The organism is Myxococcales bacterium (assembly GCA_016712525.1).
In the GTDB taxonomy this organism is placed as follows: Bacteria; Myxococcota_A; Polyangia; order Polyangiales; family Polyangiaceae; genus JAAFHV01.
In genome coordinates this window covers 283,808-341,478 of sequence record JADJQX010000007.1, presented here as the reverse complement: position 1 = coordinate 341,478, position 57,671 = coordinate 283,808, and the positions used below count along the sequence as shown (strand labels likewise).

Sequence of the window (57,671 nt, the reverse complement as noted above, 5' to 3'; positions counted from 1 at the left end):
GCATCACACCCAAGGCCACGCCAAGCATCACTTGGTGCTGCACGACGCGGCGACCGGCACCGTCTACACGGGCGATACGTTCGGCCTCGTGTACCCGCACTTGCAGCGTAAGGGCACCTTCGCCTTCGCGTCCACGAGCCCGACCGACTTCGACGCGAAGGCCGCGCTCGCGAGCATCACGAAGGTCGTCTCCCTCGGGGAGAGGACGGCCTCGCCGACGCACTTCGGCGACGTGACCGAGGTCGCCGCCGTCGCCGAACAGGTCCAGAGGTTCGTCGAGGCGTCCGAGGCCCTCGTCGTCCGCGAGGCGAGCCGGTTCGACACGCTCGTGGAGGTCACGGCGCGCATCGAGGCAGACCTCCGGACGCTCTTCGACGCCCACGCGAAGGCCGTGGGGCTCGAGCTCGACGCGCGAGATCTTCGCTCACTCGAGCTCGACGTCACCCTGAACGCACAAGGCCTCGCCTTTGCGGCCAAGAAGCGCCACGAGGGCACGGCCGGCTGACCCGCGGCCTACGGGCGTGAGCGCCTGCCTGCGCGAAAGCAGCCTGTTGATCTAGGACCGAGGTCCGGCGACGAGTCGTCGTCGGCCTCGGGCGCCGCACCGTGCCCTTCGCATCAGTCCTCGGTGCGCATGCGCCGCCGCGACGCCCGGGTTCGGCGCTCGGGAAACTGGGTCGCGTGCGCGCCGGAGCGCCACCACGCCGCGCGCATCGACTCGCCTTCCGGGGGGCCCGAAGGGCGCACGAACGAGGGGATGTCCGAAAAAACCGTGTTCCAATCGCGAGGGGTCATGGTGCCCCCTCATGCGCACCGCATGCCAACACCTCGCCGCTCATAAGTGTCGAATTTTATTAATCTAAAACCAAGACCAAGGTCGTCCGACGGTGGCCCGGTCATTTTCGGGGGTGACTTGGCCACCTCGTCGCCCACGCCGACGTGCGTTGCTCCCCGATCCGAAGGCCTCTACGCTTCGTAGGGACGGAGCCGGTGCCATCGTCGCGACCACGGCGACGGCCCGCGTCCTCGAAAGGGAGCCCTCATGAGCAAGCGTGTCGTGTTCTGTGCCCTCTCTGCCATCGTCGCCGCGGTCGCTTGCTCTTCGGCCACGGAGGGCCCTTCTCCGAGCCCGGCGCCGAGCGCGACCAGTGCGCCGAGCACGCCGGCCCCGACCGCCACGCCCACCGGGACCACCGCCCCCACCGGGAGCACGACGCCGGAGCCGCCCCCGCCCGCGTGCAACCCGCCCGCCAAGCCCGACGAGCTCTACGCCCTCTCGGCGAACACGCTCATCCTCAGCCGCAATCAGTCGATGTGCGAGTACCGCGGCAAGGTCATGCTCATCGTGAACGTGGCTTCGTACTGCGGAAACACCCCACAATACGAGGGTCTCCAGAACCTCTACAAAAAGTACGGCCCCCAGGGGCTCGTCGTGCTCGGCTTCCCCTCGAACGAGTTCGGCGAGCAGGAGCCGGGCACGGGCCAAGACATCAAGGACTTCTGCGAGAAGACCTACGGCGTCGAGTTCCCGATGTACGAGAAGATCGAGACGAACGGGCCGAACGCGCACCCCATCTACAAGTGGCTGAAGTCGCAGGGGCCCGAGTTCGCTGGCGACATCGACTGGAACTTCGCCAAGTTCCTCGTAGGCCGCGACGGGAAGGCCGTGAAGCGCTACCTGAACGGCGATTTGCCCGAGTCGCCCGAGATCGTCGCCGACATCGAGGCGGCCCTCGCCCGCCGCTGAGGTCCTCTAGGCACGAAACGAGGGCCGGGAGACATCGCTCCTCGGCCCTCCGTTTATTTCGTCGCTCACGCGACGGGACGTGCGCTCAGGCGTCGGCCGGGAGCGGGATACGCTTCGCGTCCATCCAGAGACCGTCGAGGTCGTAGAGCTGGCGCGAGTCTTCCTGGAAGACGTGCACGACGACGTCGCCGAAGTCCATGAGGACCCAGATCGCGTGGGGGAGGCCTTCGACCGAGAGGGCGCGTTTTCCCTTCTTTCGGAGCGCCTCTTCGATGCCTTGCGCGAGGGCGGCGACCTGACGATCGCTCTTTCCGGACATGAGCACCAAAAAGTCCGCGTAGTCGACCTTCCCTGCCACATCGAGGATCTCGAGCGCGTGCGCCTTCTTGTCGAGGGCCGCCACGGCGATCGCGACGGCGACCTCGCGCGCCGCGTCGCTCGCGAGCGAGCCCTGGCCTTGCGCGGGAGGCGGCGTGACGCGGCTTCGCTTGCTCTTCGGCGGCGCATCCGACGCGACCTTCGGCGTGGGCATCGGGGCGCGGGTCGTGCGGGACCTCGGGGCCGCCGCGGGCGCGGCCTTGGAGGCCGTGCGGGTGGTCTTCTTCGCGGGCACCTGCGCGCCGTGGGACGAGCGCAGCTTCGGGCGCGTCGCGCGGGGCTTCGGGACCTCGCGCTTCGTCGCGCTCGTCGTCTCGCGCGTATCCTCGGTCTCTTTCGCCTTCGCGGGCTTTTTCGTGGACGCCAAAACCGTACTCTCCTTCGCGGGCGGAGGCGGGTCTTACCCGCGCGCCGCTCGCGCGAATCCTGCGGTCAAAGCTCGGCGCGCGTCAACCACGGACGTGACCGTCGCCGTCGAGAATCCACTTCATGGTCGTGAGCGACTCGAGCCCCATCGGCCCGCGCCAGTGGAGCCTGCTCGTCGCGATGCCGATCTCGGCGCCGAGGCCCATTTGCCCTCCGTCGTGGAAGCGCGTCGAGGCGTTCACGGCGACACACGCCGCGTCGACCTCGCTCCGGAACCGCGCGGCGTGGGCTTCGTCCCGGGTCACGATGGCCTCGGTGTGGCCCGAGCCGTACTCGGCGATGTGGGCGAGGGCCCCGTCGAGGCCATCGACCACGCGCACGGCGAGGACACGATCCAGGAACTCGGCGCCGAAGTCTTCCGGCGCGGCCGCGCGCATCTCCGGCACGAGCGCGCGTGCACGTTCGTCGCCACGGAGCTCGCAGCCCGCCGCGAGGAGACGCGTGGCGATCGGGGGCAAGAGGCGAGCGGCGTCGCCCGCGTCCACGAGGAGGCACTCGAGGGCGTTGCAAACCCCCGGGCGCTGGAGCTTCCCGTTTTCGACGATGGCGATCGCCTTGTCGAGATCACATCCACCGTCGAGGTAGGCGTGACACACACCCTTGTAGTGCTGGACGACGGGGACACGCGCATGCTCCGTCACGAACCGAATGAGCGCCTCGCCCCCGCGGGGGATCGCGAGATCGACCGTCTCGGTCTGCTGCACGAGGACCCGCACGGCGTCACGATCGGTGAACGGCACGAGGCTCGCGGCGTCCTCCGGGAGGCCCACGTCGGCGAGGCCTCCGCGCACGTGCTCGAGGAGGGCGCGGTTCGAGTGGATGGCCTCGGAGCCGCCGCGGAGGACGATCGCGTCTCCCGCCTTCAGGCAGAGGGCGCTCGCCTCGACGGTCACGTTCGGGCGAGCCTCGTAGACCATGGCCACCACACCGAGGGGCACACGCACCCGGCGCACACGGAGACCGTTCGGGCGCACGACCTCGGACACGAGCTCGCCCACCGGGTCGGGGAGGCCGCGCACCTCGTCGACGCTGGCCGCGATCGCCTCCACTCGCCCCGCGTCGAGCCGGAGCCGGTCGAGCATGGCACCGGAGATTCCCTTTTCTCGGGCCGCTTCCATGTCGCGCGCGTTCGCGTCGACGACGGCGGAGGCGCCCTCCCGGAGGCGCGCGGAGATCCGCGAGAGGGCTGCGTTCTTCACGGCCGTGTCGCGGGGGGCGAGCTTTCGCGCCGCCCTCCGGGCGCGGAGGCACATGTCGCGGATCTCGGTCTCGAGGGAGGGCGTGGACATGGAAGGGTGCACTACCGAAACCGAGAACGTCGCGCAATCGGGGGAGAGAGGCCGCGGAGGCGCGCGATTCGAGGGCCTCGCCCCCGCAGCCTCTCCCCCCCGACCACGCGGCGCGCCCGAGCGACCCACGCCCGGCCCGCGCCGCCTCAGAAACCCAGGGCCGCGTGCAGCCCGAAGAGGCCGTAGGCCTTCACGTCCTTCAGGGCCTCCGCGCCGGGGCCGGCGAGCCCCACGGTCGCGTCGAGGCCGAGGCGGAGGTCGGCCTCCTCGATAGGCGTGAAATACTCGAGCGACGCGCGCGCCGTACCGACGGCAACGACGCCGTTCACGTCCGGCCGCGATACGTGCAAGATACCTGCACCCACACCGAACACGGGGTGGAACGGCCCGCGCTTCACGACGTCGAACGTGAGCTCCCCCACGTAGTGACCGACCGAGTCCCCCGTGGGCGTGAGGACGCCGTTCTTCGTGCCCTCGCCGCGGAGCCAGGCAGCGCCGAGCCGCCCGCCGACCATGCCCGAGCCGAGCTCGAGGCCGACGCCGAGCCCGACCCCGAGCCCTTGCCCAGTGGTGAGGAACGACGGCCCGAGCGCGACCCGCACGGGAGACCGCCTTCGCTCGTAGAGGTCGTCGCGGTCGTAGCGGGGCTCGTACGAGGTGCGCGGCTCGATGGGCTGGACGGCGCGGGGTGGGGGCTCGGCGTACGGCCCTCCCACGACCACGACGGCCTCGTCCGCGAGGGCCGTGGACGAGACGAAGAGGGCCGAAATCGAGGCGAACGCGAGGGTGGACCGGAAGAACGAGAGAGCCTTCATGCCCCCCGAACGCCTCCGGCCGCCGGAGCTTACACGAGGCCGGCTCGGGCCCCCGAGGCGACCTCGCCAAGGGCCCTTTCCGCCCTCGTGGGGCCGGGTCGGGCGTTCCCGCGCTTTCCGAGCGCTCTCCGCGAGTTTCGAGTACACTCCCGAAGGCTTATGAATCGGGCGAGAACGTCGGGGAACGCGGTCGCGAGGTGGATTCTTCTCATCGGAGTGGGGATCGCGTCGTCTCGCGTGGGCACGGCCCGCGCCGACGAGCCCGAGACCTCCGCCCACGCGGAGGCCCAAAAACACTTCGGCAAGGCACGTGAGCTCTACGGCCAGGGCAACTACAAGGACGCCCGCGTCGAGCTGCTCGAGGCGCGCAAGCTCGACCCGCAGTCGAAGGAGCTCGTGTTCAACCTCGGCGTCGTCTGCGAGAAGCTCGTCCTCCTCGACGAGGCCCTCGAGCAGTTCCGCGCCTACCGCACCATGCCCGACGTGACCGACGCAGAGCGCAGCAAGGCCGACGCCATCATCTTGCGCCTCGAAGGGGCGAAGAAGCAGCTCGACGAGCAAAAGAAGCCCGAGCCCGAGGTGAAGGTGATCGTCGTCCCCGAGAAGCCCAAGGAGCCCGAGGGCCCGCCCCCGAAGGGCCGCATCGACGCCGCGACGATCGCGGCCGCGGGCATCGGCGTGGTCGGTCTCGGCGTCGGCACGGTGTTCGGGCTCAAGGCCATGGGCGAGCGCCCCTCGGGATTCGTGACCGGTCGCGACGGCTCCTACGCCGACCTGGTCGCCAAGACCGACTCGGCCCACACTTCCGCGATCGTGTCCGACATCGGCTTCGCCGTGGGCGTCGTCGGGGTGGCCGCGGCCGCCGTGCTCTACTTCGCGCGCCCGAAGATCCTGCCCCAGAAGGTCGCACTTGCACCCACATTTGGCACCGGCCAGGGTGGGCTCGTGCTGGTCGGAGGGTTCCAATGAACGCGCGATTCCTGACCGTCGGCGCCATGGCGGGTCTCCTCGTGACCGCCTTCGGTTGCCAGCTCATCGTCGGGAGCGACCCTCCGCCGTTCTCGTGCGAAGAGGGCAAAGCGGGCGCCTGCCCGTCCGGCCAGTTCTGTTCCGGCGGCGTCTGCGTCTCGGGCAGCTCGGTCGACACGGCGGCCGATCCCGATGTCGCCTTCCCCCCCGACGCGCCGACCGACCTCGACGGCGGAGTCGACGTCCGTGACGCGTCCGACGGCAACACGTCCGGGCAGCTCGGGAGCCGATGCAGCGTCAACAAGGACTGCGTGAGCGGCCTCTGCGGCACCGATAGCATCATGAGCCTGCCCGCGTTCGAGGCGAACGGCGGCAGCGTGTGCACCAAGATCTGTTGCACCTCGAACGACTGCGACCGCGGCTTCGTGTGCCTCAACACGGGCACCGGAGGGAGCTACTGCGTGTCGGCCTCCAAGGTGCTCCCCGAACGCGAGGTCCCGGCGGCCGGAGGCAAGGCCGGCGGCGTCACGTGCGCGACCAACGCCGAGTGCCGCAGCGGCCTCTGCGGCGACGTCACCGACGGCGGGGTCAAGCGCTGCGTCGACAACTGCTGCAGCCAGAACGACTGCGCCACCGACAGCGTCTGCGCGCTCACGAGCGTCTCCGGTAAGTACCTCGGCTTCGTCTGCACGGACGAGCGAGGCACGCTCCGTAACCCCGGCACGGCCTGCACCACCGACAGCCAGTGCAAGTCGAACCTCTGCTACGACAGCACCCAGTGCGTCCAGCACTGCGCCGCCACGAAAGACTGCCCCGCGACGCAGGCGTGTGTGTGGCTCCCGCGTAGCTCTACGGACACGCGGCCGATCCACGTTTGCGACGGTGAGGGCACTCGCGCCGACGCAGGAACGACCTGCACGACCTACCAAGACTGCAAGAGCACCCAGTGCGAGCCTCGCGTCGACGGCCAGCCCGATGCCGGCCCCGGGAACGTGTGCCGCGACCTCTGCAACCGCGACTCCGACTGCCCCGCCCCGCTCCGCTGTTTGCCCGCCGCGCCCTCGCCGGGGCCTCGAGTGCTCCGCTGCGTCCCGGGCTGATCCACGCGAGGTAGTCAGGTGTACTCCGCATCGTTTCGCTGCTTCTCCGGTTGCGCCGGCGTCCACCCGCTCTCGCTCGCGGAGCCCGTGTGCCCCACGTGCGGGGGGCTGCTCGAGGTCGTGCACGACGAGGGCGCGCTCGCCGCACACGAGGACTGGAAGGCCACGTTCGACGCCCGCGCGGGCCGAGGGCTCGGGCTCGATGGGTCCGGGGTCTGGGGCTTCCGCGAGTGGGTCTTGCCCGGCGTCGCCACCGAGAACGTCGTGACGCTCGGAGAGGGCAAGTCGCCCCTCACGCACGCCGCGCGCTACGGCAAGCGCATCGGGGTGCCCGAGCTCTACGTGAAGCAGTGCGGCACCTCGCACACGGGCTCGTTCAAGGACCTCGGCATGACCGCCCTCGTGAGCGCCGTCGCGGACGCCCGGGCGAAGGGCGAGCTGTCCGTGACGGCCCTCGCCTGCGCGAGCACCGGCGACACGTCGGCGGCCCTCGCGGCCTACGGGGCGGCCGCCGGCATCCCGGTCGTCGTGCTGCTGCCGAGAGGGAAAATCTCGACCGCGCAGCTCGTCCAACCCCTCGCGCACGGCGCGAGGGTGCTCGCCCTCGCCACCGACTTCGACGGCTGCATGACCATCGTCAAGGAGCTCTCGCGGCGGCGCCTCGTCTACCTCGCGAACAGCATGAACCCCTTGCGCATCGAGGGCCAAAAGACGGTCGCCCTCGAGATCGCGCGCCAGCTCGGCTGGGACGTGCCCGACTTCGTGGTGCTCCCGAGCGGGAACCTCGGGAACGCCTCGGCCCTCCACGCCGGCTTCGGCATGCTCGTTCGGCTAGGGCTCGTCGCGCGCATGCCCCGGCTCGTCGTCGCCCAGGCCGCCGCCGCGAACCCGCTCGTCCGTGCGTACCGCGAGGGCAAGGGCGTCGTCGAGAATCTCCGCGCAGGCGACACGCTCGCGACCGCGATTCGCATCGGGGCTCCGGTGAGCGCGCCTCGGGCGATGCGCGCCATGGAGGCGATGAACGGCATCGCCGAGGACGCGACCGAGGCCGAGATCGCCCACGCCGCGTTCGACGCCGACACGACCGGGCTCTACGTCTGCCCTCACACCGCCGTCGCGCTGGTCGCGACGCGAAAGCTACGCGAGCGCGGCGTCATCCGCGAGCACGACCGCGTCGTCGTCGTCTCGACCGCCAGCGGCCTCAAGTTCACCGAGCTCAAGGTCGGTACCCACGAGGGCACGCTGCCCGAGGGGGTCAACGTGCGCGCGCCGAACCGCCCGACCGAGCTCCCGGCCGACGTCGACGTGGTCGCCGAGCACCTCGCGCAGCCGAACGTCAGTCAAAATCCTTAGGGATATCGTCTACTTTTGCGCACCCACGGTCGGCGAGCAATCGGAGCGTACGCACCGCCTGGATGCGCACCGCCTTCGGACCGGTCCCCTTGGCGACGGCGAGGAGTTTTGTGCACCCTGCACGCATTTCCTCGGCGTCCTCGGGGTCGTTCTGATCGCGCCCTCGCCCGGCGAGGCTCGTCGCCGACTCGGACGCGTCGAGGGCGAGCGCCTCGTCCTCCCCTGCCGCGAGCTCGGCCAAGATCGGGAGACCGGCGAGCCCCTCGGTGAAGGCCATCGCGCGAACGGCGAGGCGGCGCTCGTCCTTCGTACGGGCCGTCTCCATGAGGTCGAGCGGCCCGAGCCTCCGGGCGAGGCGCATCAGATCTTCCTCGGTGCCCTCGGCCGCGCGCTTGTAGAGCTCGTCGACGTAAGCATCACGGACGTCCGGGGCCCCGCCATCCGACGCCACGAGGAGCGGAGCCGCGGGCTTCGTCGTCTGGGGGTGCGACGAGTCGGGGGCGCTCGCCGACGGCGAAGTACGCCCGCAGGCGACGATGCAGAGGGCCACCGCAGCCTGAGCGCGGGCGCGCGCGACCGGGGAGTGGCGGAGCAGCTGGACGAACTCCCCGAGCTGCTCCCACACCCACGCGGCCCCGCTCCGGGCGCCGTCGAGGACCGCGTCGAGCTTCACCGCGCCTGAAAGATGTCGAGCGTCCGCTTGCCGGACTTCTGCGCCTCGTCGAGCTTCTGGTTGTAGGCCTCGACCTCGCGGTTGATGTGCATCGAGCAGAACTTCGGGCCGCACATCGAGCAGAACTCGGCGGTCTTGAAGTACTCGTCCGGGAGCGTGGCGTCGTGCATCGACTGAGCCGTGTCGGGGTCGAGGGAGAGGCGGAATTGCTCCTTCCAATCGAAGGCGTAACGCGCACGCGAGAGGGCGTCGTCGCGGTCGCGGGCGCCGGGACGCTTGCGCGCGATGTCGGCCGCGTGAGCGGCAATTTTGTAGGCGATGAGCCCCTGGCGCACGTCGTCCTCGTCGGGCAGGCCGAGGTGCTCCTTCGGCGTCACGTAGCAGAGCATGGCGGCGCCCGCGGTGCCGGCCATGGTCGCGCCGATCGCGCTCGTGATGTGGTCGTAGCCGGGGGCGATGTCGGTCACGAGCGGACCGAGCACGTAGAACGGCGCCTCGTGGCAGAGCTCCATCTGCTTCTTCACGTTCATCTCGATCTGGTCGAACGGCACGTGGCCGGGGCCTTCGATCATGACCTGCACGTCCTTCTCCCAGGCGCGCCTCGTCAGCTCGCCGAGCGTCTTGAGCTCCGCGAACTGGGCGGCGTCGCTCGCGTCCGCGAGGCACCCGGGGCGGAGACCGTCGCCCGCCGAGATGGTCACGTCGTACTTGGCGCAGATCTCGAGGACCTTGTCCCAGTGGGTGTAGAACGGGTTCTGCTTGTGGTGCTCGAGCATCCACTGCGCCATGATCGAGCCACCGCGCGACACGATGCCCGTGATGCGGTTTTTCACGAGCGGGAGGTACTCGACGAGCACACCCGCGTGGATGGTGAAGTAGTCGACGCCCTGCTTCGCCTGGTGCTCGAGCATGTCGATGAGGTCGTCGGCCGTGAGCGACTTGACGTTCTTGCGCGCCTGGAGCGCCTGGTAGATGGGCACCGTGCCGAGCGGCACCTTGGACGCCTGCACGAGCGTCTTGCGGATTCCGTCGATGTCGCCACCCGTCGACAGGTCCATGACCGTGTCGGCGCCGTATTTCATGCAGACGGCGAGCTTGCGGAGCTCCCCTTCGGCGTTTCCGGTGACCGCGCTGTTCCCGATGTTCGCGTTGACCTTGCACGAGAGGGCGATGCCGATACCCATCGGCTCGAGGTTCTCGTGCTCGATGTTGGCCGGGATCACGAGCCGGCCTCGCGCCACCTCCGAACGGACGAGCTCGGCTTCGACCTTCTCGCGCTCCGCGACGAACCGCATTTCCTCCGTCACGATGCCTTTCCGGGCGAAGTGCATTTGGGTGACGTTCGGCTGACCTTTGCGGGGGGCGGTCCAGTTGGCTCTCATGGGGCCGAGGTCTTAGGCCGGAGCGCCCGTCCGGGCAAGGCGCTTCGGGGATCTTCCGTCCTCGCCCGAGCCCGTGCCGAGGCGTATGCTGGGGGGCATGGACGAAGCGCCTCGCAGCGTCGACTACCGCACGAGCGCGAGGCCCGACCTGTCCGTCCTGCTCGGCCGAAAGCCAGGCCCGGCCGTCGCTTCGGGCCGCGTCGTGCCAGGGTACCTCGTCGGCCTCGGTCTCATCGGCGCGGTGCTCGTCGCCCTCGCCGAAAAGACGCCCGACTCGACGGCCGAGCTCGTCGCGAGCTCCCCGCTCTTCACTGCAGTCTACACGCTCTCGATCCTGGGCCTCGTGGGCCTCGTCACCCTCGGCTTCGTCGGGCTGACGCTCCTTCGTCGACCTGCCTCACGGCTCCACGTCACGACGAGCACGCTCTGCCTCGCGCACCCCGAGGGCGACCTCTCCGCGCCCCTCGGCGCGGTCAAAGCCTCCCCCTTCGAGCACGAGGCCGACGGCCAGGTAAGAAGGGGCGTAACCATCGATTTTCCATCGGGAAAACGGGTTCGGGTGATCGCGACCGGGGGAGACCGGGTCGAGCACGAAGACCCGTGGGACTTCTCGATCCACGAGGACGATCTGACCGAGCTCGAGAAACGTGTCGCTCGCGGCGCCTGACCGCCCGCAGCGCCGGACCGCCCCGGTCGCCACGCTCGTCAAGGTCTTGGGCTCGGTCGCGGGTGTCCTGGTCACCGCGCTCCTCTTGTACGAGCTCGGGCCACGCGCGCTCGCCGACGCCATGGCCCCTGCCCTGTCGACGCTGCCGTTCTGCTTCGCCATCGAGGCGGCGCGCATCGGCCTCGAGACGGCCGCTACGGCTCACGCGCTCGGGCCGTGGGCGAAGCGGGTCCCTCCGCTCCGCCTCTACGCGATCCACGTGGCGACCACCGCCGTCGCGCAGATCGTGCCCATGCCACGCCCCGCCGCGGAGGCCACGAAGGCCTCGCTCCTCGCCCCGTACGGCGTCCCCGTGACGGCAGCCGCATCTTCCGGCGCGACGCTCCAGGCCGCCACGTTCCTCTCGGTCGCGACGATGAGCCTCGTCTGCGCTGCCTTCGTTCGGGACGGCGCCGGTGTCCCGCTGCGGGCGGTGCTCTTCGCGAACGCCGCGCTGCTCGGGGTCCTCGGGGTGGGAATCCGCGCGCTCGTCCGGTCCGAGGGCGTCGCTCGGGCCACGGCCGAGAGGTTCCCTCGCCTCGCGGGAGGTATCGCCGAGATGCGCGAGGAGAGCCTGCGCGGCGCCCTCGTGCCGGTGTGGCCGTCCCTCCTGCTGTTCGTCAGCATGAGCCTGGCGGTGGTCGAGATCGCCATCGTCGGCCGAGCGATGGGCGTCCGCGGTGGAGCGAGCTCGGCGTTCGCGGCGTTCGGAGCTCAGCTCGTCGCGGCCACGGTAGCCGTCGCGGTCCCGGGCCAGCTCGGCGCACGCGAGGCCTCGTTTTCCATGGCCGCGGGTGCTTTGGGCACCACCAAGGTGCTCGCCGCCGGCATTTCGACGTTCACCCATGGGGTCCAGCTCGTCGTGGCCCTCGTCGGCTTCGGCGTGCTCCTCGCGTCTCGGGCGGGCCGGCAGACACCTTCTCCCACCTGAGCCTTTTCCAGCGGGCAAGAGTTCGTGCATCATCGGCAACCCATGACCGACATGAACGCCCTCTTCGCACTCCGCACCCTCGTCGACGAGGCGATCGAGGTCGCCCTGGTGAGGCACGAGAGCCTCGCCGAGCTCTTGTCCACGCTCCTCCCCAAGGTGTGCGCTCACGTCGGCGGCGAGGTGCTCTTCATCGAGACCTACGGCGACGACCTCGCCCTCACCGAGCGCATCCACCCCGCGGAGGCCTGGCTCCCCGAGCGCGACGAGGTGATCGCGGCCACGTCCGAGGCGCGGCGCGAGCTCGTGTCGATGCCCGTCCACGGAGGGCATCTCGTCGCGCAGCCGCTCGACGTCGCCGGAGCGTGGTTCGGCCGCATGGCGCTCGTCGTCCCCGAAGGAGCTTCGATCGAACAGGCCAGGGCGAGCCTCTCGCTCGTGGCCGAGGTGCTCGACAACCACCTCTTCTCGATCCGCGCGGCGCGCGAAAAACAGCTCGTGATGATGCGCGTGGGCGACGCCCTCCGGCACAGGGTGCTCGGGGAGGGGCTCGCCGGCGCCGTCGACATCCTCGGCAGCGTCGTTCCCCTCGATCGCATGGTGCTCGTCTACACGACCGAGGAGGGAGGAGATCGAGCACGCCTTCAGGTGCGCGTCTTCGAGGGCCGCGAGCCCGCAAAAGACCCGACGGGCGGCGTGAGCCCCGAGGAGCTCCGGTCCCTCGGCCGGGCGTTCCTCGCCGGCGAGTCGAACGGCCTCCTCGAGCGCTTCGGCATCCACGCGGCCCACGAAGAGGTGCTCATCAACGGCATCACCAACAGCGTGCTGGTCGGAAAGGTCGTCGCCACGGCGAAAGGCGGGGCCTTCAACACCTTCGACCGCGATCTCATCGCGAGCTTCGCCGGGTTCATCCGCCAGCGTGTCGTCGACTTCAACAAGGAGTGGCGCGCCCTCGCGAGCTCGTTCCGCCCGGACGACGTCGCGCGGCTCCTCCAATCGGACGACTACACCCACGCCTACCTCTCGCCGCGCGAAGCCGAGGTGGCGATCGTGTACATGGATATCTCCGGATTTACTCGCATTTCCGAGCAGATTCTCCGCACCCCCGCGCACGTCGCGGCCTTCGTCGAGAAGTGGAGCGAGCGCGCGGTCGATCTCGTTTGGAAGCACGGAGGCGTCTTCGACAAGATGGTCGGCGACTGCATCATCGCGCTCTTCGGCCCGCCCTTCTACGACACGTCCCCCGAAGAGCGCCTCTCGGCTGCGATCCGCTGCGCGAAGGACATCCGCGCGATGACCGACCGCATCCCCGAAGAAGACGAGTTCGCCCTCCTGCGCGGCTCGGGCGTCGGCGTCGCCACCGGCGTGAACCTCGCTCCCCTCTTCGTCGGCCAGTTCGGCCCGAACGCGAACTTCACGGGCTTCTCGAGCGGAATGAACAACACGGCCAGGCTGCAAGGGTGCGCCACCCGCGGCCAGATCCTGGTCATGGAAGACGCCGCCAAGCGCCTCGCTCCGGGCCGATACACCTTCGGCCCCGTGGGGAGCATGCAGGTCAAAAACGTGAAGGATCCTCTACGGTTCTTGCCCCTCGAAGAGCCGAGCGAGCCGACCTGAGAATCGAACGTCAGCCCGATTTCGCGCAGCGGAACCCGATGCCGTGGCTCCGCATGGTGGCGGGCGCTTGGTACCGGAACGACGGGCGGAGCCACGCGGGATCACCGCCGTTCCACGCGCCACCGCGAATGACACGCTCCTCACCCTTGTCGGGGCCCTTCGGGTCGACGACCTTCGGACCGCTCGCGTACGGGCCGTAGTAGTCCGAAACCCACTCCCACACGTTGCCGACCATGTCTTTCATGCCGTGGCTCGTCTGGCCGCGAGGAAAGCTCCCCACCGGGGACGTGTGCACGAAGCCGTCGTCCGACTTGTACATGGCGACGAAGTACCCGTCGGGGTCGGGGTTCTTCTTTCCCCACGCCACGCACTCGGCGCCACAGGCGTTGAGGAGGCCAGGGGCTGGCAGCGCGTCGCCCCACGGGTACACACGCCCGTCCGAGCCCCGCGCGGCGAACTCCCACTCCGCTTCGGTGGGCAAGCGACCGCCGCGGACCTCGCGGCAGAACGTCTCGGCTTGTTCGAAGTCGACGCAGTTGATCGGGTGGCTCCCGCGCCCCGCGTAGTCGTTCGCGTTGCACACGGGGTCGTAGAGCTTTCTCTGGCGGGCCGTGATGCCCTTCCACTCGTTCGACGAAGGGTCGAGGCGCTTGCACTTGCCGGCGTCGCTGCAGGCCTTGTACTCGGCGGTCGTCACCTCGAACTCGTCCAGGCAATAGGCCGAGAGCTTCACCGGGTGCGCGGGGCGCTCGTCCTCGTTGGTCTTCTTGTCGTCCGAGCCCATGAAGAACTCGCCACCGTCGACGCGAAGCATCCCCTTCGGGCACGCGGGTGCGGCAGAGGGCGCGACCGATGGCGTCGGGGTAGCCGAGGCGATCGTCGTCGAGGCGGCGGGGGTCGAGGGCGCCGGATCGACCGAGCGCATGCGCGAGACGCCGAAGGCCGCGAGCCCGAGGAGCGCGACCGCTGCCACACCTCCCCACACGAGCCCCTTTCGGCTCGGGGCGGGTGGTGTCGGGTCGGCCGTGAGGGTGCGCGAGCTCGGAAGAGCGCCTCCGGAGGGGCCCTCGGTCGGGCCCGACGGCACTGCCACCGCCGCCGCCAACGTGCGATCGTTGCTCGAGAGCGTGTGCTCCGTCGGATCCTGCACGACGGGCGAGCGGACCGAGCGCACGGTCGTCCCCGTGGGCATCGTCGCCGCCAAGCCGCTCGCGGGTCCCATCGAGAGCGCCCCGCGCAGCGCCGACCACATGAGCCCCGCGTCTCCGTAACGATCCTCGGGGCGCACGGCGAGGGCCTTCGCGAAGACGGCCTCGACCTCGTCCGAGACCTCGACCCCGAGCTCGCGTGGCGTCGGACGACGACGCTCATCCATCGACGAGTACGCGAGCTGCGCGAGGTCGTCACCGACGAGCGCCTCGCGCCCCGCCAAGAGCTCGACCAAGATCAGGGCGAACGCGAACACGTCGGTCCAGGGCCCCGTCGCTCCGCGGCCGCGGTCGAACTGCTCCGGCGCGCCGTAGAGAGGCGTGAACGAGGTCATGCCGCCCGCGGTCTTGCGGAAGCCGTCTTTCTGGGCCTCCTGCACGACCTTGGCGATGCCGAAGTCGAGGAGCTTCACCTGAGCGACCCCGTCGTCGGTCGCGACGACGAAGATGTTGCCCGGCTTCACGTCGCGGTGAGCGATGCCCTTCTGGTGCGCGAGCGCGAGCGCGTTGGCCACGGGACCGAGGAGCGCGACGACCTCCTCGGGCATTCGCGGCGGCGTGCCGAGCTCACGCTCGCGAAGGAGCAGGGTCTCGAGCGGTTCGCCTTCGAGCCACTCGAGCACCATGTAGGGGACGGAGTCGCCCTGGGGCAGCGCGACCATGCCGACGTCGCGCGCCTGCACGATGGCCGACGAACGCTCGGAAAGCTCGGCGAGGAGCGCGCCCTCCCGAATGAAGTCGTCGAGCAGCTCCTGGCGCCGCGCGCGGCTCACCTCGGAGAGCGCCTTGAACACCTTGATCGCGACGGGCCGCTTCCACACGGTGTGGAGGGCGCGGTAGACGACCGCGAAGCCGCCCTCGCCCACGACGGACTCCACGAGATACTTCTCGGCGATCGTCGTCCCCACGAGGCTAAGCGGATCGTTTTCCATGAGCTCTTCTTGCACCCCCCGAGGCGGCGAAGGTTCGCTCATCCATGGCGGAAAAGCGACCTCCCAATCGTTCGTGGTGTCGACGCTACGCACGTCGGGGTGGGCTGGTTTCTCCGGTCGTGTCGATTCCGGCGACCTCGAGCGTGGAACGCTCCAGCGAGGCCCTTTCACGCCCTCGCGCCGTCCGGTGTCGGCTCCGATACCGGGGCCGACGAGCGCCTCGCCGACCCCTTCGCGCGACGTTTCCTCCCGCTTCTTCTCAGCCGCGACGGCGCCTCGCGCGGGCCACCGCGAACGCGAGCGCGCCGAGCCCGGCTCCGAGCGCCCACTTCCCGGTGGACGAGGTGGAGTCGGAGCCTACAACCGCGCACCCGCACCCACTCTCGGCGTCTTCGCCCGACGCACCCGGGACGCCACCGTCCGGCGTCGTTCCTCCTCCGCCACCACCACCACCGCCCCCGCCACCACCGCCACCACCCCCGTCCGCGGACGGCCCCCCGTCGGGCCCGGCGTCCGCCTTGGCCTCGCACTCCGGATCGGGGACGACCGTCTTCGGGAAGATCCGGAGGACGCGCGAGTTCGCGCCTACCCCGAGGATGGCGACGTAGAGGCCGCCGTCGGTTCCGCTCACGATGTCGACCGGGCCGGTGTTGGCAGCTCCCGCGAACGTCGCGAACACCTTCCGCGACGCCTCGACGAGGCCATCTCGGTTGGGTGTGGTCGCCATCGAGTAGAGCTTCAACGTCTCGTAGTCGGCGTAGAAGTACGTGCCTCGCCACGCCTTGGGGAAGGCGCAGCTGTCGGCGATGTACCCGCCCGTGATCGACTCGCAGTCACGCGGGTTGTGCGTGCACACGTGGGCGGGCTCGACGCAATCTCCCGTGCGAGGAACGACCTCGCTGCACTTCGCGGGCGGGTTCGGCCCGGAGCCCGGGCTCCCCGACTTGCCCTCGATGAAGGGCCACCCGAAGTGCTGGCCCGGGGTCTTGATGATGTCGACCTCTTCGTACGTGACCTCGCCGACGTCACCGACCCACACGAAGCCAGTCTTCGGGTCGGTCCAGATGCGGAAGGGGTTGCGGAACCCCGCGGCGTAGATGTCCTTCCGGACGGGCTCGGTCGTGGTCGGGAGCGTCGCGCTCGCTTCGCGCACGCACTCCCCCGAGGGCAGAGGTTTGCCCGTGATCGCGCCGGTGGCGTTGACGAAGGGGTTCGTCGGGGGAATCGTCCCGTCGACGGCCACCCGGAGCACCTTGCCCGTCGCCACGTTCATCGCCGTGCCACGGAGGTTCCTGTGGAGGCCCGTGGCGGGCACGCTCTCGTTGCAGCCGTTGTCGCCCACGCCCACGTAGAGGTAGCCGTCGGGGCCGAACGAGAGGCCGCCGCCGTCGTGGTTGGCCGGCGCCGTGATGTTGGCGACGAGCACCTTCTCGCTCGCGAAGTCGACCGTGTCGTCGGGGTTCAGCTTGAAGCTCGAGACGTTGATGCGGTTCTCGGGCGTGCCGCCGACCGAGTTCGCGCGCGTCCAGTAGACGACGATCCTTCGGCTCGTCGCGAAGTCGGGCTGCACGGCGACCCCGAGCAAGCCCTGCTCCGACGTGGTCGTGACCGGGAAGGTGTAGAGGGTGCGGATGGTGCCGTTCGCCTCACGGATCTTGAGCGCGCCCGTCTTCTCGCCGATGAGCATGCGCCCGTCCGGCAAGAACCGGATCGTCGTGATGAGCGCGGTGTCGCTCGCGACGTAGTCGGTGATCGTGAAGAGGTCGTCCGGGTCACCGGCCGAGAGGGTGTCGCCCGGTGCGGCGAGCGCGGTGTGCGTGAAGAGACCGAGAAGACCGAGCGTCGCGGCGAACGTGAGCTTCTTCATGGCGGGTACTATGCCGCGCCACGAGGGCCTTGTCCGCCCCGAACACCGGCGCGAGCGTACCGGACGCGCACCGCACGGCCGAGCTCGTCCCTCGAGAGAGCTCGCCTCGTGCCTCGGTACGCTCTCGCGGAGACACGGCGATGTAGTGCCCAGGGACGGAATCGAACCGCCGACACGGGGATTTTCAATCCCCTGCTCTACCAACTGAGCTACCTGGGCGGGCAGCGAAAGTGTGTATCGCCCGGACCCGGCGCCCTTGTCAAGCCTCTCTCGCGCGGGGTTTCGAGGCGGCGTGGCTTTTCCCGGACGAGCGGGCCACGGTCCTTTGCCCCACGCCCCACCGAGGGTAGATCTCGCCCATGGCGATGAACGTGCTCGTGACCGGAGGTGCCGGCTTCATCGGATCCCACCTCGTGACCCGCCTCGTGCGCGACGGGCACTCCGTGCGTGTGCTCGACAACCTCACGACAGGCAAGCAAGAGAACCTCGCCGAGGTCGCGGGCGACGTCGACCTGCACGTGGGGGACATCCGCGACGAGGGCGCGGTCGCCCGGGCGGCCGAGGGGCGCGAGCTCGTCTTCCACGAGGCGGCGATCGTGAGCGTGCCCTACTCGGTCGAGCACCCGAGAGAGACCCACGCCGTCAACGTGCAGGGCACCCTCAACGTGGCCCTCGCGGCTCGCGACGCGGGCGCGCGGCGCATCGTCTTCGCGAGCTCGGCGGCGGTCTACGGCGAGGAGCCGGAGCTCCCGAAGCGCGAGACCCACGTGCCGCGACCGGTCTCGCCGTACGGCGTCGAGAAGATCACGGGCGAGCACTACCTCCAGGCGTTCTCTCGCGTGTACGGCCTCGAGTCCGTGTGCCTGCGCTACTTCAACGTCTTCGGTCCCCGGCAAGACCCGTCGTCGGCGTACTCGGGCGTCATCAGCATCTTCGCCGACCGCGTCCTGCGCGGCGCGCCCATCACCATCTTCGGCGACGGGAGCGCCAGCCGGGACTTCGTCTTCGTCGACAACGTCGTCGCCGCGAACGTGCTCGCGGGGACACGAGCGGGGGTCTCGGGCCGGTCGTTCAACGTGGCGCTCGGCGAGCGCACCACCCTGCTCGAGCTCGCCGCGGCGGTGGGCGAGGCGTGCGAGGCTACACCGGCGATCGTCTTCGCCCCCGAGCGCCTCGGGGACGTCCGCGACTCGGTCGCCGACATCTCGCGGGCCCGCGAGGACCTCGGCTACGCGCCCACCGCCTCCCTGCGCGACGGCCTCCGGGCCCTCGTCGCAGAGCTCCGCTCCGGGCCACGTCGTTGACGAGGCCACCTGCCACAATGCGAAGACTTTTCGAGGATTTGCGCCCGAAAGCCGCCGTCGCCCCGAGCGCCTCCCCGAAATGATTGTCGGGCGAAGTCGAACCTTGATAGCTTTGGAGTCCTCATTCTCGTGAGCTCTCTCCGCCCCATCCTGCCCCTATGAACCACCCACGCGGATCGTTTGTCGACTTCGTCGAGCGACGGGTCGGTACGATGGTCAAGGAGAAATGGCGCATCGACGCCCTCCTCGGCACGGGCGGCATGGCGGCCGTGTACGGTGCGACGCACCGCAATGGGTCCCGCGTGGCGCTAAAAATGCTCCACCCGACGATGTCGATGGACCCGGCGCTCACGGCGCGGTTCCGTCGGGAAGGCTACGTCGCGAACACGGTCAACCACCCCGGTGTCGTCCGCGTGCTCGACGACGACGTGGCGGAGGACGGGTCGGTCTTCCTCGTCATGGAGCTCCTCGAAGGCGAGACCGCCGACGCGCGCGCGAACCGCCTCGGTGGCCGGCTCCCGCTCAAGGACGCGATCCTGGTGATGGACGCGCTGCTCGACGTGCTGGTCGCGGCGCACGCGGTCGGCATCGTTCACCGCGACCTCAAGCCCGAGAACATCTTCCTCACGAAGGACAGGCTCGTCAAAGTCCTCGATTTCGGCATCGCCCGGCTTCGCGACGCGACGGCGGCCTCGGCCTTCACCACGAACGACGGCACCCTCCTCGGTACCCCCGCGTTCATGCCCCCCGAGCAGGCGCGCGGCAGGATCGAAGAGATCGACGCCCTCTCCGACATCTGGTCCGTCGGAGCGACGATGTTCGCCCTGATCTGCGGCGAGATCGTCCACAACGCGTCGACGCCGAACGAGATCATGATCCTCACGGCGACGAGCCCGGCGCGTTCGCTCGGCGCGGCCGCCCCCACCACCCCCAAGGCCATCGTCGACGTCGTCGACAAGGCGCTCGCGTTCGACAAGGCGCAGCGGTGGAGCAGCGCAAAAGCGATGCAACACGCGCTCCGACAGGCGTCTTTCCAGGGGGGCTCGATGAGCATGCCGCCGCCGCCCTCGACCGAAGCGGGGGCGGGGCAAGGCGGCTTCACGTCGAAGCCCGCGCCCGCCTCCTTGTCGGGCGGCTACACGGCGCTCTCGGGTCCCACGCTCTTCCCGGGGGAGGTGCCCGCGATCCCCGGCGCAGCTACGCTCCCCCCTTCCGACGTCGCCTCCGTGTCCCGCCACCCGTCTTTGTCCGGCGGCCACTCGACGGTCGAGGGTGTGGCCTACAGCGAGGGTGGCAAGCGCAAGAACGCGGTCTTCGCGGCCTCGCTCGTCGGCGTCGCGATCGTCGCGGCCACGGCCGCCGTCGTGATCTCGAAGCGCATCGACGCAAACTCTCAGGGCACGCCCCTTCCGTCGGCTTCTGTCACGGCCACGGCCACGGCCACCGCCCTTCCCTCCGCGACGGCGACGTCCCAGCCGTCGACTCCGGCGCCACCGCCCACGGGCGACGAGAGCATCGAGCTCGGAGATCTCGACGACGCAGGACCTCGCATCTGGCCGACGGGCGGTCGCACGATCCGGCGAGACGGGGGCGCGAGCGACGGTGGCGCGCCGAAGGCCGTGATCGACGCCGGCGCCAAGCCGACCTCCGACGAGCCCAAGCCCGCAGACCCCAAGCCCGCAGACCCCAAGCCCGCAGACCCCAAACCCGCAGACCCCAAACCCGCAGACCCCAAACCTGCAGACCCCAAGCCCGCCGACCCCAAACCTGCGGACCCCAAGCCCTAACGGTCACAGGTTCTCCCGTCGTTTCGCGCACTTGCAAGGCACGCGCAAGATGTGGAAAAAAGAAGCGTACGGCTGACGGCTCAGGGGAGGCAGCGCGTCGCGAGGGACAGCACGGCGTCTTTTCGCCCTCCGTCGTGGAACGGGCTCCCGGGCGCGACGACGGCCTCGGCCGCCCTCCGGACGAGGGACGCGTCTCCCTTTTGGCACGCCCCGATCACGACCTGACGGAGCGCTTCGCGATGGATACGCGGCGTGGGCAGCGCCTTCGGGCCCGACGAGAGCGCGAGGGAGAGGGCGCCGAGGCCCTCGTCCACGAAGCCCCGCTGGAGAGCATTTCGACCGACGAGATAGAGCAAGAGCGCGTCGTTCGGGGTGCGCTCGAGCGCTCGGCCGAGGGCGACGCCGCCGACGAACGCGTCGGGAGAACGTTCGCGATCGCCCATCAAGAAGAGCCCGACAGGCTCCCGCAGCTCGACCCTCCGCGCGGCGAGCGCCTTCACCTCGAGGGTTCTTGCTTGGTCCTCGTCGAGCACGGCCTCTGCGAGCCGCGCGTACCGAGCCTCGGCCTCGGCGAAGGCCCCCTCGAGGAAGTCGGCGTCGGCGAGCGCCTCGGTCGCCCGATCGCGGAACGTCCGCGGGAGCGTGAGGTCGCGCTCGATCTCCTCGAGGCCCCGTCGTCCCCGGTCGTGGTCACGGTAGCGCCGCTCGACGTACGCGACCGACACTCGCGACGAGAGGTCCTTCGGGTCCTCGCGGAGCACGGCCGCGTAGGCGGCGAGGGCCTCGTCGATCTGGCGTGAGTCACGGCAGATGTCGGCTTTTCGTCGGAGCGCGTCGACCACGTGCGGGCATCGCCTGCCGAAGACGGAGGGCCGCTCGAACTTCGCCCGGGCGATCTGTTCGGCTTCCTTGGCGACCGTGACGGTCGCGAGCTTCTCTCGAAACCGCTGCTCGATCGTATCCCATGGCTCTCCCACGAGGGACTCGAGCGCCGTGCCCCCGTACCACGCGCGGACCTTGTCGGCCCCGTACGTGTCGATGGCCCACGAGACGAAGGCGCCGGCGAGCGTGTAGCTCTTCGACGACGCCTCCCCCAAGAAACCGAGCGAGAAGATGCGGCGCATGGGCGGCAAAATCCCCAAGTCCATCATGGTCTTGGCCCAAGCGAGATCGGTCACGTCGTCGTCGTCCGGGGAGCCGGCGACCGCAATCCCCTCGATGAGGCCCGGGTTCGGGACGAGCCCGCCGAACGAGCCCGCGACACGAAATGGCCCGTTCCCGAAGCTCCCGGCGACCACGTGCGCGAGCTCGTGCCCGAGCACCGGGTGCGGATACCTGTCCATCTGCAAGTACACCTCCTCGCGCCACGGTTTGGCGATGTAGGTGTGCTCGGCGCCCATGAGCCGACGTTTCTCGGCCGCGTCCCGGAAGAAGAACGCGGTGACCTTCGCGGGCCCCTTCGCGCCGAGGCGACGCTCCACCATGCGGAGGTCGTCCTCGCAGTCTTTTCGAAGGAGCCGCGCCTCCTCGGCCGAGAGCGAGCTCGGGAAGACGACGTCGCAGCGTTCGCCTCGGAGCGTGCCACCGAGCGCGGCCGTGATCGACGCACGCGTCTGGTAGTGGCCGAGGCTCGCCCCGCTCGCCGTGACTCCGAGGCTCGCGAGCGTGAAGAGCGCGCCTACGGCCAATCGCTCCCGAAAAAACGGGGTCTCACGCTTGGCGAGACCGAGCCGACCGCTCTCCGTTCGCACGAGCAACGAGGCGAAGGAGAGCACGGCGAGCACCGTCGCGAAGGTCCCGAGGCGGTAGGTGAGCAGCGGGACGCCAGGGTCGACGATGGTGTCGTAGAGGGTCCCCGAGAAGAACCCGACGAACGGGTCGTACGCGAAGATCATGGGCGACGTCACGAAGCGCCCGAGCGACACGAGGGCCGACGCGAGCGGAAGGCCCACGCCGAGCACGATGGCGACGGCGCGCGCGCGCTTTTTTCCATGCGCGATCTCGCCGACGACCGCGCCCCAGAGCCCCCCGAGGACCGTGCCCGTCCCCGCCGTCAGCGCGTACGTCGCGAGCCCTCCCGTGAGGTCGCACGCGCGGACACGAAGGCCGTGCGCGAGCGCGACGACCACCGAGACACAGGCGACGAGGACGCCGTACGAGAGCCCGGCCACCGCCTCGGCCGAAGGGGACCGCGCCGGGCGTGCCGCACGCGCTCGTGCCACCGCTACGGCCGCGACACTCGGGCACACGAGCCCCGAGGCGATGTCGTGCTCGTAGCCGACACCGCCGAAGAGCGGCAAAAACCCGACCGCGACGCCGACGCCCACCGTGACGCCGACGCCCCACGCGAGGGCGGGCCGGGCGCGAACGAGGGAGAGCACGTGCCGCACGACGGGCGCGCGACCTCGTGTCTCACTCGGCGCTCCGTTCACGGCTCTTCCGCGGGCTCCTCGGCCACGGGCTCCGGCGGGAGGAGCACGAGCGGGAGCACCTCGTCGACCCTGTGGACGAGGTGCACCTTGAGGCCCGCCAACACGTCTTTCGGCACGTCGTCGAGATCACGCTCGTTCTGGCTCGGAACGAGCACCTCGGTGATGCCCGCGCGATGGGCCGCGAGCAGCTTCTCCTTGATCCCGCCGACGGGGAGCACCGCTCCTCGGAGCGTGATCTCGCCGGTCATCGCCACCTCGCGTTTGACTGCGCACTGGAGCAAGAGCGACGTGACCGCCGAGAACATCGTGATGCCGGCCGACGGCCCGTCTTTCGGCGTCCCACCTTTCGGGACATGAAGGTGAAGGTCGATGGTCTTCAAAAACTCGGGATCGAGGCCAAGATCTTTCGCACGGCTTCGCACGAACGACATCGCCGCCTGCGCCGACTCCTGCATGACGCTCTTCAGATTTCCGGTCACGACCACGTCGCCTCGGCCGGGCATCTTGGTCGCTTCGATGAAGAGGATGTCGCCGCCGGAGGGTGTCCACGCGAGCCCGGTCGCGACGCCGGGGGCGCTCGTTCGCTCGGCGAGGTCCGGGAGGTACTTCGGGGCCCCGAGGATCTCTTCGACCTTCTCTTTGGTCGCGACGACGCGCACGTCCTCGCCCTCGGCGAGCTTCATGGCCACGTGCCGACAGACGCTCCCGATCTCACGCTCGAGACCGCGCACGCCGGCCTCGCGCGTGTAGTGGTCGATGATGGCGCCGATGCCCGACTCCTCGAGCTCGAGGCGCTCGTCGGTGAGGCCGTGGGACGAGAGCTGCTTCGGCCCCAAGAACTCGCGGGCGATGTTTCGCTTCTCCGACCGCGTGTACCCCGGCACCTCGATGACCTCGAGGCGGTCCCAGAGCGGCCCCGGGATCGTGTCGGGGTTGTTCGCCGTCGCGATGAAGGTGACCTGCGAGAGATCGAACGGCGTGTCGATGTAGTGGTCTTGGAACGTGCCGTTCTGGGCCGGATCGAGCACCTCGAGCAGGGCCGACGCGGGATCGCCGGCCACGTCGACGCCCATCTTGTCGATCTCGTCGAGCACGAAGACCGGGTTCTTCACCCCGACCTTCTTGAGCCCCTGGATGATGCGACCGGGGAGCGCGCCCACGTACGTGCGTCGATGCCCGCGGATCTCGGCCTCGTCGCGGACGCCGCCGAGCGCGATGCGGTGGTAGCGGCGCCCCATACTGCGCGCGATGCTCCTCCCGAGCGAGGTCTTGCCGACGCCGGGCGGGCCCACGAAGCAAAGGATCGGGCCTTTTTTGTCGGCGCGGAGCTTTCGCACGGCCATGTACTCGACGATGCGCTTCTTCACCTTCTCGAGGCCGAAGTGATCCTCGTCGAGGCACCTTCGCACGTCGACCACGTCGATTTTGTCGGGGGTCGATTTCTGCCACGGGAGGTCGGCGAGCCACTCGACGTACGTGCGCGTGACGTTGAACTCCGCGGACTGCTGGTGCATGCCCGACATGCGCCCGAGCTGCTTCCGCGCGATCTTCATCGCCTCCTCGGGGAGCTGGGCGAGCCGCACCTTCTCTCGGAGATCCTCGATCTCGTCGTCTTCCCCTTCGCCGAGCTCCTCGCGGATGCTCTTCATTTGCTGGCGCAGGATCTGCTCGCGCTGACTTTTGCCCTCGTCCGCCACCATGGTCGAGACCTCGCGACGCACGCGGAAGAGCTCGAGCTGACGCTGGACGATCTGGGCGACCGCACCGACGCGCGCCTTCACGTCGAAGGTCTCGAGGATCACCTGGCGATCGGGCACGTTGGCCTGATCGCTCGTGAGGTTCGAGGTGATGAGGTCGGCGAGGCTCCCGGCCTCACGGACGTTGTCGAGCACCCCTTGGGTCTCCTTGGGGAGGTTCGGCATGAGCCCGAGCAGCTCGCGGGTCGCGTCACGGAGCTGGTTCGCGGCGCGGTCGAGCTCGGGGTCGCGCTCGAGATCCTCCGAGATGCGCCGCACCTTGGCGCGCATGTAGGGCTCGATGCCGCTGCGTCCCACCAGCCTTAGCCGTGAGAGCCCGTGGAGCACCACGGAGTAGTTGGACGGTCCGAGGCGGATCACTTTCACGACACGCGCGACCGTGCCGACCTCGAAGAGGTCGTCGAACGTGGGCTCGTCGACGGCCGAGTCGCGCTGGCTCACGATCCCGACGATCGCGCGCTCCTGACCGAGCAAATCCTCGACGAGGCGGACGCTCCGCGGGCGACCGACGTTGATGGGCACGACGCTCGCCGGAAAAACCACGCTGTTTCTCAGCGGAAGGATGGGAAGGCTCTCGATCTCGAACCTTTGCTCTTGCGACAAGACGAAGCTCCTCGGCCTCGGGCGCGAAGGCCTGCGCCCATGATAGGCCCCGAGCCTAACGCGAAAGGCCCCGAGCGGAGAAGCGGCGCGTGCGCGTCGAGCCCCCTCTCCCGTCCTCGCCCGTCCCCCTCGAAGCGTGGCTCGCTTTTTGGTAAGCCTAGGGCCCATGAGCTGCGCGTCGACACGAACGTCCTCCGCCCGACCGAGCCCGTGGTGCGCCGTAGGCATCGCCGTGGCGCTGCTGACGTCGGCCACGGTCGGCTGCGCAGGGGCTCACGCCGAAGACCCTCAGAGCGTGCTCCGCGCCTACGCGGCGGCGCTGCAGGACGGCCGCTCCGACGACGCGTACCGCCTCCTCAGCGACGACGCACGACGGGGGGTCTCGCTCGAGGCGTTTCGGCGCATGGTGAAGGACAACCCCGAGGAGGTGCGCGAAATCGGCCGCGCCTTGGCCCGTCCGACCGGCGCGCCCCTCGTGACGGCCACCGTGACCGGAACGAGCGGAGATCAGCTCGTCCTCGTGCTCGAGAACGGCAAGTGGAAGCTCGACCCGGCGAGCCTCGACTTTTACGCCCAAGACACGCCGAAGCACGTCGTCATGGGCTTCGTGCGAGCGCTCGAGCGCCGGCGCTACGACGTCATCTTGCGCTACATCCCCGAGGCGCGCCGCGAAGGGCTCGACGCCGAGCGCCTCCGCGCCGCCTGGGAGGGCCCCGACAAGGAAGAGATGCTCCACGTGCTCACGGCGCTGAAGCAGGCCCTCCCCACGGCGAGCATCGAAGAGACGGGAGACCGCGCGACCCTCGGGTACGGCGCCGGGACGCTCCAGCTCGTCCGCGAGCGTGGCCTCTGGAAAATCGAAGACTTCGATTGACGCGGCGGCAAGAGCCGAGCCGGGGTTCGCTCGCTAACCTCGCGAATCGTAAGCAGAAAGTGGCGCCGACCTCGGGGCGGGTGCGCCGTCGATTTGTTGCCCGGCAAGCGCACCCGTCGTGCGAGGATTGCATCGCGGCGGGCCTACGCCCGTCGAATGAGGACGCGCGGCCCTCGCGCTACTCTTTCCTTGGTGGAGGTCTCGCTCTCATGAAAACGAACATCGTGCTCCTCGCGTCCGTTACGGCTTCGTTCGCCCTCGCCGCCTGCCAGTTCCAGGCCGGCACCGGACCGCAGACGCCCGCCACCCCCGCCGCCCCCGGCGCGGGCACGACCCCAGGTCAGGCGTCCATCCCGGCGCCTCCGGCGAAGGCGCCCCCGGAGCGCGTCGCCAACATGAGGAAGATCGGCCTCGCGGGCGTCGTCTCCAAGACCCCGAAGATGAAGGACGTGCTCGCAGGCGGCGGCGGGACGACCCCCACCGGCCCCACGGCCCCCACCTCGCCGACCACCCCTCCGACCACGCCCCCCGCGCCTGCCGAGCCGGCCATCGTCACGGCGGCCACTCCCTTCGGCGGCGGCGACGCCAAAGAGGCGAACTTCCTCGGCTCGATCTACGAGATCACCTCGACCGACAAGCTCCACGACCTCGGCACGCTCAAGCCGATCGGCACCCTCTTCGCGAAGGAGCTCAACGTCCCCTCGGCGCCGTTCACCGAAGGGTTCGCCGGCGTCACCAAGAAGGCGGAGTGGTTCGCCATCCGCTACGAGGCCCCCCTCACCGTGACGACCGCGGGCGACTACGACCTCACCATCAACTCCGACGACGGCGCCGTGGTCTACGTGAACGATCAGAAGATCGTCGACAACGACGGCGTGCACACGGCCACCGAGAAGACGGGCCCCGTGCACCTCGACCCGGGCACGCACTCGCTCCGCATCGACTACTTCCAGGCCGCCGCCGGCCCCGTCGCGCTGCAGTTCTACTGCAACAAGATGGGCGCGGCGAAGGTGCTCTGCACCGGCAAGCTCTGATCGAGCGCACACGACACGAAGGCGGGGCCCTCTCGGCCTCGCCTTCGTGCGTTTTGTGAGCCGTACGCCGCCTACCCGGTGAGCGCGCCGGGGTGGATCGCAGGTGGCTTCACGTAGAGCGGGGTGAGGTCGGCGAGCGCCCTCCCCTCGAGCACGAGCCGCCCCAAGGTGGTCGCGCGCGGCACGTCGTAGGGCGGAGAGCCCTCCACCCGAGCCCCCTCGAGCCCGGGGAGCTCGCGGAGAGCGTGAGCGGCCTCCCCCACCAACACCACGGGCTCACCGAGCCCGGCGACGAGCTCGGCCACCTCTCCGTACACGACCGCCTGCTCGGCGATGACCAGCTCGCCCGAGGGCCGCTCGACCCGCACGAACACCTCGCCGCGCACGGACGGCATGACCGCGACACGGAGGCCTGGGACGCTCGGCGGAAGCGCCGCGGCGAGCGCGACCAACGAGCCTGCTCCGTACGCGCGCGCCGACGTGGCGAGCGTCACACCGCGAACGGTGGCGATCCCGACGCGGACGCCCGTGAACGAGCCCGGCCCCACGTCGACGACCCACGCCTCGACGTCCCCCGGCCGTGCCCCGACGGCGCGAAGGGCGTCGTCGAGGAGCGGCAGGAGACTCTCGCCGTGCGCGTTCGAGACGCGCCGAGAGGCCTCGTGGACCAGCGCGCCCGCCCGGAACACGGCGACCTGCCCGAGCGGGGAGGCCGTGTCGATCGCGACGAGCAAGCCCATGGTTCAGAGCTGCGCGAAACGACCGCTACGGAACGCCGCTTCGAGCAGCTGGTCGACGCGCTGGACGAGCTCGGGAGCGCGCGGATCGGGGGAAGCGCCGAGCGCGGCTTTGATTTCGTTGAGCGCCTTGAGCTGGCTGAAGAGCTGCACGTCCGAGAGCCCACCGCCCCCGGTAAGCACCTGGCGTACACGGTCGATCTCGGCCGCGATGGCCTCGACGCCGATGCCGGCCGACCCGACCCTCCGCGCCTGTGGGTGGTCGCGGTAGTGAGCCTCGAGCACGGGCGTCACGATCGCCTCGAGGATCGCGGCCTGGTCTTCGTTGTTCCAGGTGTGCTTGAGGACGAAGAAATCGCTCGCGTCGGGCTGGCTTCGGCCATCGAGGAAGGCGCTCGCCGCGAAGAGCTTCAGCATCTTCACGACGCGCCGGTCGGAGAGCGTCACGCCCTCGGCGCGGATCTGGAAGACGAGGCCCTTGTACTGGCTGAAGAACTCCCCCGAGAAGCGCATGCGCTGGGCCGAGGCCCGGTGAAGATCGTAGATCTCCCGGGCCGACGCGAGCGGCTGCACGGGCTGCTCGGTGATGCCCATGACCTCGTTCCGGAGGCCCTTCGTGAGGAGGTCCTGGAAGTGGTAGGCGTCCAGGTTGTCGCTGCGGATACGCAGGAGGAAGCGGTCGAAGATGGCCGTCAGGGTCTCGTCGGACGGCACCTCGTTCGAGGCCCCGAAGCACGAGAGGAGCGGGCACTTCAAGACGGTGCCGCCGCTCGAGTAGCGCCGCTCGTTCAAGAGCGTGAGCAGCGCGTTCAAGATCGCCGAGTTCGACTTGAAGACCTCGTCGAGGAACACGATCTCGGCCTCGGGGAGCATGCCCTCGATGCGGCGCTGGTAGCGCCCCTCGCGAAACGCGGCGATGTCGACCGGCCCGAAGATCTCGTTCGGCTCGGTGAAGCGCGTGAGCAAGTACTCGAAGTAGCGCGCCTGCACGAGGCGCGCGAACATGCGGATGAGCGCCGATTTCGCCGTGCCCGGAGGCCCGACGAGCACGGCGTGCTCCCCCGCCACGACCGCGATGAGCAAGAGGCGGATGACCTCGTCCTTGCCGAGGAATCGAGACTCGAGCGTCCGAGCGATTTGCTGGAGCCTGACCGGGAGCGCGTTCTGCTGCGGCTGCATCGTCGCGAGCGAGGCTATCACGCGAAAACCTCGCCCGTCACGGCAGCCTTTCGGCCCATGCTCCCCTATTTCTTCGCGGGCGCCGACGCGGGCTTCGCGGGCGCCGAAGCGGGCTTCGCAGGGGGTTTTTCCTGAGCCTTCTTGGGATCTTGCGGGTTGCCGTACGGATCGCGCACGTCGGGCGCGCCGAGGTGCATCGACTCGAGCTCGCGTTCGAGCTTCTCGCGGTCACCGACGACGACGACCTTCATCGTGCGCGGCGTGAGCCACTTCTGTGCGACGCGGAGCACGTCCTTCGCGGTCACTTTGGAGATGCGATCGACCCGCGTCGCGTACTCGTCGGCGGGGTAGTCGTAGACGACGAGATCGGACACGGCGTTCACCACGTCCCTCGCCGTCTCGAAGCGGGCCGGGAGCTGCTGAACGATGCCCTCCTTCGCGCCCTGAAGCTCGGCCTCGGTGACCTCTTGGTCGCGCATCTTCTCGAGCTCGACGAAGAGCTCGTGGATGGCCGGGGCCGTCTTGTCGGTCACGACCGCCGCGCTCGCCGCGAACGGGCCTGCACCTCGACGCATCGAGAAGTACGAGCGCGCGCCGTACGTGTACGCGTGTTTCTCCCGCAAATTCAGGTTGATCCGGCTCGAGAACATGCCGCCCAAGATGGCGTTCATGACCGTGATGGCGTCCCGGTCCTCGGTGCTCGCGGGCGCGCCCACCTGCGTGAGCGCGATCTGCGACTGCGCCGCGCGCGCCTTTTCGACGAGCACGAGGCGCGACTCGTCCTTCGGCTTCTTGTCCGCCTTGGGCGCCTCGGGCACCTTGCCACGCTCTCGCTTCGCACCCGAGAGCGCCCCGAACGTCCGCTCGAGCGAGGGCATGAGCGTCGTGTCGTTCACGCCTCCGGACACGACGAGCGTGAGCAGGCTCGGCACGAAGAGCTCTTTGTGAAGCTTCACGAGCGCCTCGCGGGTGACCGCCGAGACGTCGCTCGCCTCGCCCGAGAGGGTGTGGCCGTAGGGGTGCGCGCGGCCGTAGAGCACCGCGGCCTGGGCATTCACCATCATCGCGGAAGGATTGTTCTTTTCGGCTTGGATACCGGCGAGCCGGCGAGCCCTGAGGCGCTCGATCTCTTCCTTCGGGAAGGTCGGGTTCTGCGCGAGATCCGCGAGGAGCTCGAGGGCGACGTCGAGGTGCTCGCGGAGCACGTCGACCGAGAGGGCGCCCGAGTCCCAGCCGAACGACGCGTCGTGGTGCGCGCCGATCGCCTCGAAGTCGTCCGAGAGCTTGAGCGCCGAGCGGGTCTTCGTGCCCTGCTCGAGCATGGCGCCGAGGAACGACAGCGTCCCGGGCTTCGCCTGGGCGACGTCCCCCTGGCCTGCACGGACGACGAGCGACACGGACACGGTCGGAGTGGGGTGCGGCACGAAGAGCACGCGGATGCCGTTCTTGAGCGCGCGCTCTTCGACCTTCGGAGCGACGAACGGCCTGCCCGCGTCGCCCTTCTCGGGCGGTTGCGAACGGAACGGCGCGTCCGGGGTCTCGAGCGGGACCGGCTTCGGCTCGACCTTGGCGACCGTCGGCGGAGGCACCGTCGGCACGACCGGTGGCGGTGTTTCTCCACCGCAGGCGACGAGAGCGAAGGCCAGCGTGAGCGCGACGATCGACGAACGAGCCTTCATTTTGCACCTCCTCGCGCCACGTTCGTGACCTCTCCGGCGATGGGGGCCCCCTTCTTCGGCGCGACCAACGTCACGACGCGGGCCTTCGCGGGGAGATGGGCGTTCACGGCGGCCTTCACGGTCTCGGCCGACGTCGCCTCGTACCGCGCGAGATCCTTCGCGAAGTAGTCGGCGTCCCCCGTGTAGTGGAAGTACGTGTTGAGCAGGTTCGCCCTCGCGCCGACGCGCTCGATCCCGAAGATCGAGTCGGCGCGGGTCGACACCTTGGCGCGCGAGAGCTCGTCCTGCGAGATCCCACGGTCACGGAGCGCCGCGAGCTCCTCGTCCACGACCTTGAGCAGCTCGTCCGCCGTGTGCCCGGGCTTCGCCGTCGCGACGATCTCGAACACGCTCCCGAGCTCCATGGATGCCTGCGACGCGAACACGCCCTGCGCGATCTGGAGATCGTAGACGAGGCGCTTGTAGAGCCGGCTCGTCTTCCCGGAGGCGAGCGCTCGTGCGGCGATGTCGAGGTCGGCGTCCCCGGGCGCGAAGAACGCCGGCGTGGGCCACGACACGTAGGCCCGCGCGAGCTCCACGTCGGCCGAGACGTCGATGCGGGTCTCCCCCGAAAGCTTCGTGTCGATCGGGGCCTTCTTCGCGGGCACGGGCCGGTTCACGATCGGACCGAAGTACTTCTTCACGAGCTCGAGGGCCTTCGTCTCCTCGAAATCCCCCGCGAGGGCGAGCGTCGCGTTTCCGGGCACGTAGTACGTGCGGAAAAAGCCCTTCACGTCCTCGAGCGTCGCGGCGTCGAGGACCTTCGGAGAGCCGATCGTGAGCAAGTGGTAGGGGTGCTGCGCGGGGAAGAGCTCGGCGCGAACGGCCTGGCCCACGAGCCCGTAAGGAGCGTTCTCGTAGTTCTGCCGGCGCTCGTTCTTCACGACCTCGCGTTGGCTATCGAACGTGGCCTGATCGACGTGATCGAGCAAAAAACCCATACGGTCGCTCTCGAGCCAGAGCGCGAGCTCGAGGCGCGACGAGGGCACGGTCTCGAAGTAGTTCGTGCGATCTTGGTTGGTCGTACCGTTGATGCCCGAGGCCCCCACCTCCTCGAGGTGGCGGAAGAAGGTGTCCTCCGCGACGTGCTTCGACCCCTGGAACATGACGTGCTCGAAGAGGTGCGCGAAGCCGTTTTTGCCGGGCGCCTCGTCCTTCGAGCCCACGTGGTAGAACACGTTCACGCTCACGGTCGACACCCGGTGGTCCTCGTGGAGGAGCACGGTGAGCCCGTTCTCGAGGACGACCTTCTTCGCGGTGAGCGTGGCCCCGGGCACCTTCGGGAGCATCGTCGACTGCGGGGCTCGCGCCGAGGGAGCGGCGAGCGGGGCCTGCATCGGTTTCTCGGCGAACGACGGGGCCGCGAGGCCCACGAGGGGGAGGGCGAGGGCGAGCGCGAAGAGACGCGCGCGGCGAGAGGACGGCATGCGCTCTTGTGTATCGGGTCGGGTCGCCGTTGCCAATCCGCGCGGTGTTCATCGCACATTGGAGCCACGGCCCACGGTACGTTTTCTCGTTGCCTCGATGCTCGCCCGGCGTACCGTTTCTCTTCGACGAAGGACCCGGGGGGTCGAAGGAGACCGCGTGGCCAGTCGTTCAACCCGCATTTCGATCGTAGAGAAGTCCCTCCAGGACATCTTCGAGCGCATTTTGGAGCTGCCCCAACCCGCCGCCCAGGAGCTCCACCAGAAGGCACGGCAGGTCGCCTTCGCGGTCGCACGGTGGACGACGACGCCACCCTCGCGGGAAGAGCGCGAGAAGGCCCTGAACGACGTGCTCGCGCTGAACGTCGAGGTGATGGCCGCGAGCCGTAGGGCGCGCGGGGCCTGACCGTGCCGAGGCCGCCTCGGGTCTCACGGAGGCATTTGCTCTCGGGCGCGCTCGGGGCCTTGGCGGCGGGCTGCGTCGGTCCTCGAGGGGACGTGCGGCCCGCGGCGAGAGCGCGCACCGCCGCGGGCTTCTCTCCCCGCGCCGTTCAATCGGGAGACGTCGACGCGAGCTCGGCCGTCCTCTGGGCGCGCGCCGAGCCCGAGAGCGCCGGAGAGCGCCTCGTGGTCGACGTCACGACCGCGAGCGACCCTTCGTTCGCGCGGGCGAAGAGGTTTTTCGGGCCGGTCGCCGGCCCGGAGCGGGACTTCACCGCGCAGGTGCTCTGCGACGGCCTGCCGAGCGGCGAGAAGCTCCGTTTCCGCGCGACGTTCGGAGAGTCGAGCCGCGCGTACACGTTCGGAGCGACCCGCACCGCCCCTCCCCCGACGCTCGACCGAGAGATTCGCTTCGCGTGGTCCGGCGACACGGTCGGCCAGGGCTTCGGCATCGACGTCACGCGCGGCGGGCTCGCGAGCTACCGCGCCGTCCATGCCGCGGAGCCCGAGCTCTTCGTGCACGCAGGCGATCTCATCTACGCCGACGGCCCCCTGTCCCCGGAGGTCCCCCTCCCGGACGGCACCGTGTGGAAGAACCTGGTCACCCCAGGAAAGTCCCATGTCGCCGAATCTCTTCAAGATTTTCGCGACGCGTTCGCCTACCCCTTTTTGTGCGAGAACGTGCGCAAGCTCGCCGCGGACGTGCCCCTCTTCGCGATTTGGGACGACCACGAGGTCTGGAACGACTTCTGGCCCGGCCAGCGCGGCACCGACGAGCGCTACACCGAGCGCGACGCGAGCGTCCTCATGGCTCGCGCCTCCCGGGCCATGCACGAGCACGTCCCCTTCCGGCCGAGCCCCGCGCTCTACCGGAGCGTCGTGTGGGGACCGGGCGCCGAGCTCTTCTTCCTCGACGGGCGAAGCTACAGGAGCCCCGACGGCCCGAACGACGAGCCCGAGGGCTCCGCGTTCTTCGGTGAGGCGCAGCTCGGCTGGCTCATCGACCGCCTCACGCGCTCGAGGTCCACGTGGAAGATCGTGACGACCGACATGCCCATCGGGCTCGTCCTCCCGCACGACTACGGGCCCGGGGGCGTGCCGCGCACCTTCGACGGCATAGGCCAAGGCGACGGGCCCCCGCGAGGGCGTGAGAAGGAGATCGCGCGCCTGCTCTCGGCGCTCCGGGCGGCCGGCGTGAAGAACCTGCTCTTTCTCACGGCCGACGTGCACTACGCGGCGCTCCATCGCTTCGACCCGGCCCACGCCGCCCACACCGATTTCTACCCGTTCCACGAGTGCATCGCGGGCCCCCTTCACGCGAAGAGCTTCCCCCCGAAGGCCAAGGACGGCACGTTCGGGCCCGAGGTGCTCTTTCGGGTCGAGGAGCCCGAGACCTCCGGCTCGGGGCCATGGGCGGGGCGGCAGAGCTTCGGCCTCGTCACGATCGCCCGAGGGTCGCACGCCCTCACGGTCACCTTCGTTTCGGGGACGGGAAAGGTCCTCCACGAGCACACGATCGTTCCGTCCCCCGGCGGCTGAAGCGCCGAGGGCGGATCTCCTTTACTCGGCGGCACGAGGCCGGCTAAGCCGCGCCCATGAGCATGAGCGGTCCGCCCGTCGTCCTCGGTCTCCCCATCTCGCTCGAGTCGCTCGAGGAGGTGGCCCGTCGTGGGCGCGCCGTCACGGTCGACCCCGAGGCCCGGAAGAAGGTCGAGGCCTCCCGCGCCGCCATCGACGAGATCACCGCCGCCGGAGACGCCGCGCGCAACGTGTACGGCGTCAACACCGGCTTCGGGGCGCTCTCCGAGACGCGCATCTCGGCGACCGACGTACGCGCCCTCCAGCAGAACCTCGTGCGCTCCCACGCGACCGGCATCGGCGAGGACCTGCCCACCCCCGAGGTGCGCGGCATCATGCTGCTCCGCGCCCAGGTGCTCGCCCTCGGGCACTCCGGCGTGCGCCCGCTCGTGCTCGACACCCTCGTCGAGATGCTGAACCGCGGCGTGACACCGCGCATCCCCGCGCAGGGGTCGGTCGGCGCCTCCGGAGACCTCGCGCCTCTCGCACACCTCTCCCTCGTGCTCATCGGAGAGGGCGAGGCCCGCGTGGGCGAAGGCCCCCTCGTGTCGGGGGCCGAGGCCATGAAATCATGTGGGATTTCGCCGATCGAGCTCGAGGCGAAAGAGGGCCTCGCGCTCATCAATGGCACCCAGTACATGGCCTCCCTCGGCACGCTCGCGCTCCTCGACGCCGAGCGGCTCGCGACAGCCGCCGACATCGCCGGCTCGGTGAGCCTCGAGGCCCTCAAGGGGTCGACGACGCCGTTCGACGAGCGCCTCCACTTCGCCCGTCCTCACCCCGGCCAAGCCGTCGTGTCGAAGAACCTGCGCGCCCTCCTCGCCGACAGCGAGATCGCCGCGTCCCACAAAGACTGCGGCAAGGTCCAAGACGCCTACTCGCTGCGCTGCATGCCCCAAGTGCACGGGGCCACGCGCGACGCCCTCGGGTGGGTCCGCGGGGTGCTCGAGCGTGAGGTGAGCTCGGTGACCGACAACCCGAGCGTGTTCCTCGGCCGCGACGGGACCGAGATCCTGAGCGGCGGCAACTTCCACGGGCAGCCCCTCGCCCTCGCGCTCGACCTCGTGGCCATGGCCGTGGCCGAGCTCGGCAACATCAGCGAGCGGCGCGTCGAGCAGCTCGTGAACCCGGCGCTCTCCACGGGCCTCACGCCCTTCCTCGCGGCCGGCTCGGGCCTCCACTCGGGCTTCATGATCGCGCAAGTGGCGGCGGCGTCCCTCGTGAGCGAGAACAAGGTGCTCTGCCACCCCGCGAGCGTCGACAGCATCCCCTCTTCCGCCGGCAAAGAAGACCACGTGAGCATGGGCAGCGTCAGCGCGCGCAAGCTCGCGATGGTCGTCAAGAACACCCGCAACACGCTCGCCATCGAGCTCATGACGGCGGCCGCAGGGGTCGATCAGCGCGCCCCGCTCCGCCCGAGCCGAGGTGTGCGCGCCGCCCTCGCCACGATTCGAAAGGTCGTCGCCCCGATGACGGGCGACCGGCCGCTCTACCGTGACATCGAGGCCGTCGCCGAGCTCGTCGCGAGCGGAGCCCTTGCCGACGAGGCCTGCGCGGCCGTCGGCCACCTGGCCTGAAGGGCGGCCTCGCCGGTCCCTCGCTGAGCGCACCTCTCCTCAGAGGTGGGAAACACCACGCCGATCCCTTGACGCGGGGGGTCGGCGACGGGTGTCACACGGGCCACGGGTGCCCGTCTACATACGCAACACCTTTGAATCATTGCGAAAAGCCATGACGCTTCGCAACAAAGGTGTACGACGATTTACAAGTCCATGACAACTCCCGGGGGGGCGAGTGCTTTGGTTCCTGCCATGCACGTCGCCTTGTGTGTCGCCTACTTCACCGTCCTGGGCCTCTTGTCGATGTACGGCCTCCACAGGTCGCACCTCGTCATCACGTGCCTTCGCCTCGCGAAGAAGCTCCGCGCCATGAAGGCCGGGGTCCCGTCGCTGCCGGAGCGCCCGTCCGCCGACGGCCTCCCCGCGGTGACGGTGCAGCTCCCGCTCTACAACGAGGCCACCGTCGCCACGCGCCTCCTCGACGCCGTCGCCACGCTCGACTACCCGCGCGAGCTGCTCGAGGTCCAAGTCCTCGACGACTCGACCGACGAGACCCGCATGCTCGTCATCGACCACGTCCGCAAGCTCGCCGAAGGTGGGCTCGACATCCGCTACATCCACCGTGTCGATCGCACGGGCTACAAGGCCGGCGCGCTCGACGCGGGCCTCACGGTCGCGAAGGGCGAGCTCATCGCGATCTTCGACGCCGACTTCATCCCCCAGCCCGACTTCCTCCGCGCCCTCGTCCCGCACTTCGTCGCCGATCCGAAGGTCGGCATGGTGCAGGCCCGCTGGGGTCACCTGAACCGCGAGGTGTCGCTCCTCACGCGCGTCCAGGCCCTCATGCTCGACGGCCACCACCTCGTCGAGAACCGCGCGCGCGCGGCCGCCGGCTGGCTCTTCAACTTCTCGGGTACCGGCGGTATGTGGCGCCGCGAGGCCATCAAGGACGCGGGCGGCTGGGAGCACGACACGCTCACCGAGGACCTCGACCTGAGCTACCGCGCCCAGATGGCCGGCTGGAAGTTCGGCTACCGCGAGGACGTGGTCACCCCCGCCGAGCTCCCCGAGGACGTGAGCGCCTTCCGCGCGCAGCAGTTCCGCTGGGCCAAGGGCACGGTGCAGACCTCGCGCAAGCTCATGAAGCGGCTCCTCACGGCCTCGCACCTCACGGTGATGCAGCGCATCGAGGGCTTCTTCCACATGACGCCGCACTTCGCGTACCCGCTCATGGTGCTCCTCAGCGTGCTCCTCTTGCCCGCGCTGCTCCTCATGCCCGCGACCGACGTTCGCACCATGTTCCTCATCGACCTCCCGCTCTGCATCGGCACGACCGGGTCGCTCGCGGCGTTCTACGCGATGGCGATGTCGGCCCAGGGCCGCTCGCGTCGCGAGGCGCTGAAGAGCCTCCCCGCCCTGCTCGCGCTCGGCTGCGGTCTCGCGCCCCACCTCACGAAGGCCGTCTTCGAGGGTCTCCGCTCGATGGCGGGCGAGTTCGTGCGCACGCCCAAGGCGGGCGACCTCGTGAAGGCCGGCCAGCGCTACCACGCCCGCGCCGACCTCCCGATGACCGAGCTCGTGCTCTCGGCCTACAGCCTCGTGTCGGTGCTCGCCTCGCTCCACACCGGCCACTGGTTCGCGATGCCCTTCGCGATGCTCTTCACCTTCGGGTACGGCTACGTCGCGCTGCTCGTCGCCACCGAGCAGGCCGCACGCCGCCGCGCCGCCCTCGCCGCGTACGAGGCCGGCATGATGCCCGCTTCGCTCGAGAGCGTCCCGCCGCCCGCCGCCTCGCAGGAAGAGCTCGCGGCCTGAGCGCCCGTTCCCCGGGCCTGCCCTCCGCACGCCGAGCGCGCGCGCGAGTGGCAGGCCCGACGTGTTTCGAACGCAGCGGCGCGACGTCACGCGGACCGTTTCGAATTTCGTAAGCCACCGAATTATGACGAAGAAATCGAATTTTGGGGCTTGGCGCCGTCGGAGAAAAGTGCCTTAATCCTGGGGTGTTACCCGGGGTGGTCCGTCTTCGTGACCGCCCCTCAGCACCGCCCGGCCGCGTGGCGGGGCAAGGAGGGGGCTATCATGACGAAAGCCGAAATCGTCCAAGCGCTGTACGCCAAGGTGGGTGGGTTCTCGAGGAAAGAGTCCGCCGATATGGTCGATCTCGTCTTCGAGATGATGAAAGAGACCTTGGGGCGCGGCGAGAAGATCAAGGTCAGCGGGTTCGGGAACTTCGTCCTCCGCGACAAGCGCCAGCGCCCAGGTCGGAACCCGCAGACCGGCGACCCGATCAAGATCAGCGAGCGCCGCGTGCTCACCTTCAAGGCGAGCCAAATCTTGAAGCTTGCGTTGAACGCCCGCGAGGGCGAGGCACCGGCGACCACGGCGACCGGCGGCTGAGCATGGGGGCCCGCGCGCGCCTTCCGCGAACGCATCGTCCGTTTCCGGCGCGTCCCCGCGTACGTGATGCGAGGCGCCCCGCGTGAGCCTGAAGGGTCGTGGGCCCGTGTCTTCGGCGTCGAGCGGCACCTTGCCGTCGAAGCTCTATTTTCGCATCGGTGAGGTCGCCGGGCTCGTCGGCGTCGAGCCTCACGTGCTCCGCTATTGGGAGCGAGAGTTTCGCGCGATCCGCCCGACGAAGAGCGCCAAAGGCCAGCGCGTCTACTCCCGAAAGGACGTGGAGAACCTCCTCCGCGTGCGATCCCTCCTCTACGAAGAGGGCTTCACGATCGCCGGCGCGAAGAAGAAGCTCGGCCGAAACGACGAGACGTCCGACGCCCCCGACAGTGAGCTCCGTGTCTCGGGCGTCACCGAGGTGTCCGCGTCGCCCGTCGCCGGGCCCAGCGTCGAGCCAGAGCCCACCCCGACCTCGGGGATGGACCTCCGGCACGACCGTATGACCGAGACCCGCACCTCCCTCCTCGGCCTTCGCGCCGAGCTCGAGGAGCTGCTCGCGTCGCTCGACGAAGGGTAGTGATGCTCCGCGACGTCGACCGACGCGCGCCCGATCGAGCGCGCTCGGCTCGCTCTCGGGGTGCGACCGTGGCGCTCGTCCTCGCGGGGCTCTTCGCGTCTTTCGGCCGAGCCCACGCCGAGCCCGAGGTGCGCATCGTCGCGACCCACGGCCCACCGTGGTCGTTGCCCGCCCCGGACCTTCGCCACGCCTCTCCCCCCGCCGAGGTGGTGGCGTACGAGGCCTATGGCGACGCAACAGCGGGGCTCGTGGCCGCCTGCGTGGAGGTGTCGGCCTCGGCGGGCTGGGTCGACGAGGCCGAGCCCATCGTGTTCGAGAGGCTCGCCGGGCTCGCGACGAGCACGCTTCTCCGCGCGCGCGGAGCCCCACCCCGGTGGGAGGAGACCCCTGCTCGGCCCACGTTACCCCACACACGCCGGCACGAGCTCCGCGCCCGGGACGGAGACACCTCGGAGGCCTCGCTCTTCCTCGGGTTTCGGGGTGAACGAGGCGCCATCGGCGTCGGGTGCTTCGCCGTGAGCTTCGGGGAAGGCTTCGCGGCACGCGCCACCCGGTTCGAGGGTCCGTTCGTCGCGGAGCCCGCTCCCTCCCTGCCCCTCCGCGGCGTCGTGGGGTCGGCCAAAAATCCGCGCGAAACCACGCTCGTGATGGTCGTCGTGGCCACGTTGGCCGGCGCGCTCTACGTGCGGCGGCGGCCGAGGCCGAAGGTCACCTGACGCATTCCTTCGTTCCGCACGGCGAGACCCATGTTAGAAGGCCCTCGCGATGCAGATCCGCGCATCTTATCCGCTACTTCTTGCCGCCGTGCTCGGCGGGCTCACCACCACGGCGGCCCGATCCGCCCACGCCCAGACGGTGGGAGGCCCTTCGTTGCCCGAACCGCGCGGCAACCTGATGCCGGAGGCCAAGACCACCTCGGGGGCGCCGCCCGAGGCCGCGCCCGACCCAGCCCAAGACCAGCGTAAGCTCGTCGCGCAGGGTGAGGCCCGCCCCGACGAGAGCGCCATCACGGGCAACCCGTCCACCATCTTCGCCGACGACTGGTGGGGGCGGACGCGCCCGGTGCTCGAGCTGCACGGCTACTTCCGCACGCGCGGCGAGCTCTTCCACAACTTCGCCCTCGGCCGCTTCAACGACCCGAGCGACGAGAAGAACCTGTGGGCCCACCCGCTCGATCACTCGTACTCCACGCAGAACGGCACCCCCCGTGACGTGAAGCTCTGCGGCGCCGCCGGCAACGAGCTCTGCGCCGACAAGACCCAGTCGGGCGCCAACATGAGGCTCCGCCTCAACCCGGAGATCCACATCTCCGACAACCTGCGCATCCTCTCGCAGGTCGACTTCCTCAACAACGTCGTGCTCGGGTCCACCCCCGACGCGTACGCCATGTCGCCGAGCGGCACCGGCAGCTCCGGGTACCGCCCCGCCGCGAACGGCGTGAACGGCTACGCCCCGCTCAGCGCCTTCAGCACGTCGCAGAGCGTGCCCACCGCCGGCATCAACGGCTACAAAAACTCGATCGACGTGCAGCGCGCGTGGGCCGAGTACGTCTCGCCCGTCGGTCAGCTCCGCTTCGGCCGCATGCCGCTCCACTGGGGCATGGGCATGCTCGTCAACTCGGGCGACCGCATCGACGACGACTACCAGACGAACTCCGACCGCATCATGTTCGTGTCGGGCATCAAGAGCCTCGACCTCTACTTCGGCGGCTCGTGGGACTTCGTCTCGACCGGGCCCACGAACGCGAGCCCCTTCGACGCGGGCGGAGGCCAGCCCTACAACACGGCGAACCTCACGAACGTCGGCCAGTGGTCGGCGGTCGTCGCGCACCGCACGAACCCCGAGCTGCAGCGCCTCAAGCTCGCCAAGGGCGACATCGTCGTCAACGGCGGCCTCTTCGCGATGTACCGCAAGCAGTACCTCGACGTGACCGCGACCGAGAACCCGCTCACGGCGGACACGGCGCCCACGTCGGTGAACCGTGGCCTCGAGCGCCGCGACGCCTCCGCGTTCATCCCCGACGCCTGGCTCCAGGTACTCTACCGCAAGTTCCGCTTCGAGGCCGAGTTCGCCTCGGTGCTCGGCTCGATCGGCAACAGCCCCGCGAAGAACAACCTGAGCGATCCGATCGGCATTCGCCAGTTCGGTCTCTCGACGCAGACCGAGTACAAGGCCATCGAGGACAAGCTCCGCGTGGGCTTCGGCTTCGGGTGGGCGAGCGGCGACGGAAACGTCGAGGGGCTCGCGCCGGGCGCCAACGGCCTCCAGAAGCGCCTCGCGGACGGCCCGATCTCGACGTTCCGGTTCCACCCGGCCTACTACGTCGACTACATCTTCCACCGCCGCATCCTGTCGCGCGTGCAGGGCACGTACTACTTCCGCCCGTCGGTCGAGTACGACTTCCTCCGCAACCCGAACGGCCAGAAGCTCGGCGGCGGCGCGGCCATCGTGTGGACCCGCGCGAGCGAGTTCATGCAGACCCCGGGCAACAAGCGCGACCTCGGTATCGAGCTCGACCTCCAGGTCTACTACCAGGCCAAAGACGGCACGCTGAACGACGAGCCCTCCAAGATGGGCGGCTTCTACTCGGCGCTCCAGTACGGCGTGTTCTTCCCGCTCGGAGGTCTCTCGTACCTCCCGGGCGAGCAGACCAACATGCAGACCGCGCTCACCAACGCGGCGAACGGCCAGGCCCCCGACCTGAGCCTCTCCACGGCCCAGACCGTGCGCCTCATCCTCGGCGTCATGTTCTGACGCGACGGGCCCGCAGGCCTCCAAGCTGTCGGAAAGGCTGTCGATTTTGGCGGCGTCTCCCTCTCGGGGGGGCGCCGTCAGTCGTTCTTGGCGCCGTTCTTGACCCAGGCCTCGATGCGCGCGAGGGCGGCCTCGTCGAACACGAAGGTCGAGCCATCCGGCATACGCCCGCTGCCGTCCGCCTTGCGGAGCAAGCGGTAGAGAGTCGACGCACGAAAGGTGGGCTCGTTCGTGGCGATGGCCGCGGCGCTCGCAGCACACGCGGCCTGGTCGACGCTGCACGTGAACGCGAACGCGCCTCCGCCGCCTGGCGCGTGGCAGGTCGAGCCCGCGCACGAGGCCGGCGCGCCAGGCCCGAAGAAATCGCGGTAGAGCGCGCGGAACGACGTGAGCGGCACGTTGGGATCGATCGGGGTCACCGGCGGGGGCGGCGTCGGATCGAAACGCGGGGTCCCGCCGACGGCCTCGTCGGTCGAGGCTACGGCGCACGCGGTGGCAAGGAATCCGACCAGACCCAAGACGAGCACACGTTTCATGCGGGGCGGAAGCCTACCACACGCCTCGCGCCCCGAGAGCCGCAGGCGGAGGGAGCCAGGCCAACCGCAACCTCCCGCGCGCGGCGACATTTGCTAGTCTCCCTCTCTCCGGGAACCGCAGATGCCCAAGATCCTCATCGTCGACGACCAGCGAAACATGCGCACGACGCTCGCCATGATGCTCCGTGGCGCGGGCTACGAGGTCGAAGAGGCCTCGGACGGCGAGCAGGGCAGCACACGCGGCGCGACCGAGGCGTTCGACGTCGTGCTGACCGACCTTCGCATGGGCGCAAAAGACGGGATCGACGTGCTCCGCGCGGTGAAAGAGGCGCACGCCCTCACCGAGGTCATCATGATGACCGCCTACGGCACGATCGAGAGCGCCGTGGACGCCATGCGCCTCGGCGCGTTCGACTACATCCAGAAGCCCTTCACCGAGCAGGAGCTGCTCGTGAAGGTCGGCAAGGCGGTCGAGAGCCGGAGGCTCGCCGGCGAGGTCGCCCTCCTCACGCGCGAGTTCCAGGATCGCTACAAATTCGAGAACATCGTGGGCCGCTCGGCCGCCATCCGTGACGTCCTCGGCCGCATCGTGCGCGTCGCCCCCACCGACACGATCGTCCTCATCACGGGCGAGAGCGGCACCGGCAAAGAGCTCGTGGCGAAGGCGATCCACGCGAACTCGAAGCGAACGAACAGGCCGTTCGTCCCGGTCAACTGCGCCGCCATCACGGAGACGCTGCTCGAGAGCGAGCTCTTCGGCCACGCACGCGGCTCGTTCACCGGCGCCGTGAGCGCGCGCAAGGGCCTCTTCGAAGAGGCCGACGGGGGCACGTTCTTCTTCGACGAGATCGGCGAGACCCCCCTCGCCTTCCAAGCCAAGCTCCTCCGCGTGATCCAAGAGAACGAGGTGCGGCGCGTCGGCGAGAACAAGGCCATCAAGGTCGACGTGCGCATCATCGCCGCGACGAACCAGGATCTCTTGCCCGCGATCGCCGAGAAGCGCTTCCGACAAGACCTCTACTACCGCCTCAACGTCGCGCGGTTCCAGCTCCCTCCGATGCGCGAGCGCATGGAGGACCTGCCGGAGCTCCTCGGCCACTTCATTGCAAAGTACAACAAGAAGATGGGCGTACGAGCGCGGTTCGACGACCGCGTCATCGAGTCGCTCCAGCAGTACGCGTTCCCCGGCAACGTGCGCGAGCTCGAGCACATGGTCGAGCAGGCCGTGGCCCTCGTGCAAGACGGCGTCATCCACCCCGAGGACCTCCTGCCGCACGCGAACGCGCCGCAGGCTCCCCCGAGGCCGAAGGGGGCCGGGCGCACCCTCGCCGAGACGGTCGACGCGGCCGAGCGCGGGGCGATCGAAGAGGCCCTCCGGGACGCCGACGGCAACCGCGAGCGCGCGGCCGAGCTCTTGGGCATCTCGCCGACCACCTTGTGGCGCAAGATGACCCGCCTCAACGTGAGCTTCGAAACGCGCGCGTGACGTCCGCGCCGCGAGCCCGAATACGCCGCGGTTGACACGCCGCTCGGCCCGGTGGTTAACACCCGGTCTCCGCGCGGCGGCGCGAGCCCTCGCGGCCAAGGCGCCCTACGACGACCCTCTGCCATGCGAATCGACGCGTTCGACTACGAGCTCCCCGAAGAGCTCATCGCGACGAGCCCTCCCGAAGAGCGCGACGGCGCGCGCCTCCTCGTCTTGGAGCCACTCGACCGGCCGACGGAGGGCTCACGCGACCTCCTCGAGGCCGGCGTGCGCGACCTCGCGACCTTCGTCCCCGAGGGGTCGCTCGTCGTCGTGAACGACACCCGCGTCGTCAAGGCGCGCCTCCTCGGACACAAAGCCGGCTCGGGTGGCAAGGCCGAGATCTTCCTCGTCCAGAAGCACCCCGACGGCGGGTACCTCGCGCTCGGCAAGGCCTCGAAGTCCCTGCGCGAAGGCACCGTCATCGACTGCGGGGAGCTCCGCGTCGAGGTCATGGGTCGTGATCCGGTCCGTAACCTCCTCCGCGTGGCGCTCACGGCGAGCGGGCCCGGCACGATCGACGACGCCATCCGCCGCGTGGGCCAGGTCCCGCTCCCGCCCTACATCAAGCGCGCGCCGAACGCCGAGGACGACGAGCGCTACCAGACCGTGTTCGCGCGGGAAGAGGGCGCGGTCGCCGCACCGACGGCGGGCCTGCACCTCACGAAGGCGCTCCTCGCGCGCCTCGAGCAGAAGGGCGTGCGCCTCGCGAGCGTCACGCTCCACGTCGGGCTCGGCACCTTCGCTCCGGTCACCGTCGACGACCTCGACGATCATCCTATGCACTCGGAACTGTTCACGATTTCAAAAGAGACCGTGCGCGCCGTGGCCGCGGCTCGCGAGCGCTCGGCGCCGGTGGTCGCGATCGGCACGACGGTCGTGCGCGCCCTCGAGAGCGCACGCTGCCCGGATCGGCCGGGGCACGTCCGCGCCGTCTCGGGAGAAGAGACGAGGCTCCTCGTTCAACCCGGCTACGCCTTCTCGGTCGTCGACCGCCTCCTCACGAACTTCCACCTCCCCAAGTCGACGCTGCTCGCGCTCGTCTCGGCGTTCGGTGGGCACGCGCGCGTGATGGCGGCCTACCGCCACGCCGTGCGCACCAAGATGCGCTTTTTTTCCTACGGAGACGCCATGTTCCTTTCGCGCGTGGGAGCCTCGTGAGGCCCCGGACCCCAGGGTTCTCGTTCGACGTCCACGCGAGCGACGGGCACGCGCGCGCCGCCACCCTCACGACCCCGCACGCCGTCGTGGAGACGCCGACCTTCATGCCCGTCGGCACCCAAGGCTCGGTGAAGACGCTCACGCCCCAAGAGGTGGCGAGCACCGGCGCCAAGATCGTGCTCGGCAACACCTACCACCTCTGGCTCCGCCCCGGCCCCGAGGCGATCGCGGCCCACGGAGGCCTTCACGGCTTCACCCGCTGGCCTCACGCGATGCTCACCGACTCGGGGGGCTTCCAGGCGTTCTCGCTCGCGCAGGCAAGAAAGGGAGACGGCAGCGAAAAGGGCGAGCGCCCCAAGAGCCTCGTGCTCCCCGACGAGGACGGGTTCACCTTCCGCTCGCACCTCGACGGCTCGAAGCACAGGCTCACGCCCGAGGTGGCCGTGCACGTCCAGGGGCGCATCGGGGCCGACATCCAAATGCAGCTCGACGTGTGCCCTCCTGGCGAGTCGCCGCGGGACCTCGTCGCGAAGGCCGTCGAGCGCACGACGGCGTGGGCGAAACGGGCGCTCGCCGCGCCGAGGCCCGAAGGTCAGGCGCTCTTCGGAATCGTGCAAGGTGCATGTTTCGCGGACCTGCGGCTCGCACACGCCGAGGCGCTCGGGGAGCTCCCGTTCGACGGGCTCGCGCTCGGAGGATTCTCGGTCGGCGAGCCCATCGCGAAGATGGTCGAGACGCTCCGCGAGGTCGCGCACAAGGTCGACCCGGAGCGGCCGCGGTACTTGATGGGTGTGGGGACGCCGCAGGATCTCCTCGAGGGGATCGCGGCGGGCATCGACATGTTCGACTGCGTGCTCCCCACGCGCAACGCGCGCAACGGCCAGGCCCTCACGCGGTTCGGCAAGGTGGTCATCAAGCAGGCCCGCTACAAAGACGACCTCGGCCCACTCGACCCGGAGTGCACCTGCCCGTGCTGCACGGGCGGCTACACGCGCGCCTACCTCCGCCACATCTACCTCGCCAAAGAGGTGCTCGTGCTGCGGCTCTTGTCCCAGCACAACCTCCACTTCTACGGCGAGCTCGTCCGCGAGGCGCGGCGGGCCATCGTGGCCGGCGTGTTCGAGAGCTTCAAGGCGCGCTGGCTCGCGCGCATGGCCGACGGGCAATCCTCATGAACTGTCCGATATCGTTCACATTTTCGACGGCGCGGTGACAAGGCCGAGAAAATGAGGGACCGTGTGCGCTCGCCGCCGACGGGCGCGCGGCCGAAGGTCCCGGGGGTGCACCGAGCATGAACGACGCGAAGAAACCTCTCGGGAAGATCCTGCTGAAGCGCAAGGTCGTCTCGGCCGCGGACCTCGAGCGAACCCTCGCCGAGTCGGCCGCCGGGATCGGGCCCTCGGCGGGCCTCCCGCTCGCGTCCCGCCTGCTCGCCCGTGGCCTCGTGCGTGAGGCCGACGCCCTACGGGGCCTCGCCGAGCAACTCGGCTTCCCCGCCGTCGATCTCGAGCGCATCGGGCTCCACACCTCGCACCTCGTGCTCGACGAGGGCTTCGCGAAGGCGAACAAAGCGCTCGTGCTCTTCGTCGACGACACACGAGCGCTCGTCGCCGTCGCGCACCCCGACGACCAGGCGATGCTCGCCACGATCGGCGAGAAGCTCTCGCGCGAGATCGTGCCCTACGTCGCGCTCACGCTCCCGCTCCACCGGGCCCTCGAGGAGGCCTACGCCGCGCGAAAGGCCGGAAAAGAAGAGTACTACGGGCGCCACGCGCGCACGGCCGAGAACCGCAGCACGCTCTTGGCGCTCGCGACGTATGTCCCGAAGGACCGCCCCGACGACGACGCCGCGGTGTTCACCGACGACGCCATCCGCGACGCCTCCGAGGGCGAGACAGCGTCCATGCGCGAGGTCGACGCGACCTCGGATGCCCCTCCGGAGAGCCCCCCGTCGGTCGACCTCGAGCGCCTCCTCACGACCGGCGCACGCGCGTTCCGCGAGGGCCGCCATACCGAAGGCATCGAGATGCTCGCGCGCGCGGCGAGGGCCCACCCGCGGAGCTTCCAGGCGGCCTACCAGCTCGGCCTCATGCTCGGTCAATCCGGCCGCGTGCACGAGGCACTCTCGCACGTCGAGCACGCGCTCACGCTCGACCCGAGCTCGTTCTCCGCCGCGAAAAACCTCGCCGTTTTGCAGGAGAAGGCCGGCTTTCGCGGGCGCGCCGTCGAAGCGTGGACCCTGGCCCGCGCGCTCGCCCCCGACGATGCGACCCGGACCCGCATCGAGAGCCACCTGGCCAAGCTCGCCGGGGGGTAACGAACCCACCTACACTGTAGGCGGCCGAAAAAGACACATCGGTCGCACATTTTTTCGATCCCATGCCACGCGGATCCGTCCTGACGGGGTATTCTCGGGAAGGACCATGTCGCGTCGCGCGGCAGAAGGCGGTGAGGCGTGAAGTTTCTCTGCGACCAGTGCAAGGCCAAGTACCAGATCGCCGACGACAAGGTCGCGGGGCGTACCGTCCGCATGAAGTGCCGCAAATGCGGCCACATGATCGAGGTCCGAGCCGAGGTCACCGAGTCGAGCGTCTCGCGGTTCCCGCCTGCCCCGGACGACGCGCCGCGCCCCGGAAGCCTGGCCACTTCGTTTTCCGCTGCGCGTCCGTCCCGGCATTCGCAGGCCCCTGGAGCGCTCGCCGGTGCCTTCCAGAAGAAGGTCCGCGACGACGACGACGACCAGACCGTGATGGCGCCCGCGGCGAGCTTCGACGCGAGCGTCACCGAGGAGTGGTACGCGGCGATCAACGGCGTCCCCGTCGGCCCGATGCGGCTCTCCGAGCTCCGCACGAAGGTCTCGGCAGGCGCCGTGAACGACGACACGTTGGTGTGGCAAGAGGGGTTCGAGGAGTGGCGTCCCGTCAAAACGATTACGCAGCTCGCCGCCATCGTGCGTGAGGCCGCCGCGCCGAAGCCCCTCACGGCGCCCCACACCCCCGCGCCGCCACGCGCGGCCATGAAACCGTCTCCCCAGGCCGCCGCGCGTCAGACGGCGCCCATCGGTCCGGCTCCCGCCGCGGTCGCCATGGCGCCAGCGCGCAGCAACGTCGTTCCCATTTCGCGCGGTGTCGGCGCGGGAGGCGGAGCGGCCGCCGTCGCCCTCGCCCCCGCCGCGGCGCTCGCGCCTTCCCCCGCGCCTGCACCCACGCCTTTCGCGGCTCCTGCGGCCGACCCGTTCGCGGGTCTCGATCCGTTCGCCGCGCCTTCCCCCGCGGCCGACCCGTTCGCGCCTCCCGCTGCGGCCCCCGCGCCCGTGGCGGATCCGTTCGCGATGCCAGGCGTCGTCGAGGCCCCTCGTCCCGCGCCCGTCGCGGCGCTCCCGCTCGAGCCACCTCCCCAGGAGCCGCGACAAGAGAAGAAGGGCCCGCCGCTCGTCTTTTTCGCGGTCGTCGCGCTCGCGGCGGCGTTCGGCGTCACGGCCGCGGTGCTCACCTTCAAGAAGGACGACAAGCCCACCGGGCCCGTCGCGTCCGTTGCACCCCCGCCCGCCACGGCGGCTCCGAGCGCGGCGGGCACGGCCGTCGAGGCCCCGGCTCCGACCGAGACGGCAGCCGTGCACGAGCCCGACGCGGGGCCCCAGAAGGTCGCCTCCGTCGGCGGCGGCGGTAAGGGACCTGCAGTCGCGGCGCCCGCCACGAGCAAGGGCGGTGGGGCCGTGGACCTCGGCGCTCTCGGCCTCTTGGGCGGCTCCGGGAACCACTCGGCCGGCGGCCCTTCGGGAGGTCCCGCGGGCCCTGGCGGCGGCACGGGCCAGGCCCTCGACGCGGCCTCGATCCAGAAGACCATCGGCACCTACAAAGCGGCCGTCAAACGCAAGTGCTGGGATGGCGCCGGAGAGGGAAAAACCCACGCGAACATCAACGTGACCGTGAACGTCGCGCCGAGCGGCCAGGTCACGTCGGCCTCCGCCACGGGCGACGATCCCGTCGTCGCGAAGTGCGTCGAGAACCACGTCCGCGGGTGGAAGTTCGACGGCGGCGGCTCCACGGTCATCCCGTTCCACTTCGTTCGCCAGTAGTCGTTTTTCTCGCAACGGACGGGCGCGTCGAGCCGACGTCGGGGCATGGCTCGCATGACCCCCGACGACAGCTCGTACCCTGCCGCGCTGAAGGCGCTCGCCTCGCCGCCCGACCTGACCACGTCACGTGACCTGCCCGTCGGGCCCACGGCCATCGCCATCGTGGGCACACGGGAACCGATCCCGGAGGCTCGAGAGCTCGCGTACGAGCTCGGGCGAGCCGTCGCCGCCGCGGGGGCGGTCGTCGTGTCCGGCGGGGCCGTGGGGATCGATCGCGCGGCCCACGAGGGAGCCCTCGCAGCCGATGGCGTGACGCTCGCGGTGGTGGGCACGGGCAAGGACCACGTGTTCCCCGCCGAGCACGCCGACCTCTACGAGCGCATCGCCGCCTCGCGAGGGGCCATGGTCTGGCCCTTCCCGGACGACCGAGGCCCGCGAACCGCCGGGTTCCTGCGCCGCAATGGCGTCCTCGTGGCCCTCTCGAGCGCCGTGGTGGTCGTGCAGGCGGGGAAGAGATCGGGCGCGCTGAACGCGGCCTCCTGGGCCCGCCGGCTCGGCCGAACGCTCTGGGTGGTGCCTCAGGCTCCGTGGGCTGCCGCGGGGTTCGAGGGGTCCCTCGGGGAGCTCGCGCGCGGCGCCCGCCCCTTCACGTCCATCGCCAAGCTCTTGCGGGCCGAGGGCATCGGCGAGGGCCGCTCCCAGCTCTCATTGCCCCTCGGAGCCCCGAAACCACCCCCGGCGGGCCTCTCGAGCGCCGAAATCGCCGTCCTTTCGGCCATGGGTCCGCGCCCCCGCCACCTCGACGACCTCGAGACCCTCTCCGGGCTCCCTCTGGCTGAGCTTCAAACGGCACTCTTGACGCTCACGTTGGAGAACGTAGTAGAAGAGGGCCCCCTGGGGTTTTTCAGTAGGACCGGAAAATGACCGACCCTCCTGCCCTTCGTCTCCGCCCGTAAACCGTCTGCGCCTCCGAGGAAGTATGGGGAAAACGCTCGTCGTCGTCGAATCGCCCGCCAAAGCGAAGACGATCAAGAAGTACCTCGGACCCGGTTACGAGGTCCTGGCCTCGAAGGGGCACATCAAGGATCTCCCGAAGAAGCTCGGCATCGACATCGAGAACGGCTTCAAGGAAACCTATGAAATCGTTCCGGGAAAAGAGAAAGTCCTCGCCGAGCTGAAGGGCGCCGCGAAGGACGCGGACGACGTGCTCCTCGCGACCGACCCCGATCGTGAAGGGGAGGCGATCGCCTGGCACCTCGCGGAGGAGCTCACCAAGGTCCCCGAGAAGGCCAAGCGCGTCGAGTTCCACGAGATCACCAAGAACGGTGTGCAGAAGGGCGTGTCGACCCCGCGCAAGCTCGACCGTGCCCTCTACGACGCCCAGCGCGCCCGTCGTGTGCTCGATCGTATCGTAGGTTACGACGTGTCGGCCCTCGTTTGGTCGAAGCTCGCCTTCGGCTTGTCGGCCGGCCGCGTCCAGAGCGTGGCGCTTCGGCTCATCGTCGACCGCGAGCGCGAGATCGAGGCCTTCAAGCCGGTCGAGTACTGGAACATCGGCGTCACGCTGTCCGACGCCGGCGCGAAGAAGCCCCAGCCGTTCTTCGCGCGGCTCGTCTCGAGGGACGGCGAGAAGCTCGAGGTCGGCGACGGCACGACCGCCGGGACGACGAAGGCCCACCTCGAGGGCGCGACGTACAAGGTCGCGAAGGTCACGACCTCGGAGCGCAAGCGCAAGGCGCCCGCCCCCTACTCGACGAGCAAGCTCCAGCAAGACGCCGTGAACCGCCTCGGCTTCGGGGCGAAGCGCACCATGCAGGTCGCGCAGAACCTCTACGAGGGCGTGGACCTCGGCAAAGACGGCGGCACGGTGGGCCTCATCACCTACATGCGTACCGACTCGACCCGCGTCTCGCCCGAGGCGCAGGCCGCGGCGCGCGAGTACGTCGTCGCGACGTACGGCAAGACGCACGTGCCCGCGCAAGCGAACGTGTTCAAGTCGAAGAAGAACACGCAGGACGCCCACGAGGCGATCCGCCCGACGACCCTCGAGCTTCCGCCCGACACGGTCAAAAAGCACCTGAAGGACGAGCAGTACAAGCTCTACAAGCTCATCTGGGATCGCTTCGTCGCGAGCCAAATGTCGGACGCCGTCTACGACCAGACGTCCGCCGAGATCGAAGCCTCGGGCAAGGGCGTGAAGTACGGCCTCCGCGTGGGCGGCCGCGCGCTCAAGTTCGGCGGCTGGCTCGACGTGTACGGCGCCGAGAAGAACCAAACGACCCAGGCCGGCGAGGACGACGAGGCCCAGAAGGCCGCGGCCCTCGAGGGCAAGCCCGCCCAAGACGACACGGCCGGCGAGGTGCCCCCGCTCAAACAAGGCGCGGCGCTCGCGCTCGTTTCGCCTCCGGGCGTGCTCGCCGAGCAGAAGTTCACCCAGCCGCCGCCGCGCTACAACGAGGGCTCGCTCGTGCGAGAGCTCGAGGAGCGTGGCATCGGCCGCCCGTCGACGTACGCCGAGATCATCAGCAAGGTCCAGGCGCGCGACTACGTCGAGAAGCTCGACAACCGCAGCTTCCGGCCGAGCACGCTCGGCAAGTACGTGGTCGATGGCCTCGTCAACAGCAAGCTCGACTTCATGGACCCCGCGTTCACGTCGAGCATGGAGCAAGAGCTCGACGAGGTCGAGGCTGGGACCGTCGAACGAACGACCCTGCTCAGCCGCTTCTATAAGCGCTTCCGTGACCAGCTCGACATCGGCAAAAAGTCGAAGCGCTGGAACCCGGAGCCCGAGCCCACGGGCGAGACGTGCGAGGTGTGCGGTCCGAACAGCGAGGACAAGAAGCTGAAGGCGCTCCCTCCCGGGGAAATGATGAAGCGCTGGTCGAAGAACGGCTGGTTCCTCGGCTGCTCGAACTACCCGAAGTGCAAGAGCACGCGCGACCTCGGGCCCGACGGCAAGGGCGCGCAGCCCGCACGCGAGAGCGGGGTCAACTGCGACAAGTGCGGCAAGCCGATGATCATTCGGAGCGGCCGCTACGGCGAGTTCCTGTCGTGCACGGGCTACCCCGAGTGCAAGAACGCGCGCCCCGTGCCGCTCGGTGTCCCCTGCCCCAAGTGCGGCGGCGATATCATCGAGGTTCGATCGAAGAAGAAGGGCGGAAAGACGTTCTTCGGCTGCTCGAACTACGCCAACGAGACGCTGAAGTGCGACTTCAAGCTCTGGCAGAAGCCGATCCCCGAAGCGTGCCCGGCGTGCGCGGCTCCGTACCTCCTCCAAGGAGGAAACAAGGCGAAGCCGCTCATCGTGTGCGGCAACAAAGAGTGTGGCTACAAGCGCGCCGTCGAGCTCGACGAGCCGCCGAGCGAGGCTCCTGCTCCTGCATGACGGGGCGCGAGAGGTGATGCCGAGGGGGCGCGCGCGGTAAGGGCGGCGCCCCCTTCGCACGTCCGGAACCGTCGACGCCGCCTCGGGGCCGAGAATCGGCATGCGGGAAATCGGCCTCGGCGTGCGCCAAGGCCGACATCAGGGGTCGTGTCGTGTGAAGTGCGCCCCTACTTGGCGGCTCGCTTGAAGACCGAGCCATCGAGCTTGACGCCACGTGCGCCCAGCTCCGACGCGGCCTTCGGGACGATGCCCGACGGCGAGAAGCTCGAGTCGGTCTCGTTGAAGGCGAAGACGTCGCGCGTCGAGAAACCCTTCGCGTCGGTCGACACCTCGGAGACGCGCAGCACCCGGCGACGGCCATCGGGAGACGAGCCCACCTCGACGAACGTGTCGAACGACTCGGCGACGAGCTCTCGAGCCGCCTCGGCGCCGAGCCCAGGCCGCTGGAGCACGAGCTGCGTCGCCAAGCGCGACAGACCATTTTTCAAGCTGCTCGCCGCGAAGCCCGCGACGAGCCCTTCGCACCCGTCCCCGATCGCGTCGAACATGGCGCCGATCGAGGGCCCTCCGACGCGCGGGAGCACGAGGCGATCGGGACGCGTGCGCGCCGCCGCAGCGACCCCGTCGTGCCCGCGGCGGAACGACGCGACCTGCGCTTGAGCGGACACGATCTCTTCGTTGTCCTCGGCGATCGCGACGCGCTCGTACGGCCCCGAGGCGTGCACGAACGCCGCCACGAACGACGGCAAATCGGCCGACGAAGGGCCGACGACGAGCGCGTTGAGCCTCCCCGCCACGACGGCCTCGAGGAACACGCACATGGGCCTCGAGAGCGTGTTTTGGCGGGCGAGGTGGTCGAACGAGACCTCGAGGGTGCGCTTCTTGCGCACCGAGATCACGGCGTTCTTCGACACGGGCGGGAGGACCCCGAGCACCATCGCGCCGTTCGGGAGCCTTCGCTCGACGACCGTCTCGTTTTCGCCGAGCGGCTGGGAGGCGAGCTCGCAGAGCCGGCGAAGCACGCGGACGACGCCCTCGTCGGACGAGAAGGCGCTCTCGGCTGCCGAGCTCGAGGAGCCGCGGGTGACGACGACACGGTCGTACCGCTGCGCGTGGATCTCGACGATGTCCTCGTCGTCGAGCATGGCGCCGATCGGCCCGAGACCGACGAGCTCCGAGACGAGATCGCGGGAGAGCGCCTCGCCGTCGACCCCGGCGAGCGCGCCTTCGGACATGAGCGCCTTGGCCTGTTCGCGCGCCACGGCCTCGACACGCTTGGCGAGGGCGTCGGGCACGCTGGCCGAGAGCTTCAAGGGCCCGAGGTCGATCGCCTGCGCGACGCGGCCCGCGAGGCTCGCGAGCGCCTCGGTCTTGGCCGAGTTGACGGGCGGAGGCGGAGCGACGCTCTTCGCGCGGTTCGGAGGCGGAATGGAAGCCTCACGGAGCGCGAGCGGGGCTTCGCGCGCGATCGTCTCCCGGGCGCCGGCTGGCACCGCGGGCGGCGCGTTCTCTCGCGGCGGGGGCATCGAGGGCTGAGCCGCTCGCGCAGGCGGAGGGGCTGCGGGCTCGGGCCGAGCAGGAGGCGTCGAGTTCCGACGCGCGGCGGGCGGAGGCTGTTGCGTAGGCGAAGGAGAGAGGCCTTGGGGCGCACCGGGCGCTTGGACCTCCGAGGGGAGCGGCGGCGGCCCACCGGCGGCGCCAGGACCTCGCAGCATTTGGGGCGCGAGCGGGGCCACCTGGTTCAGTGGCATCGTGTGCTGGCGCGGGGGTGGAGGCCCGCCGGCGGCCAGGCCCATCGGGCGCGGCTTGTGGATCTCGCTGTCGTCGGCCTCCTCGGCCTGCTGGACCACTGGGGCCTCACTGCGCCCCGGGACCGGCCTCGCGCCTGGGGGATGCGTGGAGGCCTTCAGCGTGACGGCCGGACCGTTGGCGGCCGGCCTCGGCATCGAGGGACCTTGCGGAGGCGGGGCCGGCGATGCCATCGGAGGGGCGAGCGGCGGAGGGTTCGGGTCCCGCTCACGCGCAAGCGTGCTCTCGTCGTGAGGGCCATCGGACGCGGGTGGCGGCGCTCCCGCCACGTCTTGCGCGCCCTCGAGGCGAATCACGAAGTCGCCGATGAAGATCTTGTCGCCCTCGCGGACCACGGTCGCCTGGGCGATCTTCTTCCCGTTGACGTAGGTGCCGTTGGTGCTCTTGAGGTCCGTGACGATGAAGCGGCCGTCCCGGAAGAGCAGCCGAGCGTGATGCTTCGAGACGTTGCCCTTCGGCAACATGAGGTCGTTGCCTTGGACACGACCTACGTTGATCTCGCTCTTGTCGTAGGCCTCGCGGCGCTCGGGGCCGCCCTTCTCGCTGATGATGATCGCGAACATGCGCCTCGTCTCGGGTCTTCGGGCACGAGCGCCGCGGCGCAGCGGGGCGGAAACCTGCCCCCGCACGCCGGCGGACTCTAGGGCGTATTGTCCTGTTCACGCACAACCCATGTCAATCTCGTCGACACGTTTCGTCGGCACGAACCGGTGCGCGGGCGCGACCGATGCCTCGACGATCCACCCCGCGTGACGCCGCGACGGGGGTCGCCTACGACCACGAGAGGCGCTCGATAACGGCGGTCGCGTCGTACGCGCTCGCAGGGCGACCGAGAGGAACGTGACGGGCGCCCGAACGCCGGGCTCAGTCGCGCGAGTTTCGCTCTTCGACCTCGGAGGCGATGACACCGAGCAGCTCGCCCGCGAGCGCGACCACGTCTTTTTCGGCAAAGCCACTCGCCCGAAGCTCCCGGTAGATCGACTTCGCGAGGATCGCGAGGGCGCGGGGGTCACGGGGAGCTTCGGTGGGAGCGAAAGGGAGAAGTGCCATTCGAGACTCCCTTCTACAAGGTCCATGCCACGGATGAGATCCGTCATTTCATGCACTTAGTGGGTATCGCCGGCCGGGCGCGTAGAAGCTCGTTACGCACCCCACGTCCGTTCCGCGAATGTTCTTTCGCAGTGTGGGTCGGAGCACGGGCCTGATTTCGCTCGTGGTACAGAGGTGGCCCATGTCGGACGGAGAGGACCTCCCGCGCCCCGCAGACGATGCGACCGACGGCTCGACAGCCGAGCCCGAGCCTTCGTCGGGCGACTCGCCACGCTCGGTCGCCCCCCCTTCGCTCGACGAGGGGCGGACGAGAGAGGAAGAACCTTCGAGCGCCGACGCGGCCAACGACGGCTCGGGGGAGGCCGTGGGGGACGCGGCCGAGCCGGCGCACGACGCCAGCGTCCCGAACGCCGATCCCGAAGGCCTTGGCGACGGCTCGATCGCGGCGGCACGCGAGGGCGAGACGGAGGCCCCCGTCGAAGCGGCCCGCACCACCGCGACGGACGGCTCGGCGCCTCCCGACGGCGAAGCCGCGGCCGCGAGCACCTCCGCCTCGAGCGGCCTCGTCGGGCGCCTCACGCGACCCGAGACACGAAGCCGAAGGCTCCTCGTCTCGGCGTTCATCTACCTCGTGTGCGTGGCCGTATTCGCGGCCGTCGCCGGGCCACCGCGGCTCACCCACCACACCGCGTTCAACCACTACGCGCACCTCGCCGACGCGTGGCTCCATGGGCGCCAGGATCTCCGGAACGGCCCGCCGGCGTACGCGATGGGCAACGACTTCGCGGAGTACCAGGGCAAGACGTACATCAGCTTTCCTCCCTTCCCCGCCGTCTTGATGGTGCCGTTCGTCGCCCTCGCCGGCAGCCCCGAGGATCTCCGCGACGGTCAGCTCATGGTGTGGCTCGCGGGCATCGGGCCCGCGGTGCTCTTCCTCGTGCTCGAAAAGGTGCGACGACGAAAGCTCTCCACGCGGAGCGAGAACGAGAACGTCGCGCTGTCGTTTTTGTTGGCGTTCGGGACCGTGTACTTTTTCACGGCCGTCGAGGGGACCGTGTGGTTCGCGGCGCACGTCGTCGGCGTCGGCCTCGCGGCGCTCTACCTTTTGTTCGCGCTCGACGCCGAACGCCCCTTCCTCGCGGGGCTCTGCCTGGCGTGCTCGTGGATGACACGACCGTCGACGATCCTCATCGGGCTCGTCTTCGCGGTCGAGGCGCTCCGCATCGCGTGCGAAGCCCGTGGAGGCCTTCCACGGGAGGGCTCGCTCGAGGCGAGGCTCGCCGCGCTCCGGAGCCGCGTCGACGCGAAGGTGCTCTTCGCCAAGCTCGTGCCCTTCGCCGTGCCCGTCGCCATCTCGCTCGCGATCGCGTCGGCCATGAACTACTCGCGCTTCGGGAACCCGAGCCCGACCGCCTTCGGTCACGAGCACCTGTCGGTCGTGTGGAAGGGGCGCATCCAGAACTGGGGGCTCTTCGGGTACCACTACCTGCCGAAGAACCTCGGCGTGATGCTCACCATCTTGCCGTGGCGCCCGCCCCAGCACATGGCCTGCTTCGAAGGCCAGATGGGCACCGTGAACGCCATCGTCGCCTTCGTGAAGGGCCTCTTCGGGGCGAGGCCCGCGTGCACGCCGTTCCAGATCAACGAGCACGGGCTCGCGCTCTGGTTCACGACGCCGATTTACTTCTGGCTCTTTCGCCCGAAGGAGAAGAGCTACACGTACACGTTGCTCGCCGTGGCGGCCGCCCTGCCCTGCTTGATGGACCTCCTCTACCAGAACAGCGGCTGGAGGCAGTTCGGGTACCGGTTCTCGAACGACTACGCCGTCCTCCTCTTCGTGCTCCTCGCCCTCGGAGGCAGGCCCATGAAGGGGGCATGGAAGGCGTGCGCGGTGTGGGGGATCGCGTGGAACCTCTTCGGCGCGGCGACCTTCGATCACGGCGAGCACGACCGGTTCTACTTCCGCGAAGGGACCCAGACCGTGCTCTACCAGAACGACTGACGGCACCCGCCAGGGGCGCAGCTAACTACTCGGTATCACGAACTATTTTACAGGCGCCGCCGCGGGCTTTTCACGCGCGACGGTGACCTTCTTGATGTGCACGGGCGAGGCCGGGCGCTCGCCGAGCACCGGCACCGAGGCGATCGCGTGCACGACGTCGACGGGGGCGCACTCGCCGAAGATGGTGTACCCGCCGTCGAGGTGAGCGGCCTTGTCGTCGGTGATGAAGAACTGCGCGCTGTTCGTGTTGGGGCCGCGGTTCGCCATGCACAAGAGGCCGGCGCGGTCGTGGCGCGCCCCCTCCCAGATCTCGTCCTTGATGACGTACCCGGCCTCACCGGTCCCGTTCCCTCGTGCGTCGCCGCCTTGGACCATGAAGCCCTTGATGATGCGATGGAAGGTGGTTCCGTCGTAGGCAGGCTTCGTCACCCACGCGTCGCTCGTCGGGTCTTTCCAGGGGCGTTTTCCGGTCGCGAGGCCGACGAAGTTCGCCACCGTGACGGGCGCCTTGTCCTCGAAGAGCTTGCAGGTGAGCGAGCCTTTGCTCGTGTCGATCGTTGCGAGGAGCGCGCCCGTGCCCGTG

Annotated in this window: 46 protein-coding genes and 1 tRNA gene (2 of these 47 running past the window's edge); 28 read left to right on the top strand and 19 right to left on the bottom strand. The window is 69.6% G+C overall.

The window, feature by feature from the left end; all coding sequences use genetic code 11:
• Positions 1 to 505, top strand: the 3' portion of a protein-coding gene (locus IPK71_18605) for an MBL fold metallo-hydrolase (protein ID MBK8215746.1). 440 nt of this gene lie to the left of the window's left edge; only the last 505 of its 945 coding nucleotides appear in the window; the start codon falls outside the window, past its left edge; the stop codon is at positions 503 to 505.
• Positions 506 to 618: 113 nt separating this feature from the next.
• On the opposite strand, the gene IPK71_18600 is transcribed toward IPK71_18605, so the two are convergent.
• Positions 619 to 795, bottom strand: coding sequence for a hypothetical protein (locus tag IPK71_18600; GenBank protein MBK8215745.1), 177 nt, complete (start codon positions 793 to 795; stop codon positions 619 to 621).
• Between the two features lie 517 nt (positions 796 to 1,312).
• Between IPK71_18600 and IPK71_18595 the strand changes: the two genes are divergently transcribed.
• Positions 1,313 to 1,747: a glutathione peroxidase gene (locus IPK71_18595; GenBank protein MBK8215744.1), complete on the top strand. Its 435-nt coding sequence runs from the start codon at positions 1,313 to 1,315 to the stop codon at positions 1,745 to 1,747.
• Positions 1,748 to 1,832: 85 nt separating this feature from the next.
• On the opposite strand, the gene rsfS is transcribed toward IPK71_18595, so the two are convergent.
• The 3 genes from rsfS to IPK71_18580 form a co-directional block, all read right to left on the bottom strand.
• Positions 1,833 to 2,279, bottom strand: coding sequence for a ribosome silencing factor (gene rsfS, locus IPK71_18590; GenBank protein ID MBK8215743.1), 447 nt, complete (start codon positions 2,277 to 2,279; stop codon positions 1,833 to 1,835).
• A 295-nt stretch (positions 2,280 to 2,574) separates the two neighbouring features.
• The gene (locus IPK71_18585) at positions 2,575 to 3,840 is read right to left on the bottom strand and encodes a glutamate-5-semialdehyde dehydrogenase (GenBank protein ID MBK8215742.1); all 1,266 of its coding nucleotides are present in this window, start codon (positions 3,838 to 3,840) and stop codon (positions 2,575 to 2,577) included.
• Positions 3,841 to 3,986: 146 nt separating this feature from the next.
• Positions 3,987 to 4,655 carry a hypothetical protein gene (locus IPK71_18580; protein ID MBK8215741.1) on the bottom strand — a complete coding sequence of 223 codons (669 nt, stop codon included), beginning with the start codon at positions 4,653 to 4,655 and terminating at the stop codon, positions 3,987 to 3,989.
• A gap of 237 nt (positions 4,656 to 4,892) precedes the next feature.
• On the opposite strand from IPK71_18580, the gene IPK71_18575 reads away from it, so the two are divergent.
• From IPK71_18575 to thrC, 3 genes are read left to right on the top strand one after another with little or no spacing between them, the layout of a single operon-like run.
• Positions 4,893 to 5,624: a tetratricopeptide repeat protein gene (locus IPK71_18575; protein MBK8215740.1), complete on the top strand. Its 732-nt coding sequence runs from the start codon at positions 4,893 to 4,895 to the stop codon at positions 5,622 to 5,624.
• Complete coding sequence (locus tag IPK71_18570; protein MBK8215739.1) at positions 5,621 to 6,724, top strand: hypothetical protein; 1,104 nt, start codon at positions 5,621 to 5,623, stop codon at positions 6,722 to 6,724. Before IPK71_18575 ends, IPK71_18570 begins: the two co-directional genes overlap by 4 nt.
• An 18-nt stretch (positions 6,725 to 6,742) precedes the next feature.
• On the top strand, positions 6,743 to 8,077 hold the full coding sequence (gene thrC, locus IPK71_18565; protein MBK8215738.1) for a threonine synthase: 1,335 nt from the start codon (positions 6,743 to 6,745) through the stop codon (positions 8,075 to 8,077).
• Here thrC and IPK71_18560 read toward each other — a convergent pair.
• Together IPK71_18560 and thiC are read right to left on the bottom strand one after the other, a co-directional pair.
• Positions 8,061 to 8,750 (bottom strand): hypothetical protein, encoded by a 690-nt coding sequence (locus IPK71_18560; GenBank protein ID MBK8215737.1) that lies wholly within the window; start codon positions 8,748 to 8,750, stop codon positions 8,061 to 8,063. The two genes, thrC and IPK71_18560, sit on opposite strands and share 17 nt — an antisense overlap.
• Complete coding sequence (gene thiC / locus IPK71_18555) at positions 8,747 to 10,132, bottom strand: phosphomethylpyrimidine synthase ThiC (protein MBK8215736.1); 1,386 nt, start codon at positions 10,130 to 10,132, stop codon at positions 8,747 to 8,749. The genes IPK71_18560 and thiC overlap by 4 nt, the downstream gene beginning before the upstream one ends.
• A gap of 97 nt (positions 10,133 to 10,229) precedes the next feature.
• Here thiC and IPK71_18550 point away from each other — a divergent pair, with 97 nt between their 5' ends.
• The 3 genes from IPK71_18550 to IPK71_18540 are packed head-to-tail and all read left to right on the top strand — an operon-like array spanning position 10,230 to position 13,383.
• Complete coding sequence (locus IPK71_18550; protein MBK8215735.1) at positions 10,230 to 10,799, top strand: hypothetical protein; 570 nt, start codon at positions 10,230 to 10,232, stop codon at positions 10,797 to 10,799.
• Positions 10,780 to 11,769, top strand: coding sequence for a flippase-like domain-containing protein (locus tag IPK71_18545; protein MBK8215734.1), 990 nt, complete (start codon positions 10,780 to 10,782; stop codon positions 11,767 to 11,769). Before IPK71_18550 ends, IPK71_18545 begins: the two co-directional genes overlap by 20 nt.
• Positions 11,770 to 11,811: 42 nt before the next feature.
• Positions 11,812 to 13,383: an adenylate/guanylate cyclase domain-containing protein gene (locus IPK71_18540; protein ID MBK8215733.1), complete on the top strand. Its 1,572-nt coding sequence runs from the start codon at positions 11,812 to 11,814 to the stop codon at positions 13,381 to 13,383.
• A gap of 10 nt (positions 13,384 to 13,393) precedes the next feature.
• Here IPK71_18540 and IPK71_18535 read toward each other — a convergent pair whose 3' ends face one another.
• The 3 genes from IPK71_18535 to IPK71_18525 all read right to left on the bottom strand — a co-directional run bounded on the left by IPK71_18535 (position 13,394) and on the right by IPK71_18525 (position 17,609).
• A complete protein-coding gene (locus tag IPK71_18535; GenBank protein ID MBK8215732.1) occupies positions 13,394 to 15,523 on the bottom strand; it encodes an SUMF1/EgtB/PvdO family nonheme iron enzyme in 2,130 nt (709 codons plus the stop codon).
• 259 nt (positions 15,524 to 15,782) lie between these two features.
• On the bottom strand, positions 15,783 to 17,390 hold the full coding sequence (locus IPK71_18530; protein MBK8215731.1) for a PQQ-dependent sugar dehydrogenase: 1,608 nt from the start codon (positions 17,388 to 17,390) through the stop codon (positions 15,783 to 15,785).
• A 146-nt stretch (positions 17,391 to 17,536) separates the two neighbouring features.
• A tRNA-Phe gene (locus tag IPK71_18525) sits at positions 17,537 to 17,609 on the bottom strand.
• Positions 17,610 to 17,755: 146 nt separating this feature from the next.
• Between IPK71_18525 and IPK71_18520 the strand changes: the two genes are divergently transcribed.
• Together IPK71_18520 and IPK71_18515 are read left to right on the top strand one after the other, a co-directional pair.
• A complete protein-coding gene (locus IPK71_18520) occupies positions 17,756 to 18,694 on the top strand; it encodes an SDR family oxidoreductase (GenBank protein MBK8215730.1) in 939 nt (312 codons plus the stop codon).
• 212 nt (positions 18,695 to 18,906) lie between these two features.
• Entirely contained in the window at positions 18,907 to 20,481 is a 1,575-nt protein-coding gene (locus IPK71_18515; GenBank protein MBK8215729.1) for a protein kinase, read from the top strand.
• An 80-nt stretch (positions 20,482 to 20,561) separates the two neighbouring features.
• Here the strand turns inward: IPK71_18515 and IPK71_18510 are convergent, their stop codons facing one another.
• Positions 20,562 to 22,913, bottom strand: a complete 2,352-nt coding sequence (locus IPK71_18510; protein MBK8215728.1) for a hypothetical protein — start codon at positions 22,911 to 22,913, stop codon at positions 20,562 to 20,564.
• Positions 22,910 to 25,441, bottom strand: coding sequence for an endopeptidase La (gene lon / locus IPK71_18505; GenBank protein MBK8215727.1), 2,532 nt, complete (start codon positions 25,439 to 25,441; stop codon positions 22,910 to 22,912). Before lon ends, IPK71_18510 begins: the two co-directional genes overlap by 4 nt.
• On the opposite strand from lon, the gene IPK71_18500 reads away from it, so the two are divergent.
• Positions 25,440 to 26,147: a hypothetical protein gene (locus tag IPK71_18500; GenBank protein MBK8215726.1), complete on the top strand. Its 708-nt coding sequence runs from the start codon at positions 25,440 to 25,442 to the stop codon at positions 26,145 to 26,147. The two genes, lon and IPK71_18500, sit on opposite strands and share 2 nt — an antisense overlap.
• A gap of 209 nt (positions 26,148 to 26,356) precedes the next feature.
• On the top strand, positions 26,357 to 27,181 hold the full coding sequence (locus IPK71_18495) for a hypothetical protein (protein MBK8215725.1): 825 nt from the start codon (positions 26,357 to 26,359) through the stop codon (positions 27,179 to 27,181).
• A gap of 71 nt (positions 27,182 to 27,252) precedes the next feature.
• Here the strand turns inward: IPK71_18495 and tsaB are convergent, their stop codons facing one another.
• The 4 genes from tsaB to IPK71_18475 all read right to left on the bottom strand — a co-directional run bounded on the left by tsaB (position 27,253) and on the right by IPK71_18475 (position 32,242).
• The gene (tsaB, locus tag IPK71_18490; protein ID MBK8215724.1) at positions 27,253 to 27,921 is read right to left on the bottom strand and encodes a tRNA (adenosine(37)-N6)-threonylcarbamoyltransferase complex dimerization subunit type 1 TsaB; all 669 of its coding nucleotides are present in this window, start codon (positions 27,919 to 27,921) and stop codon (positions 27,253 to 27,255) included.
• A 3-nt stretch (positions 27,922 to 27,924) separates the two neighbouring features.
• Positions 27,925 to 29,097, bottom strand: coding sequence for an AAA family ATPase (locus IPK71_18485; GenBank protein MBK8215723.1), 1,173 nt, complete (start codon positions 29,095 to 29,097; stop codon positions 27,925 to 27,927).
• 65 nt (positions 29,098 to 29,162) lie between these two features.
• Complete coding sequence (locus IPK71_18480) at positions 29,163 to 30,776, bottom strand: insulinase family protein (protein ID MBK8215722.1); 1,614 nt, start codon at positions 30,774 to 30,776, stop codon at positions 29,163 to 29,165.
• Positions 30,773 to 32,242, bottom strand: coding sequence for an insulinase family protein (locus IPK71_18475; protein MBK8215721.1), 1,470 nt, complete (start codon positions 32,240 to 32,242; stop codon positions 30,773 to 30,775). The genes IPK71_18480 and IPK71_18475 overlap by 4 nt, the downstream gene beginning before the upstream one ends.
• Before the next feature lie 157 nt (positions 32,243 to 32,399).
• Between IPK71_18475 and IPK71_18470 the strand changes: the two genes are divergently transcribed.
• From IPK71_18470 to IPK71_18435, 8 genes are all read left to right on the top strand, one after another.
• A complete protein-coding gene (locus tag IPK71_18470) occupies positions 32,400 to 32,645 on the top strand; it encodes a hypothetical protein (protein MBK8215720.1) in 246 nt (81 codons plus the stop codon).
• A gap of 92 nt (positions 32,646 to 32,737) precedes the next feature.
• Positions 32,738 to 34,219 carry an alkaline phosphatase D family protein gene (locus IPK71_18465; protein MBK8215719.1) on the top strand — a complete coding sequence of 494 codons (1,482 nt, stop codon included), beginning with the start codon at positions 32,738 to 32,740 and terminating at the stop codon, positions 34,217 to 34,219.
• Between the two features lie 62 nt (positions 34,220 to 34,281).
• Positions 34,282 to 35,835, top strand: a complete 1,554-nt coding sequence (gene hutH / locus IPK71_18460) for a histidine ammonia-lyase (GenBank protein ID MBK8215718.1) — start codon at positions 34,282 to 34,284, stop codon at positions 35,833 to 35,835.
• Between the two features lie 195 nt (positions 35,836 to 36,030).
• Positions 36,031 to 37,632: a glycosyltransferase gene (locus IPK71_18455; protein ID MBK8215717.1), complete on the top strand. Its 1,602-nt coding sequence runs from the start codon at positions 36,031 to 36,033 to the stop codon at positions 37,630 to 37,632.
• 264 nt (positions 37,633 to 37,896) lie between these two features.
• Positions 37,897 to 38,214 (top strand): integration host factor subunit alpha, encoded by a 318-nt coding sequence (locus IPK71_18450; GenBank protein ID MBK8215716.1) that lies wholly within the window; start codon positions 37,897 to 37,899, stop codon positions 38,212 to 38,214.
• A 106-nt stretch (positions 38,215 to 38,320) separates the two neighbouring features.
• Entirely contained in the window at positions 38,321 to 38,788 is a 468-nt protein-coding gene (locus IPK71_18445) for a MerR family transcriptional regulator (protein MBK8215715.1), read from the top strand.
• A 68-nt stretch (positions 38,789 to 38,856) separates the two neighbouring features.
• A complete protein-coding gene (locus IPK71_18440; GenBank protein MBK8215714.1) occupies positions 38,857 to 39,504 on the top strand; it encodes a hypothetical protein in 648 nt (215 codons plus the stop codon).
• A gap of 49 nt (positions 39,505 to 39,553) precedes the next feature.
• Positions 39,554 to 41,542: a TIGR04551 family protein gene (locus IPK71_18435; protein MBK8215713.1), complete on the top strand. Its 1,989-nt coding sequence runs from the start codon at positions 39,554 to 39,556 to the stop codon at positions 41,540 to 41,542.
• Positions 41,543 to 41,619: 77 nt separating this feature from the next.
• On the opposite strand, the gene IPK71_18430 is transcribed toward IPK71_18435, so the two are convergent.
• Positions 41,620 to 42,078 carry a hypothetical protein gene (locus IPK71_18430; protein ID MBK8215712.1) on the bottom strand — a complete coding sequence of 153 codons (459 nt, stop codon included), beginning with the start codon at positions 42,076 to 42,078 and terminating at the stop codon, positions 41,620 to 41,622.
• Between the two features lie 121 nt (positions 42,079 to 42,199).
• On the opposite strand from IPK71_18430, the gene IPK71_18425 reads away from it, so the two are divergent.
• The 7 genes from IPK71_18425 to topA all read left to right on the top strand — a co-directional run bounded on the left by IPK71_18425 (position 42,200) and on the right by topA (position 52,227).
• Positions 42,200 to 43,564 carry a sigma-54-dependent Fis family transcriptional regulator gene (locus tag IPK71_18425; GenBank protein ID MBK8215711.1) on the top strand — a complete coding sequence of 455 codons (1,365 nt, stop codon included), beginning with the start codon at positions 42,200 to 42,202 and terminating at the stop codon, positions 43,562 to 43,564.
• Between the two features lie 123 nt (positions 43,565 to 43,687).
• Complete coding sequence (gene queA / locus IPK71_18420) at positions 43,688 to 44,764, top strand: tRNA preQ1(34) S-adenosylmethionine ribosyltransferase-isomerase QueA (protein ID MBK8215710.1); 1,077 nt, start codon at positions 43,688 to 43,690, stop codon at positions 44,762 to 44,764.
• Complete coding sequence (tgt, locus tag IPK71_18415; GenBank protein MBK8215709.1) at positions 44,761 to 45,939, top strand: tRNA guanosine(34) transglycosylase Tgt; 1,179 nt, start codon at positions 44,761 to 44,763, stop codon at positions 45,937 to 45,939. Before queA ends, tgt begins: the two co-directional genes overlap by 4 nt.
• 116 nt (positions 45,940 to 46,055) lie before the next feature.
• Positions 46,056 to 47,081, top strand: coding sequence for a hypothetical protein (locus IPK71_18410; GenBank protein MBK8215708.1), 1,026 nt, complete (start codon positions 46,056 to 46,058; stop codon positions 47,079 to 47,081).
• 138 nt (positions 47,082 to 47,219) lie between these two features.
• On the top strand, positions 47,220 to 48,842 hold the full coding sequence (locus IPK71_18405) for a zinc-ribbon domain-containing protein (protein ID MBK8215707.1): 1,623 nt from the start codon (positions 47,220 to 47,222) through the stop codon (positions 48,840 to 48,842).
• A gap of 45 nt (positions 48,843 to 48,887) precedes the next feature.
• The gene (locus IPK71_18400; protein MBK8215706.1) at positions 48,888 to 49,766 is read left to right on the top strand and encodes a DNA-processing protein DprA; all 879 of its coding nucleotides are present in this window, start codon (positions 48,888 to 48,890) and stop codon (positions 49,764 to 49,766) included.
• Between the two features lie 55 nt (positions 49,767 to 49,821).
• Positions 49,822 to 52,227 carry a type I DNA topoisomerase gene (gene topA, locus IPK71_18395; GenBank protein ID MBK8215705.1) on the top strand — a complete coding sequence of 802 codons (2,406 nt, stop codon included), beginning with the start codon at positions 49,822 to 49,824 and terminating at the stop codon, positions 52,225 to 52,227.
• A 167-nt stretch (positions 52,228 to 52,394) separates the two neighbouring features.
• Here topA and tadA read toward each other — a convergent pair whose 3' ends face one another.
• Both tadA and IPK71_18385 read right to left on the bottom strand, forming a co-directional pair.
• Positions 52,395 to 54,599: a Flp pilus assembly complex ATPase component TadA gene (tadA, locus tag IPK71_18390; GenBank protein MBK8215704.1), complete on the bottom strand. Its 2,205-nt coding sequence runs from the start codon at positions 54,597 to 54,599 to the stop codon at positions 52,395 to 52,397.
• 301 nt (positions 54,600 to 54,900) lie between these two features.
• On the bottom strand, positions 54,901 to 55,086 hold the full coding sequence (locus tag IPK71_18385; GenBank protein ID MBK8215703.1) for a hypothetical protein: 186 nt from the start codon (positions 55,084 to 55,086) through the stop codon (positions 54,901 to 54,903).
• A gap of 181 nt (positions 55,087 to 55,267) precedes the next feature.
• On the opposite strand from IPK71_18385, the gene IPK71_18380 reads away from it, so the two are divergent.
• Positions 55,268 to 57,088 (top strand): hypothetical protein, encoded by a 1,821-nt coding sequence (locus tag IPK71_18380; GenBank protein MBK8215702.1) that lies wholly within the window; start codon positions 55,268 to 55,270, stop codon positions 57,086 to 57,088.
• 42 nt (positions 57,089 to 57,130) lie between these two features.
• Here IPK71_18380 and IPK71_18375 read toward each other — a convergent pair whose 3' ends face one another.
• Positions 57,131 to 57,671 carry the 3' portion of a peptidylprolyl isomerase gene (locus IPK71_18375; protein ID MBK8215701.1) on the bottom strand. 224 nt of this gene lie beyond the right edge of the window, so 541 of the gene's 765 nt are visible here — the last part of the coding sequence; the start codon falls outside the window, past its right edge — the gene reads right to left on this strand; its stop codon occupies positions 57,131 to 57,133.

What these genes read in the sequence shown, in the direction of transcription:
- IPK71_18595 (MBK8215744.1), top strand. Translation starts at nt 1,313, where the DNA reads ATGTGCGAGTACCGCGGCAAGGTCATGCTCATCGTGAACGTGGCTTCG.
- tadA (MBK8215704.1), bottom strand. Translation starts at nt 54,599, where the DNA reads ATGTTCGCGATCATCATCAGCGAGAAGGGCGGCCCCGAGCGCCGCGAG.
- IPK71_18400 (MBK8215706.1), top strand. Translation starts at nt 48,888, where the DNA reads ATGGCTCGCATGACCCCCGACGACAGCTCGTACCCTGCCGCGCTGAAG.
- IPK71_18585 (MBK8215742.1), bottom strand. Translation starts at nt 3,840, where the DNA reads ATGTCCACGCCCTCCCTCGAGACCGAGATCCGCGACATGTGCCTCCGC.
- IPK71_18535 (MBK8215732.1), bottom strand. Translation starts at nt 15,523, where the DNA reads ATGGAAAACGATCCGCTTAGCCTCGTGGGGACGACGATCGCCGAGAAG.
- IPK71_18495 (MBK8215725.1), top strand. Translation starts at nt 26,357, where the DNA reads ATGAAAACGAACATCGTGCTCCTCGCGTCCGTTACGGCTTCGTTCGCC.
- IPK71_18570 (MBK8215739.1), top strand. Translation starts at nt 5,621, where the DNA reads ATGAACGCGCGATTCCTGACCGTCGGCGCCATGGCGGGTCTCCTCGTG.
- IPK71_18380 (MBK8215702.1), top strand. Translation starts at nt 55,268, where the DNA reads ATGTCGGACGGAGAGGACCTCCCGCGCCCCGCAGACGATGCGACCGAC.
- IPK71_18600 (MBK8215745.1), bottom strand. Translation starts at nt 795, where the DNA reads ATGACCCCTCGCGATTGGAACACGGTTTTTTCGGACATCCCCTCGTTC.
- IPK71_18385 (MBK8215703.1), bottom strand. Translation starts at nt 55,086, where the DNA reads ATGGCACTTCTCCCTTTCGCTCCCACCGAAGCTCCCCGTGACCCCCGC.
- IPK71_18435 (MBK8215713.1), top strand. Translation starts at nt 39,554, where the DNA reads ATGCAGATCCGCGCATCTTATCCGCTACTTCTTGCCGCCGTGCTCGGC.
- IPK71_18410 (MBK8215708.1), top strand. Translation starts at nt 46,056, where the DNA reads ATGAACGACGCGAAGAAACCTCTCGGGAAGATCCTGCTGAAGCGCAAG.
- IPK71_18425 (MBK8215711.1), top strand. Translation starts at nt 42,200, where the DNA reads ATGCCCAAGATCCTCATCGTCGACGACCAGCGAAACATGCGCACGACG.
- queA (MBK8215710.1), top strand. Translation starts at nt 43,688, where the DNA reads ATGCGAATCGACGCGTTCGACTACGAGCTCCCCGAAGAGCTCATCGCG.
- thiC (MBK8215736.1), bottom strand. Translation starts at nt 10,132, where the DNA reads ATGAGAGCCAACTGGACCGCCCCCCGCAAAGGTCAGCCGAACGTCACC.
- IPK71_18430 (MBK8215712.1), bottom strand. Translation starts at nt 42,078, where the DNA reads ATGAAACGTGTGCTCGTCTTGGGTCTGGTCGGATTCCTTGCCACCGCG.
- IPK71_18515 (MBK8215729.1), top strand. Translation starts at nt 18,907, where the DNA reads ATGGTCAAGGAGAAATGGCGCATCGACGCCCTCCTCGGCACGGGCGGC.
- IPK71_18580 (MBK8215741.1), bottom strand. Translation starts at nt 4,655, where the DNA reads ATGAAGGCTCTCTCGTTCTTCCGGTCCACCCTCGCGTTCGCCTCGATT.
- IPK71_18500 (MBK8215726.1), top strand. Translation starts at nt 25,440, where the DNA reads ATGAGCTGCGCGTCGACACGAACGTCCTCCGCCCGACCGAGCCCGTGG.
- rsfS (MBK8215743.1), bottom strand. Translation starts at nt 2,279, where the DNA reads ATGCCCACGCCGAAGGTCGCGTCGGATGCGCCGCCGAAGAGCAAGCGA.
- lon (MBK8215727.1), bottom strand. Translation starts at nt 25,441, where the DNA reads ATGGGCCCTAGGCTTACCAAAAAGCGAGCCACGCTTCGAGGGGGACGG.
- tsaB (MBK8215724.1), bottom strand. Translation starts at nt 27,921, where the DNA reads ATGGGCTTGCTCGTCGCGATCGACACGGCCTCCCCGCTCGGGCAGGTC.
- IPK71_18485 (MBK8215723.1), bottom strand. Translation starts at nt 29,097, where the DNA reads ATGCAGCCGCAGCAGAACGCGCTCCCGGTCAGGCTCCAGCAAATCGCT.
- IPK71_18480 (MBK8215722.1), bottom strand. Translation starts at nt 30,776, where the DNA reads ATGAAGGCTCGTTCGTCGATCGTCGCGCTCACGCTGGCCTTCGCTCTC.
- IPK71_18455 (MBK8215717.1), top strand. Translation starts at nt 36,031, where the DNA reads ATGACAACTCCCGGGGGGGCGAGTGCTTTGGTTCCTGCCATGCACGTC.
- IPK71_18520 (MBK8215730.1), top strand. Translation starts at nt 17,756, where the DNA reads ATGAACGTGCTCGTGACCGGAGGTGCCGGCTTCATCGGATCCCACCTC.
- IPK71_18540 (MBK8215733.1), top strand. Translation starts at nt 11,812, where the DNA reads ATGACCGACATGAACGCCCTCTTCGCACTCCGCACCCTCGTCGACGAG.
- IPK71_18550 (MBK8215735.1), top strand. Translation starts at nt 10,230, where the DNA reads ATGGACGAAGCGCCTCGCAGCGTCGACTACCGCACGAGCGCGAGGCCC.
- IPK71_18475 (MBK8215721.1), bottom strand. Translation starts at nt 32,242, where the DNA reads ATGCCGTCCTCTCGCCGCGCGCGTCTCTTCGCGCTCGCCCTCGCCCTC.
- topA (MBK8215705.1), top strand. Translation starts at nt 49,822, where the DNA reads ATGGGGAAAACGCTCGTCGTCGTCGAATCGCCCGCCAAAGCGAAGACG.
- IPK71_18530 (MBK8215731.1), bottom strand. Translation starts at nt 17,390, where the DNA reads ATGAAGAAGCTCACGTTCGCCGCGACGCTCGGTCTTCTCGGTCTCTTC.
- IPK71_18450 (MBK8215716.1), top strand. Translation starts at nt 37,897, where the DNA reads ATGACGAAAGCCGAAATCGTCCAAGCGCTGTACGCCAAGGTGGGTGGG.
- hutH (MBK8215718.1), top strand. Translation starts at nt 34,282, where the DNA reads ATGAGCGGTCCGCCCGTCGTCCTCGGTCTCCCCATCTCGCTCGAGTCG.